Source organism: Psychrobacter sp. D2 (assembly GCF_013608135.1).
In the GTDB taxonomy this organism is placed as follows: domain Bacteria; phylum Pseudomonadota; class Gammaproteobacteria; order Pseudomonadales; family Moraxellaceae; genus Psychrobacter; species Psychrobacter cryohalolentis.
Window position 1 is genome coordinate 403,699 of record NZ_JACDXZ010000002.1, and the last position, 57,671, is coordinate 461,369.

51 protein-coding genes, 2 tRNA genes and 2 pseudogenes (2 of these 55 only partly in view) are annotated in these 57,671 nt (G+C 42.4%); 38 read left to right on the plus strand and 17 right to left on the minus strand.

From position 1 onward, the window contains the following. The 3 genes from H0262_RS04405 to H0262_RS04415 form a co-directional block, all read right to left on the minus strand. Positions 1 to 1,031, minus strand: partial view of a GMC family oxidoreductase gene (locus H0262_RS04405; protein ID WP_181209822.1) — the 5' portion only. It extends 613 nt beyond the left edge of the window; only the first 1,031 of its 1,644 coding nucleotides appear in the window; the start codon lies at positions 1,029 to 1,031; its stop codon lies beyond the left edge, outside the window. 206 nt (positions 1,032 to 1,237) lie between these two features. After that, a complete protein-coding gene (locus H0262_RS04410) occupies positions 1,238 to 1,564 on the minus strand; it encodes a DUF779 domain-containing protein (protein WP_020444032.1) in 327 nt (108 codons plus the stop codon). 108 nt (positions 1,565 to 1,672) lie between these two features. Continuing rightward, complete coding sequence (locus H0262_RS04415) at positions 1,673 to 3,199, minus strand: aldehyde dehydrogenase family protein (RefSeq protein ID WP_181209823.1); 1,527 nt, start codon at positions 3,197 to 3,199, stop codon at positions 1,673 to 1,675. Between the two features lie 279 nt (positions 3,200 to 3,478). Here H0262_RS04415 and H0262_RS04420 point away from each other — a divergent pair, with 279 nt between their 5' ends. The 4 genes from H0262_RS04420 (at position 3,479) to H0262_RS04435 (ending at position 8,226) form a co-directional block, all read left to right on the plus strand. After that, positions 3,479 to 5,419, plus strand: a complete 1,941-nt coding sequence (locus H0262_RS04420) for an AAA family ATPase (protein WP_181209824.1) — start codon at positions 3,479 to 3,481, stop codon at positions 5,417 to 5,419. A 438-nt stretch (positions 5,420 to 5,857) separates the two neighbouring features. Next, a complete protein-coding gene (locus H0262_RS04425) occupies positions 5,858 to 7,033 on the plus strand; it encodes a type I glyceraldehyde-3-phosphate dehydrogenase (protein WP_259275397.1) in 1,176 nt (391 codons plus the stop codon). Between the two features lie 92 nt (positions 7,034 to 7,125). Next, positions 7,126 to 7,216, plus strand: a tRNA-Ser gene (locus H0262_RS04430). Positions 7,217 to 7,449: 233 nt separating this feature from the next. Continuing rightward, a complete protein-coding gene (locus H0262_RS04435; RefSeq protein ID WP_181209825.1) occupies positions 7,450 to 8,226 on the plus strand; it encodes a hypothetical protein in 777 nt (258 codons plus the stop codon). Between the two features lie 117 nt (positions 8,227 to 8,343). On the opposite strand, the gene H0262_RS04440 is transcribed toward H0262_RS04435, so the two are convergent. From H0262_RS04440 to H0262_RS04450, 3 genes are all read right to left on the minus strand, one after another. After that, positions 8,344 to 9,075, minus strand: coding sequence for a hypothetical protein (locus tag H0262_RS04440; RefSeq protein ID WP_020443981.1), 732 nt, complete (start codon positions 9,073 to 9,075; stop codon positions 8,344 to 8,346). A gap of 203 nt (positions 9,076 to 9,278) precedes the next feature. After that, entirely contained in the window at positions 9,279 to 9,608 is a 330-nt protein-coding gene (locus H0262_RS04445; protein WP_011514160.1) for a hypothetical protein, read from the minus strand. Between the two features lie 193 nt (positions 9,609 to 9,801). Continuing rightward, positions 9,802 to 9,877 (minus strand) — tRNA-Asn (locus H0262_RS04450). Positions 9,878 to 10,190: 313 nt separating this feature from the next. Here H0262_RS04450 and H0262_RS04455 point away from each other — a divergent pair. The 8 genes from H0262_RS04455 to H0262_RS04490 all read left to right on the plus strand — a co-directional run bounded on the left by H0262_RS04455 (position 10,191) and on the right by H0262_RS04490 (position 16,915). Continuing rightward, positions 10,191 to 10,679: a M48 family metallopeptidase gene (locus H0262_RS04455; protein ID WP_181209826.1), complete on the plus strand. Its 489-nt coding sequence runs from the start codon at positions 10,191 to 10,193 to the stop codon at positions 10,677 to 10,679. Between the two features lie 43 nt (positions 10,680 to 10,722). Continuing rightward, complete coding sequence (locus H0262_RS04460; protein WP_181209827.1) at positions 10,723 to 11,673, plus strand: DMT family transporter; 951 nt, start codon at positions 10,723 to 10,725, stop codon at positions 11,671 to 11,673. A gap of 128 nt (positions 11,674 to 11,801) precedes the next feature. Then, complete coding sequence (locus H0262_RS04465) at positions 11,802 to 12,446, plus strand: DUF411 domain-containing protein (protein WP_181209828.1); 645 nt, start codon at positions 11,802 to 11,804, stop codon at positions 12,444 to 12,446. Between the two features lie 59 nt (positions 12,447 to 12,505). Next, positions 12,506 to 13,246, plus strand: coding sequence for a DUF305 domain-containing protein (locus H0262_RS04470; protein ID WP_181209829.1), 741 nt, complete (start codon positions 12,506 to 12,508; stop codon positions 13,244 to 13,246). A gap of 77 nt (positions 13,247 to 13,323) precedes the next feature. Further along, complete coding sequence (locus H0262_RS04475) at positions 13,324 to 13,500, plus strand: hypothetical protein (RefSeq protein ID WP_181209830.1); 177 nt, start codon at positions 13,324 to 13,326, stop codon at positions 13,498 to 13,500. Positions 13,501 to 13,841: 341 nt separating this feature from the next. Continuing rightward, entirely contained in the window at positions 13,842 to 15,602 is a 1,761-nt protein-coding gene (locus H0262_RS04480) for a TrkH family potassium uptake protein (RefSeq protein WP_181209831.1), read from the plus strand. Positions 15,603 to 15,652: 50 nt separating this feature from the next. Further along, positions 15,653 to 16,354 carry a TrkA family potassium uptake protein gene (locus H0262_RS04485; RefSeq protein ID WP_011514154.1) on the plus strand — a complete coding sequence of 234 codons (702 nt, stop codon included), beginning with the start codon at positions 15,653 to 15,655 and terminating at the stop codon, positions 16,352 to 16,354. 15 nt (positions 16,355 to 16,369) lie between these two features. Further along, positions 16,370 to 16,915: a DUF3124 domain-containing protein gene (locus H0262_RS04490; protein WP_011514153.1), complete on the plus strand. Its 546-nt coding sequence runs from the start codon at positions 16,370 to 16,372 to the stop codon at positions 16,913 to 16,915. 158 nt (positions 16,916 to 17,073) lie between these two features. Here H0262_RS04490 and H0262_RS04495 read toward each other — a convergent pair whose 3' ends face one another. The 6 genes and pseudogenes from H0262_RS04495 to H0262_RS04520 all read right to left on the minus strand — a co-directional run. After that, positions 17,074 to 18,060 (minus strand): spore coat U domain-containing protein, encoded by a 987-nt coding sequence (locus H0262_RS04495; RefSeq protein WP_181209832.1) that lies wholly within the window; start codon positions 18,058 to 18,060, stop codon positions 17,074 to 17,076. Beyond that, the gene (locus H0262_RS04500) at positions 18,060 to 20,624 is read right to left on the minus strand and encodes a fimbria/pilus outer membrane usher protein (RefSeq protein WP_181209833.1); all 2,565 of its coding nucleotides are present in this window, start codon (positions 20,622 to 20,624) and stop codon (positions 18,060 to 18,062) included. Before H0262_RS04500 ends, H0262_RS04495 begins: the two co-directional genes overlap by 1 nt. Further along, positions 20,575 to 21,312 (minus strand): molecular chaperone, encoded by a 738-nt coding sequence (locus H0262_RS04505; protein WP_181209834.1) that lies wholly within the window; start codon positions 21,310 to 21,312, stop codon positions 20,575 to 20,577. Before H0262_RS04505 ends, H0262_RS04500 begins: the two co-directional genes overlap by 50 nt. Before the next feature lie 29 nt (positions 21,313 to 21,341). Further along, positions 21,342 to 21,857: a spore coat protein U domain-containing protein gene (locus H0262_RS04510; RefSeq protein ID WP_181209835.1), complete on the minus strand. Its 516-nt coding sequence runs from the start codon at positions 21,855 to 21,857 to the stop codon at positions 21,342 to 21,344. A gap of 582 nt (positions 21,858 to 22,439) precedes the next feature. After that, entirely contained in the window at positions 22,440 to 23,465 is a 1,026-nt protein-coding gene (locus H0262_RS04515; protein WP_259275398.1) for a D-cysteine desulfhydrase family protein, read from the minus strand. A 270-nt stretch (positions 23,466 to 23,735) separates the two neighbouring features. Beyond that, positions 23,736 to 24,641: pseudogene (locus H0262_RS04520) on the minus strand (tripartite tricarboxylate transporter permease); the annotation flags it as partial. On the opposite strand from H0262_RS04520, the pseudogene H0262_RS04525 reads away from it, so the two are divergent. Next, positions 24,641 to 24,733, plus strand: a pseudogene (locus H0262_RS04525) (GntR family transcriptional regulator); the annotation flags it as partial. The pseudogenes H0262_RS04520 and H0262_RS04525 sit on opposite strands and share 1 nt — an antisense overlap. Positions 24,734 to 24,854: 121 nt before the next feature. Here the strand turns inward: H0262_RS04525 and ppc are convergent. Beyond that, positions 24,855 to 27,635: a phosphoenolpyruvate carboxylase gene (ppc, locus tag H0262_RS04530; RefSeq protein ID WP_181209836.1), complete on the minus strand. Its 2,781-nt coding sequence runs from the start codon at positions 27,633 to 27,635 to the stop codon at positions 24,855 to 24,857. 411 nt (positions 27,636 to 28,046) lie between these two features. Here ppc and truC point away from each other — a divergent pair, with 411 nt between their 5' ends. Then, positions 28,047 to 28,817 carry a tRNA pseudouridine(65) synthase TruC gene (gene truC, locus H0262_RS04535; protein ID WP_133105023.1) on the plus strand — a complete coding sequence of 257 codons (771 nt, stop codon included), beginning with the start codon at positions 28,047 to 28,049 and terminating at the stop codon, positions 28,815 to 28,817. A 268-nt stretch (positions 28,818 to 29,085) separates the two neighbouring features. Here the strand turns inward: truC and H0262_RS04540 are convergent, their stop codons facing one another. Continuing rightward, positions 29,086 to 30,039 (minus strand): AraC family transcriptional regulator, encoded by a 954-nt coding sequence (locus tag H0262_RS04540; RefSeq protein ID WP_259275399.1) that lies wholly within the window; start codon positions 30,037 to 30,039, stop codon positions 29,086 to 29,088. A gap of 73 nt (positions 30,040 to 30,112) precedes the next feature. Here H0262_RS04540 and H0262_RS04545 point away from each other — a divergent pair, with 73 nt between their 5' ends. Both H0262_RS04545 and H0262_RS04550 read left to right on the plus strand, forming a co-directional pair. Next, a complete protein-coding gene (locus H0262_RS04545) occupies positions 30,113 to 30,526 on the plus strand; it encodes an organic hydroperoxide resistance protein (RefSeq protein ID WP_181209837.1) in 414 nt (137 codons plus the stop codon). Positions 30,527 to 30,941: 415 nt separating this feature from the next. Beyond that, positions 30,942 to 31,220 carry a peptidylprolyl isomerase gene (locus H0262_RS04550; protein WP_011514138.1) on the plus strand — a complete coding sequence of 93 codons (279 nt, stop codon included), beginning with the start codon at positions 30,942 to 30,944 and terminating at the stop codon, positions 31,218 to 31,220. A 551-nt stretch (positions 31,221 to 31,771) separates the two neighbouring features. Here H0262_RS04550 and H0262_RS04555 read toward each other — a convergent pair. Further along, the gene (locus H0262_RS04555; protein WP_181209838.1) at positions 31,772 to 32,662 is read right to left on the minus strand and encodes a LysR family transcriptional regulator; all 891 of its coding nucleotides are present in this window, start codon (positions 32,660 to 32,662) and stop codon (positions 31,772 to 31,774) included. A 170-nt stretch (positions 32,663 to 32,832) separates the two neighbouring features. Here H0262_RS04555 and H0262_RS04560 point away from each other — a divergent pair, with 170 nt between their 5' ends. The 6 genes from H0262_RS04560 (at position 32,833) to H0262_RS04585 (ending at position 40,254) form a co-directional block, all read left to right on the plus strand. After that, positions 32,833 to 33,222, plus strand: coding sequence for a RidA family protein (locus H0262_RS04560; RefSeq protein WP_011514136.1), 390 nt, complete (start codon positions 32,833 to 32,835; stop codon positions 33,220 to 33,222). 71 nt (positions 33,223 to 33,293) lie between these two features. Next, the gene (locus H0262_RS04565; RefSeq protein ID WP_181209839.1) at positions 33,294 to 34,769 is read left to right on the plus strand and encodes an aldehyde dehydrogenase family protein; all 1,476 of its coding nucleotides are present in this window, start codon (positions 33,294 to 33,296) and stop codon (positions 34,767 to 34,769) included. Positions 34,770 to 34,905: 136 nt separating this feature from the next. Continuing rightward, a complete protein-coding gene (locus H0262_RS04570; RefSeq protein ID WP_020443957.1) occupies positions 34,906 to 35,895 on the plus strand; it encodes a membrane dipeptidase in 990 nt (329 codons plus the stop codon). A gap of 134 nt (positions 35,896 to 36,029) precedes the next feature. Then, complete coding sequence (locus H0262_RS04575; protein ID WP_181209840.1) at positions 36,030 to 37,709, plus strand: BCCT family transporter; 1,680 nt, start codon at positions 36,030 to 36,032, stop codon at positions 37,707 to 37,709. A 102-nt stretch (positions 37,710 to 37,811) separates the two neighbouring features. After that, entirely contained in the window at positions 37,812 to 39,545 is a 1,734-nt protein-coding gene (locus H0262_RS04580; protein WP_181209841.1) for a hypothetical protein, read from the plus strand. After that, complete coding sequence (locus H0262_RS04585; protein ID WP_181209842.1) at positions 39,529 to 40,254, plus strand: DUF3726 domain-containing protein; 726 nt, start codon at positions 39,529 to 39,531, stop codon at positions 40,252 to 40,254. The genes H0262_RS04580 and H0262_RS04585 overlap by 17 nt, the downstream gene beginning before the upstream one ends. Before the next feature lie 126 nt (positions 40,255 to 40,380). On the opposite strand, the gene H0262_RS04590 is transcribed toward H0262_RS04585, so the two are convergent. Beyond that, entirely contained in the window at positions 40,381 to 40,623 is a 243-nt protein-coding gene (locus H0262_RS04590; protein ID WP_020443953.1) for a hypothetical protein, read from the minus strand. 294 nt (positions 40,624 to 40,917) lie between these two features. Here H0262_RS04590 and H0262_RS04595 point away from each other — a divergent pair, with 294 nt between their 5' ends. The 13 genes from H0262_RS04595 (at position 40,918) to H0262_RS04655 (ending at position 54,033) form a co-directional block, all read left to right on the plus strand. After that, the gene (locus H0262_RS04595) at positions 40,918 to 41,061 is read left to right on the plus strand and encodes a hypothetical protein (RefSeq protein WP_201532233.1); all 144 of its coding nucleotides are present in this window, start codon (positions 40,918 to 40,920) and stop codon (positions 41,059 to 41,061) included. Positions 41,062 to 41,199: 138 nt separating this feature from the next. Beyond that, complete coding sequence (locus H0262_RS04600; RefSeq protein WP_181209843.1) at positions 41,200 to 41,880, plus strand: 2Fe-2S iron-sulfur cluster-binding protein; 681 nt, start codon at positions 41,200 to 41,202, stop codon at positions 41,878 to 41,880. Continuing rightward, positions 41,877 to 42,869, plus strand: a complete 993-nt coding sequence (locus tag H0262_RS04605) for a xanthine dehydrogenase family protein subunit M (protein WP_181209844.1) — start codon at positions 41,877 to 41,879, stop codon at positions 42,867 to 42,869. Before H0262_RS04600 ends, H0262_RS04605 begins: the two co-directional genes overlap by 4 nt. Before the next feature lie 2 nt (positions 42,870 to 42,871). After that, entirely contained in the window at positions 42,872 to 45,325 is a 2,454-nt protein-coding gene (locus tag H0262_RS04610) for a xanthine dehydrogenase family protein molybdopterin-binding subunit (RefSeq protein ID WP_181209845.1), read from the plus strand. 97 nt (positions 45,326 to 45,422) lie between these two features. Next, positions 45,423 to 46,775: an XdhC family protein gene (locus H0262_RS04615; protein WP_181209846.1), complete on the plus strand. Its 1,353-nt coding sequence runs from the start codon at positions 45,423 to 45,425 to the stop codon at positions 46,773 to 46,775. After that, a complete protein-coding gene (locus H0262_RS04620) occupies positions 46,768 to 47,499 on the plus strand; it encodes a nucleotidyltransferase family protein (protein ID WP_181209847.1) in 732 nt (243 codons plus the stop codon). Before H0262_RS04615 ends, H0262_RS04620 begins: the two co-directional genes overlap by 8 nt. Positions 47,500 to 47,556: 57 nt before the next feature. Next, a complete protein-coding gene (locus tag H0262_RS04625) occupies positions 47,557 to 47,880 on the plus strand; it encodes a hypothetical protein (RefSeq protein ID WP_181209848.1) in 324 nt (107 codons plus the stop codon). A 223-nt stretch (positions 47,881 to 48,103) separates the two neighbouring features. Then, the gene (otsB, locus tag H0262_RS04630) at positions 48,104 to 48,985 is read left to right on the plus strand and encodes a trehalose-phosphatase (RefSeq protein WP_181209849.1); all 882 of its coding nucleotides are present in this window, start codon (positions 48,104 to 48,106) and stop codon (positions 48,983 to 48,985) included. Further along, positions 48,982 to 50,583 carry a trehalose-6-phosphate synthase gene (locus tag H0262_RS04635; RefSeq protein ID WP_181209850.1) on the plus strand — a complete coding sequence of 534 codons (1,602 nt, stop codon included), beginning with the start codon at positions 48,982 to 48,984 and terminating at the stop codon, positions 50,581 to 50,583. Before otsB ends, H0262_RS04635 begins: the two co-directional genes overlap by 4 nt. Before the next feature lie 19 nt (positions 50,584 to 50,602). Further along, on the plus strand, positions 50,603 to 51,685 hold the full coding sequence (locus H0262_RS04640; RefSeq protein WP_181209851.1) for an acyl-CoA dehydrogenase: 1,083 nt from the start codon (positions 50,603 to 50,605) through the stop codon (positions 51,683 to 51,685). Beyond that, positions 51,673 to 52,533 (plus strand): PIG-L deacetylase family protein, encoded by an 861-nt coding sequence (locus tag H0262_RS04645; RefSeq protein WP_220432367.1) that lies wholly within the window; start codon positions 51,673 to 51,675, stop codon positions 52,531 to 52,533. Before H0262_RS04640 ends, H0262_RS04645 begins: the two co-directional genes overlap by 13 nt. Further along, positions 52,517 to 53,314 (plus strand): class I SAM-dependent methyltransferase, encoded by a 798-nt coding sequence (locus H0262_RS04650; protein ID WP_181209852.1) that lies wholly within the window; start codon positions 52,517 to 52,519, stop codon positions 53,312 to 53,314. Before H0262_RS04645 ends, H0262_RS04650 begins: the two co-directional genes overlap by 17 nt. Positions 53,315 to 53,358: 44 nt before the next feature. Further along, positions 53,359 to 54,033 (plus strand): glycosyltransferase family 2 protein, encoded by a 675-nt coding sequence (locus tag H0262_RS04655; protein WP_181209853.1) that lies wholly within the window; start codon positions 53,359 to 53,361, stop codon positions 54,031 to 54,033. Positions 54,034 to 54,377: 344 nt separating this feature from the next. Here the strand turns inward: H0262_RS04655 and H0262_RS04660 are convergent, their stop codons facing one another. Further along, entirely contained in the window at positions 54,378 to 54,809 is a 432-nt protein-coding gene (locus tag H0262_RS04660; protein ID WP_010199089.1) for an Lrp/AsnC family transcriptional regulator, read from the minus strand. A gap of 168 nt (positions 54,810 to 54,977) precedes the next feature. Here H0262_RS04660 and H0262_RS04665 point away from each other — a divergent pair, with 168 nt between their 5' ends. The 3 genes from H0262_RS04665 to H0262_RS04675 all read left to right on the plus strand — a co-directional run. Then, positions 54,978 to 56,078, plus strand: coding sequence for an ornithine cyclodeaminase (locus H0262_RS04665; protein WP_181209854.1), 1,101 nt, complete (start codon positions 54,978 to 54,980; stop codon positions 56,076 to 56,078). Positions 56,079 to 56,324: 246 nt separating this feature from the next. Further along, on the plus strand, positions 56,325 to 57,284 hold the full coding sequence (locus tag H0262_RS04670; protein WP_181209855.1) for an arginase: 960 nt from the start codon (positions 56,325 to 56,327) through the stop codon (positions 57,282 to 57,284). Positions 57,285 to 57,334: 50 nt separating this feature from the next. Then, positions 57,335 to 57,671 carry the beginning of a YjiH family protein gene (locus H0262_RS04675; protein ID WP_181209856.1) on the plus strand. Its footprint extends 1,109 nt past the window's final position, so the window shows 337 of its 1,446 coding nt (coding positions 1–337); it begins with the start codon at positions 57,335 to 57,337; its stop codon lies beyond the right edge, outside the window.

Genomic DNA, 57,671 nt, shown 5'->3' on the forward strand with positions numbered 1-57,671 from the left:
GATAACAGACCTGTGCCATCTTTTCGCCATTGCCGAATACTTTTGGTCAAGGTTGAAATAGTTGCTATACCAAGACCAATGACATCGTTAGTATTGACCTCGTAATCAAAGACGACATCTAAATGATCTTGTAAGTTACCGCCAACGTCGGGCGCATCTACCAATACATCGATGCCATGAGACTGCAAATGTTCAGCAGGACCAATGCCTGATAGCATCAGAACTTTGGGTGAGCCAAAAGCACCACCTGATAAGAGGACTTCGTGACGTGCCATCACGGTATGGTCGACACCATCCTTTTCATAGACCACACCAGTCGCTTGCTTGCCATCAAAGATGACGCGATTGGCTTGTGCGTGGGTGATAACGGTTAAATTAGGACGGCTTTGTACTGGATGTAGATAAGCCGCTGCCGCAGAGCAGCGTTGACCTTGTTTTTCCCCATGAAAATGGGTGACTTGATATAATCCTGCACCGTCTTGCTTTTTGCCGTTAAAGTCATCATTTTGATCTAAACCATTGGCAATGGCAGCTTCTACAAAGGCTTTTGAGATATCGCGTGGACTTAGTAAATCACTGACATGCAGTGGTCCACTATCACCATGCAGCTCGTCCGCGCCGTGGATATTGTTTTCTGATTTGATAAAGTAAGGCAGTACATCATCAAAACCCCAGCCTGTGCAACCTTGCTCAACCCAGCGTTCATAATCAAGCGCACTGCCACGCGTATAAATCATGGCATTGATCGCGGAGGAGCCGCCCAAACATTGACCGCGCGGTTGAAAGCCGCGTCGGTTATTAAGATGTGTTTGCGGAGTAGTGTGAAAGCACCAATTGTTTAATTTTAGTGGCTTGCCCGGTACCATCAAAATCAGTCCAGCAGGTACGCGAACTGCCAAGTCTTTGCCCTCACCACCATATTCTAACAAGCAGACACTGATGTCTGGGTTTTCTGTTAATCGGCTGGCAAGCACACAGCCAGCTGAACCGCCACCAACGATGACGTAATCAAAGTTTCCATCAAGTTCCATTTTATATTCCCTGTAGCATCCATGCTCATTAAAACGTATTTATTGAAATAGGTTACGCTTTAGAGTATCTATTATTTTGCTGCAATAATGAAGTAAAAATGACTACAAGGTATAAGGTTGTTATAAATTTTCATATATATCAATTGTTTGGGTAATAAAAAAGGGCGGCGTAGTAAGTCTGATATCTTATTGTCTGTTATTAAATGTTAGACCGCACAGACTTCTGAACGCACAATGAATCGCTTGCCTTCGGGTATCTCAAGTGAAAAACTGGCACCACGTCCATTGACAACATCAATGGTCAGATCGGTATGTTGCCACAATTTGTATTGAGGTTTGCCCATGTAAAACGGACAGCCGCTGAGCTCACCGACCAGCACATCTTGTCCGCCCACTTTAAATTCGCCCAATGGATAACACATCGGTGAGCTGCCATCGCAGCAGCCTCCTGATAGATGAAACATCAATTCGCCATGCTTGGATTTTAATAGTTCGATTAGCTCTTTACAGGATTCTGTCGCCGTGACGTTCATAATAATTTCCTTATCATTTATGGATAGCTCATGCTTTACTAAAGCAAAAATGCAACCTACCTTGCGACAGATTGCATTGATTTATTTAGAAAACAACCAAAGACTGATTTAAAAGAAACCCATCGCTTTAGGACTGTACGAAACCAGCATGTTTTTGGTCTGCTGATAATGATCGAGCATCATTAGATGGTTTTCGCGACCAATACCTGACTGTTTGTAGCCACCAAACGCTGAATGCGCAGGATAAAGGTGATAGCAATTCGTCCAAACGCGACCGGCTTTGATGCCACGACCGAAACGATAAGCGCGCGTACCATTACGTGTCCAGACACCAGCACCTAGACCATATAAGGTATCATTGGCGAGTGCCATCGCTTCTTCATCATCTTTAAAAGTGGTGACAGCAAGCACAGGACCAAAGATTTCTTCTTGGAACACGCGCATATCATTGGTGCCTTCAAAGATGGTTGGCTGTACATAATAACCGTTTGCCATGTCGCCATCATGTTTGGCAATTTCACCGCCGACAAGGACTTTTGCGCCTTCTTTTTTACCGATATCGAGATAAGATAAGATTTTTTCTAGCTGATCTGAGCTGGCTTGCGCGCCAATCATGGTGTCGGTATCAAGCGGGTTGCCCATTTTGATGGCTTTTACGCGAGCGATACAGCGTTTCATAAATTCATCATAGATGCTTTCGTGTACGAGCGCGCGTGATGGGCAAGTACAAACTTCACCTTGGTTTAGCGCAAACATGACCAAACCTTCGACGGCTTTGTCTAAAAAGTCATCGTCTTCATCCATGATGTCGGCAAAGAAGATATTCGGACTTTTTCCGCCCAGCTCTAGAGTCACTGGAATGATATTTTCACTGGCGTATTGCATAATTAAGCGACCAGTGGTGGTCTCACCCGTAAAGGAAACTTTATCAATACGTGGGTTAGAAGCAATTGGTTTACCAGCTTCCACACCAAAGCCGTTAATGACGTTAAGAACACCTTTAGGAAGAATATCCGCCGCGCCTATTAAATCCAGCATATACAAAACAGAAGCAGGAGTTTGCTCGGCAGGCTTAAGAACGACACAGTTACCCGCTGCGAGAGCAGGAGCAATTTTCCAAATTGCCATTAGAATAGGGAAGTTCCAAGGAATGATTTGACCGACGACGCCAAGTGGCTCATGAAAATGATAGGCGACCGTATCTTCATCAATTTGGCTAATGCCGCCTTCTTGCGCGCGAATCACACCAGCGAAGTAACGCAAATGGTCAATGGCGATTGGAATATCTGCGGCTAGAGTTTCACGTACCGGTTTACCGTTTTCATAGCTCTCGGCGATAGCGATAGCCTCTAAATTGGCTTCGATACCGTCGGCAAGTTTAAGCAACATATTAGAGCGTTCAGTGACACTGGTTTTGCCCCATGCGTCTTTGGCGGCATGAGCCGCATCTAGCGCTGCTTCGACATCTGCTTCTTTTGAGCGTGCGATCTGGCAGAAGATTTTACCGTCGATTGGACTTGAGTTGTCAAAGTATTCGCCATCGATTGGCGCGACCCACTCACCATTGATAAAGTTATCATATTTTTCGCGGAATTGGACGGGACTGTTTTCAGTATTGGGATAAGCGTATAACATGAACGATTCCTTGTTGTGTAATATAGTTATGTAGCCTTACTTGACCATCCTGACCAAGCTACGACTCTATCGTACTGAGCTTTGGCTTCAAGCGATAATGACTTTTTATAATGATATGCTTTGTATCACATAACTTAAAGTTATGCGAGGTAGGACGGTTAAAGTGGTTCGCAAAATGGATGTAGCTGTTATAATTGAGGTCAAATACTTTTAGCTCGTCATGGTTATTAATTTAATCCTGTCAGCTTTCTTTCTTGTACTCTTGGTTGGTTTGGATATATGCGTCAATCTTCTGCTCTTAATATTTTAAAAACAGGTCAAAACGTCTTTTTGACGGGCTCAGCAGGTTCAGGTAAGACTTATACACTTAACCAATATATTGATTATCTACGCGCGCGTCGGGTACCGGTTGCTGTGACCGCGAGTACGGGCATTGCCGCCACTCATATGAATGGCACGACGATCCATAGTTGGTCGGGCATTGGTATTAAGGATGAACTGTCTGACCGCGACTTGACCAATTTATCACGTAAGCAGTTTTTGGCAGACCGATTAAAAGATACTGCGGTACTTATCATCGATGAGATATCGATGTTGCATGCCAAGCAGATTAATTTGGTCAGCCAAGTGCTTAAGCATGTACGCAAAAATGACAAAGCTTTCGGTGGTATCCAAGTCGTTGTTGCAGGAGACTTTTTTCAGTTACCACCGATTGGTAGTAAGGGTGAGAGTAATCGTGAGAAGTTTGCTTTTATGTCAGAAGCATGGCTTGATGCCAAGTTTCACATCTGCTACTTATCTGAGCAACATCGACAGGTCAGTGAAGCGGCGAATGGTGGGCTTGATTTGGACGATATTCTCAATCAAATCCGTCGCCAAGAAGTCACCTTTGAGGCGATTGCCGCCTTAGAAGCTACCTTTGATCAAAATGTTGATATCAAGCGCACGCGTCTTTATACACACAATCTCAACGTCAATAAAATCAATGACAAAGAGCTTGCTGATTTATCTGGCGAGATGATGCGCTTTGAAGCCACATCTGTTGGCGATAGTAAATTGGTTGAGACCCTAAAAAAGACGGTTCGTACTCAAGATGACTTGGTACTAAAAGTTGGCTCAAAGGTGATGTTTATCAAAAACAATACCGAGCTTGGCGTCTCTAACGGTACGATGGGTGAGCTGATTGGCTTTGCTGCTGTAAAAATTGATGATAGCAAGGACAATAGTGACGATTTAATTGAAGACGATGATATTGGTAGCGATAAAGACAGTGATATTGGTAACGATAAGCAGGCTGCCAAAAGCGCAAAAGAAAAAGCCAAAAAAGATAAAGCAAAAATTAAAAAGCCGACGACACAGAAAATGCCAGTGGTTAGGTTAAATACTGGGCGTGAGGTTATCGCTGAACCGGAAGAATGGATTATCGAGGACGAGACGGGCGATGTGCTCGCAAGCTATGAGCAAGTGCCATTATGTCTAGCTTGGGCGATTACCATTCATAAGTCGCAAGGTATGACGCTTGAAGCTGCTGAGATTGACCTGTCACGTACCTTTGAGCTTGGGCAAGGATACGTGGCGTTGTCACGGTTAAAATCGCTGGCAGGTCTGCAGTTGCTCGGTATGAATGAAATGAGCTTGCAGCTTGACCCACTGGCACGCGGTGCAGATAAGCGCTTTTTAGTGCTGTCTGATGAAGCGGATGCCAATTATGCAATGCTTGATGAAGAAAGTATGACACAGGCACATGAGAAGTTTATTTTAAAATCGGGCGGTACATTAAGCAAGTCAGTGATTGACGCCTATGCAAACCTAAAGACAAAGCGCCGTGAACAGCAGCAAGCGCAAATAGGAAAAAAACAGAAACTTGGCAATCAAGTGTCTGATAAGTCAGACAGTACCTTACTTGCCACACGAATACTTCTTGAAGAAAGTTTATCTATCGCGGAAATATCGCAAGCACGTCAGCTGTCACAGTCTACCATTATGCGCCATATTGCTGAGCTGAAATCTCAAGACCCTAGCCTCGCTTGTGATCATTTGCGTCCAGAAGATGAGGTTATGACGGCAGTGGGCAATGCCTATGTGGCGATTAAAGTTGCTAATAACCCAAATGATTTTAATGATGATGGTAGTATTAAGCTGCGTCCGATATTTGAGCATTTAAAACAAAGCGCTGATTACAATACCATTCGTTTGGCATTGATATTTATTACTCCGTAGTCATTCTTAAGTCATAAGTACATTTTTTAAAAGATAACTCTTTTGTCTGCAACTGTTTTATTCGCGACTGCCTATATAGTTAATTCACTTTTAAAAGGGTGCAGAGCTACTGGGGTTAATTATTCGCAGCCTCTGTCTGCGTAGGCACAGCAAGCAAGAAAAGTTAACCCCAGTAGTACCTTATAACATTTGTATTTCTTTTATTCGCGAACGACTATAGTCAGATGAAAATAAAAATGTTATGAAAATTTGAACGCGCTATTGGTATAAATTTTACTGGCGTGCTGCGTTCCCAGAGGCTGCGTAAAATTCATACCAATAGCGCTATAACACTTTTGTAGTAAACTCACTATATATTCTGCGTGGCGCTTTTTTGATCAGCCGATGGCATTCAATTTTAGCCTTCATTTTTTATTTCTATTACAGCGATAACTTGTTATGCCTGATTTTTCTAGTGCTACCTACCGTTTGACGTCTAATCCTGCTACAGCAGGGTTTCATACGACCAGTGACCAGACTCAGCCTTTGCGAGTGGCTATCAATGGTTTTGGTCGTATTGGTCGCAATGTATTGCGTGCGTTATTAGAGCGCTTTGAGGTGCTAGGACGTGCTATTCATGTGGTCGCGATTAATGATTTGGCACCTGCCGAAACCTTATTACATTTACTTAGGTTCGATAGCACACATGGGCGTTTGAGCCAGCTTGGCGTGACAGCGGATATCGTACAAGATGGCTTCACCGATCATCAGCAAAAGCCCTGTGCGACAGCAAAAAATGATATTCAGCTGTGCTTGACCAAAAATAATCTTACTTACTGCATTCGTTTATTATCAAGAGAAAACCCAGAAACACTGCCATGGAAAGAGTTGCAGGTCGATGTGGTGCTTGAGTGCACCGGACACTATCGCTCATATGAGCAGGCAAGCTTGCATATAGAGGCGGGTGCCAAACAAGTGATCATCGGTGCTGCACCCTTTGACCATGTCGACGCTTGTATCGTGATGGGCGTCAACAGTGATGCTTTGACGCGTGATCTGCCTATTATCTCTAGCGTCTCTTGTACCACTCAGGCGCTCGTACCGCTTATTGATACCCTTGATAAGGCATTTGGCGTTGGGTCGGCGATGATGACTGAGATTCATGCAGTGACGGCTGATCAAACTGTACTTGACCAAGCGCACCGTGACCTAAGGCGTGCGCGCGCCTCTGGTTATAATATCATTCCAACGACTTCAAGCAGTATCGCTGCTACGGAACGCGTGTTACCAAATATGGTGGGTAAGATAAATGGTCATTCAATAAGGGTGCCAACTATTGATGTTGCTGCGATTGATGTGACGTTTGTATTTGAGACGCCAAATGTCAGTATTGAAGCAATACGTGACGTTTTAAAATCAGCGAGTCAGGCGCATTTAGCGACGATCATGGACTATACGGAGGAGCCGCTGGTCTCAAGTGACTTTATCCATCAGACTGAATCATTGATTATAGATGGGCAACAACTGATGCAAGTCGGCAATCAATACAAGGTTTTTGCTTGGTACGACAATGAATGGGGCTATGCCAATCGCATGCTTGATATGTGCTTGCATCTTGCTTCAAACAAGCTTTAGACTTATGATTATAAGCCGTTTAAAAAATAATTTAATTTTTTTGACATAACTGCTTGCATTCTCATTTCAGATCGCTATAATGATGCACAAATGGAGACGTGGCAGAGCGGTTGAATGCACCGGTCTTGAAAACCGACAAGGGTTAATAGCCCTTCGAGAGTTCGAATCTCTCCGTCTCCGCCAAATTCGAAAATCCCCAATCAGTAATGATTGGGGATTTTTTTATGTGTAACAAATGAGTGTTATCTGACCTTTACTGTCTACAGAATGCATCTATGCTACAAATGTTACTGTTACAAATATCATAGAGGACGAGGAGCGAATCGTTAGTGTATATATCAATAATTGAGTATAATCTAAGTGTTGTTTAATACTATTAATATTACTTTGTAGTTAAATAACCTGAGGATACGCCAATGAATAAAATAGCGCTGTATTTATTCGCAGTTACTGCCCTTACAGGTTGCGGCGGTGATGACTCTAACTCTACTACTAACCCAAACCCGAATCCAAATCCTGACCCTACACTGACTGTTAAATTAACTCCTGGTATATATACAGGTACAACAGATGAAGGAGAGTATCTAGAAGGCTTAGTTGACGATGATAATAGGTTATGGTTTATCTACTCAGAAAATGAAGATTTCTTAGGTTTTATGAGAAGTAACGACTCAGTAGCGTTTAATAATAGTAAGTTTACAGCCTTAGTGAAAAACTATTCTTTTGATAGGGAAATTGGAAAGAATAGTCGTGATGCTACAGTTACTGGTAATAGTCAACCATCAAAAGCCTTCACTGGAACGTTTTCAGAGCAAAATGAAAAAACGATAAATTACAATGTAGGCTATGACGAGGCTTTATCAGCTAGAAAACAAACCTTAGCTATGATTAACGGTGAAACGTACAATGGAGATTCATACATAACTGATGTTTTAGGATCAGGGATGTCAACAATTACATTTGACTCTAATGGTAATTTCACTGGAAATGATGACGAAGGCTGTAGTATGACAGGTAAATTTACACCATCTATTTCAGGCCGATACTTTGTAAGTAGCGTAACTTTTGGTGCATCTCCTTGTTATGATGCAGGACAGACTCATACAGGAGTTGCATTAGTAGATGAAGATAATGAGTTAATATATCTTGGTACTGATAGTACGAAAAAGAAAGGCAGTGTTTTTATTAGCTAATATCACGAAACAATGAATGTTAATTCTATGTATTTCATAAAAAATCCCCAATTAGCAATGATTGGGGATTTTTTTATGTTGCTGTTTCATATTGCTATCGAGTTTAAAACCTTTGTTTTATTTGGCTAGTAATTCGTCAAATTCGATTTCCTGCCCATCCGCTAATATCATTTTACCCTCAGTGATTTCAATGCTCACTCCTGTGTTATTTTTAATAGCACGCATAACATTGATGTCTTCGATACTGCTCTCAATGATTATCTTGCCAGATTGTTCTGGAGCGATAGGTGGCTCAAACTGGGTTAATGGCACATTGAAGCGTTTACTTTTGGTCAAACGTTTCTCTTTCATCGTGAGAGTACCTTGAAAACTTTCGATAGCTACTTTGCCATGATTTGACAGCATAAACTGTAGCTTGACTTGGTTTAAGCTGTCACTATCGCTGGTTTTGACTGGTAATAGGGCAACAGGATAGTTGAGGTGATTGGCAGTTTCGAGCTTTTGACTGGTTACAATGGGACTTTTCTTACCCGTTGGGTTGTTTGGATGTAGGCGCTCATATTCGCGCTGTTGGATCAAAGCTTGTTTAATAGTAATACGCGGCATCGCACCTGATTCATAGGCGCTACTAAGCTTCATACGTAGCATATAACGACTTAGCAGCTTTCTATCTGCTTCAGGTAGACGCTCAAAGGTATCGCCCAGTGTCTTTTGCCACTGATCAGAGTTGGTCGGTATGGTTTGCTGGCTAGGATCTACTTGCGGCTGCGAGCAACCGTACAGGGCAGGAAACAGCCCCAAGCTCACAGTCAATAACACAACTTTGTTTAAACGTTTGTATAAACCCATTATCTGATACCTCCATATGAGCTGTGGTAGTTGTTATCTTAATGCATTGTATCTTACCGTTGTGTATGTTTATTTATCGCTAAATAAAGGTGAGTACAGTATTATCAATCGCAAAAAAAGACCAAGCACCGTTAGGGTAACTTAGTCTTTATTAAGGCTTCGAATATGAGCTACTCAAGCGGTTAAACACTCAAATGCTACTGCTATTTATTTTCTTGCAGATCAGACAATGAATGGGTGATATTGTTATTGTGAGTCACCACAATCGCCTCATCAATAATACGCTGGCTCACGCCTTTTTTGCGTAATGTCTCAATAAAAACTTCATCATGGGCAAGCGTATAGTCTTGATGGTCACGATCAAGACCTTGACGGATATATAGGCGAATCAAGCCTTGAATACGCTTAAATCCAAGCTCTGATGCGGTCGCCGTTAAAAGCTCAATCATCTCTTCAGAGAGGCGAATACTGATAGGGCGCATGATTTTTTGCGGATGATCAGAAAACTTATTTTTTATACGTGCAGGTATCATAATAAACCATTACTATTAGTGAGTAGGAATAAAGCACTCAGGCAAAACTGACTTAGTCATATCTACCCTTACCATACAACAAAAGTCCCCAAAAGAACACCGAAGCTGCATTAATAGCCATATTAATAAAGCACTAATAAATACAAGCCAAAAAAAACCTCCATCAAATAAGTGATGAAGGTCTTTTCGTATATGGCTCTCCAACCTGGGCTCGAACCAGGGACACACGGATTAACAGTCCGTTGCTCTACCAACTGAGCTATTGGAGAATAATTGGTAATAACATCAAGTTTTACAAAGGCTTTAATACGCCCAATTGCTTGTCTTGTTTGCGTTATGTGGGGCACATTTTAGCCAAGTAGTCATGAGCTGTCAACCTTATTATGAGATTAATTATAAATCTAATCATAATTGTCTAAATATCGACCATAACACCATTATTTTATCTACTTTAATAACATATTGATGACTCAATAATAGAACAGCCATTATCTATTTGAGCAAACTATTAAAGCAAAAAAATATCTTTACCGTATAATTGATATAGATAAATATCGCGCATCAAGATAAAGGACAAAAGCAGTGACCACCTTAAAATATATTGCTCATTATTCTGAGGATATCCAAAATCAAGCTGCCATGTTGATTAGTAGTGGCAAGTTGGGCGATTATTTGGATAAAAACTATCCCGAGAGACACCAAATCCAAAACGACAAAGCGTTATATCACTATATTAATGACATAAAAAATCAGTATATGCGCAAAAGCAATTCATTGTCTCAAGTGACTTATAACAGTAAGCTCACCGTACTCAAACATGCGCTGGGTATTCATACTTATCAGTCTCGCGTACAAGGCAGTAAGCTTAAAGCGCATAATAGCATTACGGTCGCAAGCTTATTCAGAGAGGCACCGCCTGAGTTTTTGCGGATGATTGTTGTTCATGAGTTGGCGCACTTTAAGGAGCAGGAGCATAACAAAGCGTTCTATCAGCTTTGCTGTCATATGGAGCCTGATTATCATCAGTTGGAGCTGGATACGCGTTTGTGGTTGCAATGGCGCGAATGCTAATCTATCGTGGTTGGCATAATAAGGTGGATGAATAGGATAAGCTATGGTGTCGTCAGCGCAACAAAGGACTTTAGGCCATAAGCAAACATGGCTCCTTCCTCTGCTTTGTCTGCTCGCTGGCGGCGCTTTAATCGGTATTTCTACCAATTTGGCAAAATATGCAGGCGAAATTGGTCTGACGCCACTGGCATTTCTGTTTTGGTCTATTACAGGTGCCGCAGTTATTTTGTTTATTTATGCACTGTGGCGTCGTGAGCTACCGCCTTTAAACAAACCTATCCTCAGCTATTATTTTGTTGCAGCATTGGTCAGTGTTGCAGGTTCCAATTTAATATTCTTCTCAGCGATTCCACACGTTGGCGCAAGTTTTGTCGCCTTGATTATCTCCTTGCCACCGCTGCTTACTTATCTTGCCGCCATCGTGTTGCGTATCGAGCCATTTACTAAGCTTCGTGCACTTGGCGTAGTTTCTGCTCTTGCGGGAGCAGGCGTATTGGCAGTACGTAAGTTTTCTGCGCCAGATGCCAGTGTATTTTGGATCGTCTTGACGCTTTGTGGTCCTGTTTTGCTTGCCATTGGTAATATTTATCGGACGCTATATTGGCCAGCCAATCTCTCTGCTAGTGCGCTTGCGCCTGGTATGCTGATTGCTGCATCAGGATTGCTAGCTCTGGTCAGTATCGTTCCTCATTACTCTTTAGCGGTTCCGATGACAGCGCTTTTACCGCTTGGTGTAATTGTGCTACAAGCATTTGTATTTGCTGCGCAGTTTTTACTGTTGTTTTTACTGCAAAAAACAGGCGGTCCTGTGCTGCTGAGCTTATTAGGGGCAGTAGGGGCGGTAGTCGGTGTACCAATTGCTATTTTTTTACAAAATGAAAGTCCACCGGAAGGGCTAATCTTAGGTGCTTCATTAATCGGACTTGGGGTGATGTTGGTCAGCTATGGTGGCGTAAAGATGATGAGAGCAGAGAAAGGGTCAGTAAGTGAATGATATGCCAACCTGCCAGCATTGTTATCTGAATGTCATGTTTTGTTAAAGTCACTATGTTAAATGCCTGACTGTCTTGATTGAGTATAAGTGTTATTTGGTATAATGCAAAAAATACATGAGATTGCATTATGAACGCCTTTACATCCGATTCTATCCCTACCTTCAAACGTCATTCTTATAAACTCTTGCAAAGTACAGTGTGGTTAGTTGCTGCATCCGCCTTATTCGCCTGTAGCCAACCTGACAGTAGCGCGTCCAATGCAAGCTCCTTACAAAATGACAATGGCGCAGCAGTCACCGCAAATGTTGCTGAATCAAACGCTCAAACGGAATCGGCAATAACAACGCCAGCCAGCAATTCAGATTTCTTAAAAAACGTCTCAGCAACGGTCTACAAAGATGCCAATTGCGGCTGCTGTAAAGACTGGATAAGTCATACAGAAGATAATGGTCTGAACGCCACTGCGCACGATGTTACGGATTTGGCAGTATTTAAAGAGCGCTACGGCGTACCAACTGAGATGCGCTCTTGCCATACTGCTGTCACAACCGACGGTTATGTCTTTGAAGGTCATGTACCAGCCAAATATGTGGCGCAGTTTTTAGAAAACCCACCAATACAAGCACTAGGTCTTGCCGTACCTGGTATGCCAGTTGGTAGTCCAGGTATGGAGTATCAAAATAAATTTGCGCCTTATCAGATTATGCAGCTTAATAAAGACGGTACTACTGAGGTCTATGCTGATATTGTCTCAACCGAGCAACAGCTATAAGCTAGCGCTTTTTTACTTTGTAATACCTAAATTAAATCGTTATTAGCCAAGGCGGTACCATGAATAATAAATTAAGCACCTTTGCTCTCGCTACTAGTGTCCTATTGGCAGTAAGTGCCTGTCAACCAGCCAATGATAAGGTTGACGTGACTGCCCCAGAGGATGCTGCATCGCAAGAAACCGTACAAGAAAATACTGCTGCAGCGGACCCGCATGCAGTTCATGACATGAGTGCAGGCGCTATGGTAGCAGACGGAACACCAATGACGGCTATGCTCAAAGAATACACTGACTCAATGACCAAAATGAATGAAGATATGATTGGTATGGATTATAACGATCCAGACGCGGCATTTGCTCAAGGCATGCTTGCTCATCATATTGGCGCGGTAGATATGGCAGAGATTGAACTAAAATACGGCACCGATGCAGAGATGCGTAAGCTTGCACAAGAAATCATCGACGCCCAGCAGTCTGAGATTGAGCAGATGAAAACATGGCTTGCCAACAATCCTGATGCCAAAATGCCAACAGCGGATACTAAAGCCATGCAGCAAGCTTATGCTAAGGGTATGGATGCGATGCATGGTGACATGATGAAAGGTATTGCTGACCCAGTACCAGATATGGCATTTGCTCGTGGCATGTTACTTCATCATACTGGGGCAGTCGATATGGCAGAAACGCAGCTTAAATATGGTAAAAATCCTGAGATGCGTAAGCTGGCGCAAGAAATAATCGATGCACAACAGCCTGAAATTGAGCAGATGCAAAGCTGGATTGCAGCAAATAAAAGTTAAATTTAACACCTAAACTTTAATACTTAAACCTTACTATAATGAAATGTAGACCCTTTATTTACTAAGTATTTTGCAATTTGAAGTATAAAAAAGCAGCCTCTAAAGGCTGCTTTTTCGATGTCAGTAGCTCAAAAGGCTATGGTAAGAATAACTACTTTTCACCACACTCACAGCATTTCGAACAGCGATCACATTTATCACAAGTTGATGCCGCGCTACAGCCGCACTTTGGGCAGGTACAGCCAGTATTATAGTGGATGGTCGGTATCAATGAGTGTACGTTATCTTTAGAAGTCATTTTCATAACAAATCCTCTTCCTTGATCGTTTATTCAGTCTGGCAATAATCGCTACCGCAATCAGTGGTTTTATTGTTAATACATTATAATAAATAGTGCTCGTTAACATAGGTGCTCTGCTGATAAAACGGTAGAGACAATGTTGTTAAAGTAACCACTAGATAAGTAACTATGACGAATATTGTAGTGGCTGATGTTAGAACACATAACTGGTTACGATTATCTAAAACCACGCTTAGTATATGACAGAAAAAAGGAGTATAAGTATTCTGGTTATTCCTTTTCTGGACCTAAGCTATGTATGTGGGCATACCGTATCGGTTATTAAATAAATTTATCGTTGTAATAAGCCTTATTGGTGTCGGTGTTGCCTTAATTGACAGTGGTTTTACATTGTCCGCATGGTTACAACAAGTGTTTCACCTGTTTTATATGAGTATTATTTTACTCAGTTTTGTCACTACGCTAAGACGTTATATACGTCCAAAAACACGCCTGACGGTCAATAAAGTAGCTGTCTTTGATTTGCTGACCAGCATTGCCATTTTAATCTTGCTCGTCCTACATTTTACTGAGTTGTTTCAATCGGGATTGTCTACGCCCGCTGATGGTTTTATTGCCATCAAGATTGCCGTACTAGTCACTTTCATCCGTGAAATATCAGATAATAATTTTAGTCTTAACCGAGCCTTTTTAAACCCCGGTCAATTTTTTATCTTAAGTTTTTTATCAGTGATACTGGTCGGATCATTATTGCTGATGATGCCAAATGCTACAAATCAACCCATCTCCTTTATAGATGCCTTATTTACCGCGACCAGCGCCGTCTGTGTGACGGGGCTCATCGTCGTCGACACCGCAACCCATTTCACTACCTTTGGGCAAGTGATTATCCTAGGTCTTATCCAAATTGGTGGTCTTGGCATCCTAACTTTCGTGACTTATTTTAGCTACTTCTTTAAGGGTGGTATCAGTTACGAGACCCAGCTTAGTATCAGTGAGATGACATATTCGCCACGTATGGGCGACATGGTGACAACCTTAAAGTCTATTTTATATGTCACCTTTGGTATTGAGGCACTGGCAGCAATACTGATTTATATAAGTGTTTATGATTTGGCAGGCATGAGCATATTTGAGCGTTTATTCTTCTCTATATTTCATGCCGTTTCGGCATTCTGTAATGCTGGATTCTCTACTTTTAGTGCGGGGTTATACGATGAATCACTGCGCTTCAATTATCCTTTACAGCTGATTATCAGTATTACTTTTTTATTTGGCGGTATGGGCTTTTTGATTGTCGTTAACTTGCTCCGTTATCTGCGTCACCGTATGCAAAGAGCACTGTGTCGTGATGGACAGCGCTATGCCTACCAGCCGTGGCTGTTGAGTATCAATAGTCGGATCACTTTAATCACCTCTGGCGCTTTGCTGTTAGTAGGGCTGATTGGGGTGATGATGTTTGAATATCATGGTGTGTTGGCTGAGCACAGCAGCTGGTATGGCAAGCTGGTAGCGGGTCTTTTTACTGCTGCGACACCGCGAACCGCAGGCTTTAACAATATCGACATGAATGCCTTGGCTTTTCCAACCATCATGCTGACCATTTTTTTGATGTGGATTGGGGCATCTCCAAACTCTACTGGTGGTGGTATTAAAACCAGCACCTTTGCCATTGCTTTCCTAAATACCTTGAGTTTGGCGCGTGGACAGACCAAAGTCGAAGTATTCAAACGCGAAATTGCAGATAACTCAATTCGCCGTGCATTTTCTGTTATGTGGCTGTCCTTGTTGGTCATTGGGCTGGGCGTGACTTTGATCAGTTATGATCAGCCTGAGCTTGATTTGATTAAAGTGATATTTGAGTGTTTTTCAGCCTATAGCACGGTGGGATTAAGCTTAAATCTGACCACGGAGCTGTCTACTTTTAGCAAGCTTGTGGTGTCATTCATTATGTTCGTTGGGCGTGTCAGTATGCTGACGATTTTTATTGCTTTACTCAAAAATAGACATGAGCGTAACTACCGTTATCCAACGGAAGAGATTACTATTAACTAACCCGTCCCATCACTACCACTATAGTATAGAGGTGAGTGACAAGGAGTATTATGAAATTCATTATCGCAGGTTTGGGCAGTTTTGGGTCTTCGCTTGGTATGGCGCTGACCAGCCAAGGTCATGAGGTCATTGCTATCGATAGCAGTATGCAAAAGGTTGAAACCTATAAAGAAGTGATTACTCATACCATCTGTATGGATGCGACCGATGAATATACGGTCAATGGTCTACCGATTAAAGACACCGATATTGTCGTGGTAGCCATTGGTGAAGACCAAGGTGCCAATGTCATGGCGACAGCGCTATTTAAAACGCTAAAAGCACGGCGTTTGATCAGTCGTAGTATCAATCCACTACACGAAAAAGTCCTACAAGCGATTGGGGTTGATGATATTTTTCATCCTGAGAAAGAGGCGGCAATGCGCTGGGCAAAACGGCTGTCCTTGCGTTATTTTGTAGACTCGTTCGAGTTAAGTGACAACTTTAGTATTGTCGAGATTAGTATTCCTACTGATTTGATTGGTAGAACCATCGGCGAGCTACAGCTTGAACACCGATTTAGTATCAAATTGCTCAGCACCATGCGTTATGAGCACTATGAAGACAGCTTCGGTCGTATGCAAACCAAACCAAATATACAAGGCTTGGCAGCACCTGAACAAGTACTACAAGATAATGATGTGCTGGTCATTTATGGTGCTAATGAACATATTAATAAGTTTTTACGTAGTGTTGGGGTTAAAGCCCGTTAAATAAGGAAAGAGGTCATGAGAAAATATCGAGTATCTATGCTATGTCTGACTGCCCTGATATTGTTTTCAGGCTGTGATCAGTCTATACAAGATCCAAATGTGATGTTTTCAGAGAAGCATAAGGACCCAATTCAAGAGCTGGAAAAAACGTCAAAAGAAACGGATCACAGCCAGTTTGGCTACAAACAAACGTTTTATGTGCCCATATATTCAGACATTTATACTGATAGAGACAATCGCAAAGTATTGCTTTCTGCAACACTCAGCGTGCGTAATACCACGTTAAAAAAATCATTGTATATTAATAAAATTGATTATTACGATACTGATGGTGCCTTAGTAAAGTCCTACTTAAGAGCTCCTATTGAGCTGCCAGCGATGGCAACTCTAAATTATATTGTCGAAAAAGAAGAGGATAAAGGGGGTTCTGGTGCCAACTTTATCATTGAAGTAGAGGGGGTGGACGACACCGTTACGCCTGTAATTGAAGCGGTCATGATTGGCAATTTTAGCAATAAAGGCTTTGCTTTTAGCACGGAGGGTACGCCTGTTGTGCATTGATAAATGTATGCCTCAGTGTGAATAATCATCAAGAGTTTCATATCTATTAAGATTTGAGTGTCGAGAATCTACTGATGAACGTATTAGGTCTAAGCAAAGGTAGATCGGTTTTGTGAAAAGACTTATCTTCACTCTTGCTGTTTTCTTTTATAAGGTTATTAATAATACACGGTCACAGTTACTGTATCAGAATATTTGTCAGGCTTAACATCAGTGCTCGGTACGGTAACGTGTACCGTATGGGCTTGCATTGCGCCATTTCCTTCGCCGATAACACCATTCTTTAAATCTCCATAAGTGGTACCGTTGTTACCCCAAACTTTGCCGCTTGCATCAGATTGCAGCTGATAAGGTAAGGTAGACTTGCTATTGCTGCCTATCATAACGCCCTGACCATTTTTATCCTGATTCGAAGGTTCTAAGCCAATCTTATAAGAAGTAGCATTGGTGCAGGTGACATTGATAAGGTTGGTTGCCGAGCCTTTCGTGGGTACAGTTGATGCCGAAACGCGTCCAAGATCCAATACTCCTGCCGCAGTAACTGTGCAGTGAGCGGCGACAGATGCTTGACTGGTATATGTAAATGCATCCGTTTCAGTAATGGTTAGGCAGTCATTAGGTGCGCTACTGCCATCCACTGAGTTCACAGTCATATATATCTGATTATTAAGTGTGTAATCTCCTGAAACCAGCTGCGTCTGCCCAGCGAGTGTTTGCGCATATACTGTAATATTGCCTTTGATAAGTGTGCTACTCCCATCACTACTAAGTGTCAGTTGTAGCGGATTGGCTTTACTAATAGGCGCACCATGGCTTGAACTTGAAAATAAATCAAAAGCCAATGTTGTATTGTTCGGTCCAAGTAGCTTGTGGTCATCGGTGTTCAAAGGACCAAAGGTATAGCAAATTCTAGCAGTTGACGCGCGTCCCTCACTGCCTCTGCATTCATAGTTAATGGTCGCTGAGGTTGAGGTTGTACTTGAGAAGGGATTGACAGTGCCGAAATTTAAATCATTGATAGTGCTACCCACTTGGGTACAGGCGATGGGTCCAGAACCGATATCAGCATTTACGGTTATAGGGTTGGCTAAGAACAAACCCACCATTAGCGTAATAAACAGATGATAGCTTTGAAGTCGTAACATTATTGTGCCTTTTTACAGGTAAAAGGACCGAGGAGCGGAATCTCATCGCCTTGCTTGGTGTACTCAAAGCGCACCGTACAAATGCCATCAGCAGGGGTAGTGATCTCAAGGGTATTGCGGGCACCCAATGTATCCAAATATACCTCGCCATCAAAACCCACTACGGTGGTTGGTTTATCATCGTTGGACAGTAAGGTAACTTGACTGCCAAGGGCAATCGGTTGCTCATCGCTATCGATTAAGACAATGGTTGCTGAGCGCACAGGGGTAATATCAAAAGCGATCATAACTCCGGCACGGTCGGTTGGGGTTGCGTCCAGACTGACTTTATTAATACGTAAGTCAGCAGGCAACTGCATGGGGTCGATAGCAATCTTATTCTCTTGATAGGCATTGAGAGGTGTCACTAACAGCAGTCCGCGGCGGTTGGTCGTGCCAATAGGATTGTTTTGCAATAGGACGGGCACACCAGCGATTCCGCCGGTAGATACCACTGCAAATCCGCTATTAATTTGGCGCGCAGGAAACATGCCGCCGCCCATCATCACAAGTGACCCTGTGCCACTGGCGTAAGTGGCATAGCTGTCATCATTACTACTGATACCAGCCTGAACCCGTCCGTAGCGTCCAAGATAGCTTAGCTCAGCCAACGCGCCTGTACTGTCTTTAGCATTACTATTTAAGCTGTCGTCTGATTGGCTAGCCGCGCTGTGGCGTACCTGCGCGCGCCAATCAATGCCACCTGCGCTTGGCGCTGATTTTGAGATATCTGCTGTGATGATGTCTTGCGCTGCGGTGTGTTGCAAGCTACTTCGCATTGACATATTGCGATCTAGTGATAGCGATGCGCCTATCGACAGGCTACTTTTTGCTGATTGGTCAAAGTCATGGTTATAATTGAGGTTCATACTTACTCGTCTGCCAAAGGATTTGGACCAAGAGACACGGGCAAATCGTGTGTCCTCTTTCTCAGCTTGGGCAACCTGATGGTAACTTAGCCCAAAATTACCGAACGTAGGTACGCTATAACCCGTAGATATTTGCTCACTTCGATGTACAGGGGCATTGCCATATTGGGAGCCTACATCGCGATATACACCAGAAGTTCCCAGTGCATTAAAACCAATGTTAAAGCGGCGATTGTTCCATGAATAATTGGTGCTGTACTGCATGCCGCTTTGTCCCTCACTATGGCTTGCGGCTAGCGAGGCAAACAAAATACCACCAGCGCCCCCCAATAGCCAAGTCCCACCAACCCCTGCATTGGAGAGACCGTACGTCACTTCGGCATGGGTTTCAGCGGTAAAACGGTTGGACACCCCATGGCGCCAAGTAGCACTGGCGGCAAGCGCATCCCCATAATCAAAAGATTCTTTCCCATAATTTTCACGCACTGCGCCAAGCTCAACTGACCAATCAGACAGTCCGGGTTGGAGCAATCGATGGGTATCATATAACGAAAAAGTTAGGGTTTTGCTTTGACCTAAGGCATCGGTGACTACCAGCTGCGCCGTTCCTGCACCACTGATGTTGGGCGCGGTGTCCAGCTCAAAGGGACCGGCGGGCACCTCACCGCTATAGTGCTTAAGACCATCAACAAACAGCTCTACCTTTGAGGGTAGGGTTGCTGAGCCAAAAAACGATGGCAACGGTGTGGTCGAGCGATAAGGCTGCAGATTAAAGTTGGTGCCGATTTGTAGACCGCCCAAACGTGTCGACCGCGTCCATGATAATGCACCGGTCAGAATATCACCTGCCCGAACCGTTAGCAGCTTATCAGGGAAGGACTGACTCCAGCTGGTATCAAGGCGCACGGTTTGACCCTTCCACTGACTGTGACGACTGTCATTAGCAGCCGTATTTGCAGTCGTTAAGGCGGTAGAGCTGACCACGCCAAGCGCATTAAAGGCGCGCAGCTCCGTATATGCGCTCAGACTTTTAGTGCTATTCTGAGTTTGACTGCCATACAGGTTGTAGTTTAATAACAGACCGGGCGAGGCGCTCGCTTTTGGGCGCTTATTGGTACGCGTACTATGGGTAGTCGTATCTAGCTTAAGCATACTTAGGGGTGCGATAAGGGTCAATGTTTGCTGGCGTGCATCGTAGTCAATATTCAGCTCAGGCAGCCTGTCAAGGGCGATAGGGTCACGGCTTGCCTGTAGCGATGGAGGCAACACAAAGCTCAGCTGTTGCAAGATAGCTGCTGTTGCCCACAGGCGCTCATCACGATAGTCGAAGTGTACTAGACCTTTACTGGCACCATTAAGCATGACGTCCAGATATAAATCCAGCCCTGCATCGTCATCATCACTATAACGGTCCAAATCAAGCTGAGCCAAATCTGCATCTATATTAGACTGAGCATTAGTATCTATTTGAGCCTGATTTGTAAGCTCCTTAGCTTTTGCAACACGCAAAAAAGCAGCGCTGGTATCAACGCTGCTCGTAGAGATATCTTTATTCAGTACCGCAGCATGGCTAATAGAGACTGCCACACTTTGTAAAAAAACGACGTTAGCGAGTGTTTGTGTCCAGCGTGACGTCAGGTGTCGTCTGTATACCATTTAGCATAACCTTGAATTTACCCCCTGAAGTTAAAGCAGAAGGCGGTATTTTCAGTGTCCAGTTCATAGTCGCACCGGGTAACACATAGCCAAGCAAACCTTGATGAATATCCGTACTCGTGCCTGCCACATTAGTAAAGCTTAAGCCAGCCAGTTGCGCATGACCATTGCCAGTATTCCTAACACGAAGCGCGACCACTTTACCATCCGGTTGCAGATGAGTACTCCACTGTAACTGCGGACTGGTCTTAACCACGCCAACCGGCTGAACAAAGACCGGTAGCGAGTAGCTCATCGCAAACTGTAGCCCACTGGTGTTTTCAGGCAACTTAACCGGCACCTCATTGACCAACAGTCGGTACGCGTCCTCAACCGCCCCTGTGCCTTGCGGCGGCGCTTTGGCGCGGATGATACGTACCAGCTGCCGCTCGCCGGGCTGTAGCTCAACCATCGGCGGACTGGCAATCAGTCCGCGCGATGAGGTAAGCGTATCACCTGAGTCATCCTGCGCCCAATGATACACGCGCACCTGTGCCTGCACCACATTATTACCAGCATTGCTGAGCGTCAGACCGTTCGCCGTCTCGCGCGCCTGTAAACTTAACGAGATGGGTGATACCTGCAAACCCGCTGCCACTGTCAAGCTAGAAGACAGTAGCAAAGTAGAAATAAGGCCAGGTTTTAGCATATGACGTAACCAAGGAATTAACATAAAAATTATAAAGTTAATGCAATATTAATAGTATCAATATAGTTACCAGGAGTAACGTCGGTGGCTGCATCGGCTATATTAATTGTTATACCATGAGTTGAAGGGACACGCACACCCTCACCTGTTGCAGACAAGGCGTTTCCGCTAACACCCAGAGTACTACCCCAAACAGCCTTAGTTGTCGTTTGCTTTAACTGATATGGAATACCAATCCCTTGCCCTGCTGCTCCCCCCACTTTTAAAAGGCCACTGCCATTAACATCAGCATTTCCTGGTGTTAATGCAATCTCATATGCAGTCCCTTTACTACAAGTCACTCCAATAGAACTAGTTCCTTCTCTCGCGGCGCCATCGTTAACAGTAGTAAGTGCAATGGCAGTAGCTGCTGTACTAATCTGACAGTAAGTATCAACTGTTAGTGTCGTATTAAAGCTACCAGTGGTCTCAGCATTCGCAGACATAACAGCAACACTACCAACGGCAAATACAGCCGCGGTCATAACCGATTTTTTAAATAACATGGTAAATCTCCAAAGAATTAGGTTTTTTTAGCAATTTCAATAATATAAAATTTGGGACTTAGCTGAAGACTAAAATTCACCTTACTAAGATCAGATATCTCAGTAATTTGGAACCTATCGGCACAGCGCAATTACCTGATAATAACAATATATATACACTTTCTATATAAAATGAAACTATATGCAGATATTTGTATATACATTGTAACACAATATGTGTGCAACTGTACACTCAAATAATGCTTAAAACTTACATTTAGTGCGTGATGGTTAGTTAGTTAAACTTGGGTCATAGAAGGCAGTCATAAAGCTTGATATTTTTTTAATATCCAACTCTAAGTCGCTGATGTACAGTGGAAATTGGATGCTTGGGGCGTTAGAGATGTTATATATTGCTTGCAGTAAGGATGAGTGAAATATGCCCGTTTTTTTAACAGGGTTTATGCTTTGGGATAGATATTCTTTAACGAATAGAATGTAGTGTTATCTAAAAATTAAAGTTTAGATTTTATAATGATTGAGAGGTTGTTAAAAAGGTCGGCTAGCCTCAGTTAGCCGACCTTTTCGATAGTGCTAGACAGATTAACGACCGCTTTGAGATACCGCTAAATCACTAGCGTAAGCAAATAAAGCGGGCGCGCCGCCAGTATGCCAAAACAACACACGGTCCGTTTTTTTGATTTTACCGGTACGAATCATATCGAGTAATCCGCCCATCGCACGCCCTGTATAAACAGGATCTAATAATATCCCTTCCACTTGCGCGGTCATGGCAATGGCTTCATTTTCTAGTGCACCAATCACTCCATAACCGTCTCCCACATAATCAGAATTAAGCACTAAATCTGACTCTGAAAAGGTGTAATCTGCCCCAATCAATGCAGCCGTGCTATTGGCGAGGGAGATAATATACTGATCAAACGGCACTTTATCGGTTTCACCTTTATCAATATTGATACCTACTATCTGATAGGGTGAATCAAAGATTTTATTACCCAGCATCAAGCCCGCTTGTGTCCCACCGGAGCTGGAGGCAAAAACGATATGCGTGAATGAGATATCCCTCTCTTGACGTTGTAATTCAAGCTCTTTAAACGCTTCAACAAAGGCAAAAGCACCAAGCTCGCTTGAGCCGCCATAAGGGACAATATAGGGTTTCTTACCTTGTTTTTTGAGCTGCTCTACAATCTCAGGAATGTCTTCCCCTTTACGGTTGCTGCCAGCCCAGTGGATATGGCAGCCAAAAATCTTATCCAGTAAAAGATTGCCTTGCAACTGTTCTGGTCCTTGTCCACCCAAAACCAGATGGCATTCAAGTCCCAAACTGGCTGCGGCAGCTGCGGTCTGGCGACAATGGTTTGACTGCGCGGCACCTGCTGTCACGATTGTATCCGCACCTTGAGCAAGGGCGTCCCCAATGATAAATTCAAGCTTTCTGGTTTTATTACCGCCCAATGCCAGTCCCGTATTGTCATCGCGTTTCATATAAATTTTAGGACCATTGAATGCTTTGCTTAATCTGGTCAGCTCAATCAACGGCGTTGGGAAAAACCCTAAAGGTTGCCGATTCATACTCGGCAGGCTTGATATAGATTTATTTTGCATCATTCATCCTCTTTGAGATAAGGTAAGTTACAGATACTTTTGAATAATATCCGACCATAATAACAATTTGAGTCATACGGACTTCTTATAATTATAAGCTATCAATGCGAATGACTCAGTCTTGGCGAGCTACTGCTATTTACTTTTATATTGGTATAAAACCTACTTCGGAAAATTTTGGGGTATTTCAGTGATTCAACCTAAAAAAATGGTGGTCATACATAGAGTATAACCACCACCGGAGAAGTATTTCGAGAACAGAGTAACTAAAATTTAAATAGCAGGCTTAAATTTTCTACGGTAGATACTACGTATGACAGGCATGAATATCATCAAAATAGCCAACAACCATAGCACTACTGTGATAGGGCTGCTCCATAAGATACTAAGCTCGCCTTGAGAGATAGACAGGGCACGTCTTAAGTTAGACTCCATCAGCTCACCCAATACATAGCCCAAAATAAGCGCTGATAAGGGGAAGTTTAGTTTACGTAAGAAGTAGCCAAATACACCAAGTGCCACCATAAATACCAAGTCAAAGGTCGTGCTATGGATAGAATATACGCCAACGAAACTGACCGCAGCAATGGCTGGTATCAAGATATAGTTCGGCACGTCAAGCAGTTTGGCGAACAAACCCACCAAAGGGATGTTCATGATTAGCAAAATCACGTTACAGATAAATAGTGAGGCAATCAGACCCCATACGATATCTGGCTGCTCAGTAAATAACTGCGGACCCGGTGTGATGTTATATAACGTCAACGCACCCATCATGACTGCTGTCGTACCAGAACCCGGCACACCTAGCGTCAACATTGGCACAAATGAGCCACAAGCTGAGGCATTATTTGCTGCTTCTGGTGAGGCAACACCGCGAAGATCCCCGTCACCAAAAGTACCGGTATCACCAGCGATTTTACGTTCACTGGCATAGGTCATTGCACTGGCAATCGTTGCGCCTGCACCTGGTAAGATACCAACGACAAAGCCCATTAGACCACTACGTAGCATGGCTCCAAAAGCAAAAGTAAACTCTTTAAAGTTTAAGAGACTCCGTTTACCTTGTTCAATAACCTTGTGTCCAGTCGTGGTTTTTTCGAGCAAGATTAGAATTTCACTCACACTAAAGAAACCAATAACAATGGTAGTAAATTGAATACCATCAGATAGGTTGACGCATTGCGAAGAATCTAGAAGGCGATCCTATCGAATATAGAGAATCCTATGGGCTGGCAGAGAAGTTCAGCTATGAAATCAATATTATTTAGGCGTTTATTAAACCTATATCGATAATTAAGTGACCGTTTGAGATAAACAGATTAAAAAACAGTACCTTTAGGAAATACTAAAAGTACTGTCTTTTTTGCCTATATTTTTCTGTGTTATCAATTACCCTGTATTGCGTAGACCTGCTGCCAAGGCATTAATACTACGGATTAATGGGTCTTCAACGTCGAGGTCACCATGATTGGTATCGCTTGTAGCGTCTTTTTGTCTGGCACGCTTTAATAGCTCAATTTGGATATAGTTGGTTGGATCTAAATACGCATTACGCCATTCAAGGGAAGCGGCAAGATTCTGCTGATGCTCCAATAACGACTCTTGGTTAAGCAAAGAGTTTAAACCTGAATGGGTCAGCTCGTGCTCATCCGTCACCGCTGTCATAATCTGTTCACGTAATATCTCATCGTCACATAATTGGCTATAAGCATGAGCAATACTCATATCAGACTTGGTAAACGCCATTTCAATATTGCTAATAAACACGTTAAAAAATGGCCAGCAGTCAATCATTTCTTTCATCAGTGCTTCATCATCGATGACGCTATGCAACGCACTGCCGACACCATACCAAGCGGGCAGTGTAAAGCGCGCTAATGACCAACCAAATACCCAAGGAATTGCGCGCAAGGTTGTTTTGCTTGGTAGACCTTTATTACGATGGGCGGGACGTGAGCCAATATTTAATAAGGAGATTTCTGCTACTGGCGTCGCTTGGGAGTAGAACTGATAAAACCCTTCGGTATGATCAGTTAGCTTGCGATAACGCTGCTCACCTGCATCTGCTAAACGCGCAAAGAGCGCTTCATAATGTGGCAGTTCAGGCGGTTGCACCACGAATCTTGAGGAGCAAGCTTTAAGCGTGCCAGTGATGCCCATGGTTAGCTCAAATACAGCGGTATCGGTGTTGGCATATTTGGCATAAAGGACTTCGCCTTGTTCGGTCACTTTGATTTGCCCATGCAGTGTACCTGCAGGTTGCGCGGCAATAGCTTTATGCGTCGAGCCGCCACCACGACTTACTGAGCCACCACGACCATGAAATAGGCGGGTTTTGATGCCATATTCTTCTGCGATACGGTTAATGGTCTGCTGCGCGCTATAAAGCTGCCATGCAGAAGTAATGATGCCTCCGTCTTTTGAAGAGTCCGAATAGCCCAGCATGATTTCTTGGGTATTATCTGAGTGTCGTAGCAACCCTCGATATAATGGATTGTCTAAAACTTCAGGTAGAATTTTATCGATGTTTTTAAGATCTTCTATCGTCTCAAATAAGGGGGCTACTGGCAAGTCGGCAGACAGTCGCGCTTCGTCATCCACTCTACATAAGCCTGCAAAGCGCATGAGTAGCAATACTTCTAATAATTGACTGGCGTTATTGGTCATTGAGATAACATAACTGCCAAAAGTATCTTGCCCAACCAGTTTGCGTAAAGTCGCTACTGAGTGCATCAAGGCCAATTGTTCACGGGTTTTATCCGTTAAATTATCGGTATAAATAAGCGGTGTGCCTGGTTTCTTAAGCAAGCGCGTCAACCACTCTTGGCGCTCGGTTTCATTGAGGCTTTGGTAGTCAGGCAAGTTAGAAGCATTGGCAAAAATATCAGCTATCACTTCGCTATGATAAGACGACTCTTGGCGAATATCGAGCGCTGCCAAATGGAAGCCACAGGTTTTGACCAAACGTATTATATCGAGTAATAAGCCTTCGCCATGTGCTGTGTCATGAGTATTCACACTTTGACGGATGATGCGTAAGTCTTCTAATAGTTCTTGTGGATTGGCGTAGGCATCTTTTTTAGCCTCAGTATCATTCCCTTTGCTTTGGATTAAAAGGTTGGTGGCTTTGACTTTATTTAGGATTAAGGAGAGGAATCTGCGATAAGGTTCATTGCCGTAATCATCAAGATTGTAATCAAAGACTCGTCTGTCGAGCTCACTATAACTTTCAATTTTTGCATATACTTCAGGTTCGATAGTAACAATCGTATCACTATGAATAAGCTGACGACGTAGTTTCTTAAGCAACACTTGATAGTGACGCAGCACGGTATCTGCATGCATCAATACGGCCATTTCTGTGGTGTCATGAGTGACAAAGGGATTGCCATCTCTATCGCCACCAATCCAAGAGCCAAAGCTTATGAAAGCAGGTAGAGGGTAGTCTGTTAGCTCAGGATAAATATCAATAATAGCGTTTTTAATATTACGGTAAACCTTAGGAATGGCGTTGAATAAACTGGCATTGAAATAATGCAGGCCATTATTTATTTCGTCATAGACTAAAGGCTTACGCGTCCGCACTTCATCAGACGACCATAGCAGATCAATCGATTGCGCCGTTTTTTCTCTGGCTTGCTCGTAGGCAAAACTGTTTTGTGCAACGTTATTTAAGGCATCGCTATGCGTAAATAAACCTTGTAATAAGTTCATCGTTGTACGTCGACGCGCTTCAGTAGGATGCGCGGTAAATACAGGCATGAATTTTAGTTGCTCAATGAGCTCTTGCATCTGTGCTGGCTCAATATTGCGCTCACGACACTCTAGTAAAGTACGGCGAAACGATCCTTCCCAGCTCTGCTCTGATTGCATACGTAATGCATGGCGCTCTTCACGTAGATAATTCTCTTCACTTAGATTGGCTAAGAAAAAATAGATAGAGAAGCTGCGGATGACATTTTTTAAGGATTGATTGTCCAAAGAGGCAATAAAATCGATGAGCTTCTGCTTATGAGCTTCATGAGGCTCACGGCGCTGTTGAATAAAACCTTTGCGCAGCGTTTCAATCGTATGCAGCGTTTGTTCGCCCGTCTGGCGAGAAATTGCATCCCCTAGGAAGGAACCTAATAAACTAATGCGTTCACGTAATATGTCATTATCTATTATCATCCTTGACCTTCTCCTTAAATTAATTAAAAAATAGTGAAGCAGTAAATCTGTAATTTTGTATAAAGAAAAATACTGCTTAATATAATGTTTAGTAATGAGCAGTGAATAGGACTAATATTCAATTTTATCAAAGACTTAGTATCTTTGATAAAAGCGAATCAGCACAATAATGAGACGATAAAGGCTGGTAAGCTATCTTCTAAAGTGTAGCATGGGTGACTTCGCATATTAAAGAAGTTAGCGGATTAAGTTAACGGCAATGCCGAGGCGGTTAAAAGCGTGTGAGATTGAAAGTTATAGGATAGGTCAGAAATATGGGCAAAATTATTGGAATACCTTTTATACGTGAATTGGTAGCGTTTGCTAAAAAAGATATATAATTATGATATCTAAAATATAGGCACTGAAAACATGAATATCGAAAGCGACACCGCCAATCAAATCGCCAATCAAGTAGAAATAATCTATGAAGATGAATTTCTGGTGGCGATTAATAAAGAGGCTGGGCTGTTGGTGCATCGCAGTTGGCTGGATAAAGGCGAGACACGCTTTGCCATGCAGCTCACCCGTGATGCGGTAGGTTGCCATGTATTTCCGGTGCATAGGTTAGACAAGCCTACGTCAGGCGTGTTGTTATTTGCCAAGAGCTCAGCCGTGGCGCGCAGCCTTACTGAGGCTTTTACTGAACACAAAATGACCAAGCAATATTTAGCTGTGGTGCGCGGCTATATGTCAGAACAAGGCACCGTTGATTATGCGTTGAGCTTTCAGCCCGATGCTATTGCCGATAAGTTCGCTAATTTGGATAAACCGGCTCAAGAGGCAGTGACCCATTGGCAAAGTTTGGCACAAATTGAGTTGCCATTTGCGGTGTCAAAAAAGCATGACACGAGCCGCTATAGTCTAATGCGCTTAACCCCCGAGACCGGACGTAAGCATCAACTGCGTCGGCATATGAGACATTTATTCCATCATATCGTGGGTGATACCAGCCACGGCGATATACGTCACACACGATTTTTTCGTAATCACTATGATTGTACTCGCATGCTGCTACATGCTCAGAGTTTAGCGCTCAGCCATCCGGTCACCGGTGAGCCGTTATTGCTAAAAGCGGGACTAGACGATCAATGGATGCGCATTTTGGAAGAGTTTGCTTGGGTAGAGAGCGCTAAAGTTTAAGCAGTGTAAAGTTTAGGGTTTATCTTCAAAAGTCATATCAAAGAAGTCGACATACAGGTCTTAGTGTAGTTAGCGGGTTTTAAAATAATAAAGACAGAACATACGGGTGCTGCAATCGAAGGTTCAGGTTCAGGTTCAGGTTCAGGTTCAGGTTCATAGTGAGGAATTGAACTGACATTTGCTGTCAAATTCGTAGGCAGTAACCTGGAAGATTACCATTTCAAAAAATACTCATTTGTAGTAATAACTTCACCAGTTTTTCAACCCCTTAACTCAAATCGCTATTTGGACTGTTTCCAAATAATCGTTTATATTCTCGGCTAAATTGGCTGGGGCTTTCATAGCCTACTTGCATGGCAATCTGTGATATTTGAGAGTCATTGGATATGATCAGACGCCTCGCTTCCATTAATCGTAATTTTTTTTGATACTGTAGCGGACTCAACTGTGTAATCTCTTTAAAGTGTTGGTGAAAACCTGAGATACTCATACCACATCGGCTCGCCAAGTCTCCAATCACCACAGGTTCGTCTAAATGCGTTTTTAGCCAATCGGTTGCTTGTGAAATACGGTGAGTATGACTGCCATTGATGACCAGTTGTCGCAACTTATTCCCTTGTTGTGCCGAGAGCATGCGATAATAAATTTCTTGCTGTATTAAAGAAGATAAAAAATCAGTATCATTTGGACAATCAAGTAAGTTTACCAATCGCTCAAACGCTTGCATTATAGCGTCATCTAATTGCCATTTTATTCCCAAATTACCTTCTTTTACTTGTTGTTGAGGCGGTATTCTAGCGAGTACTTCTTGAATCATCACAAGATTTAATTTCATTGATAAAACGATGACAGGATGGTCTGACGAAGCATGCTTAATGTGCATACTTAAAGGAATATCGACAGGGCAAAACATCAGGCTGCTATTGTCAAATTTTTGGCAATCTTTTCCTAAGTAAATCTCGCGCTCGCCTTGCAGGACGATACATATGCTAGGCTCTTGAATGTAGCTGACGGTTTTACTTGGCCTGTCAGCGCAATAGAAAAATAAGTTTGGAATAGTAGATTCGATCGTTTTATTTTTGGGTAATAGTCTAAGTAATTGTTCAATGGTTTTTGTCTGCATGATGTTTTTCTTATTTTTAGGTTTGCTTGATAATATAAATTTTTGGATAATTAGGCAAGAGTTTCGTAGGACTGTTCTAACGGATTGTTGGTTGCGCATCTATAATAATCCCATCACGACGCATCAAGTCTGATTTTAATCATATTCAATAAATCTAAATAAGGAACGCATAATGAAAATATTTTATAAAACTCGTGCTACAGCAACTGGTGGTCGTTCTGGACATACAGGTCTTGACGATGGTTCGCTCGGTTTTGACTTGGTATCCTTTCAAGAAAAAGATAAAGAGGGGGTGAATCCAGAGCAGCTGTTTGCGATGGGTTACGCTGCGTGTTTTGATAGTGCGCTAAATATGACTGCACAACAAATGAAACTACCGGTAACCGCTTCGAAAACATCTGCTCAAGTTGGTATTGGTATGAAAGCGGATAATAGCTATAACTTAGATATAGAGCTGTCTGTCGAAGTATCTGGTATTGATGAAGCCCAAGCACAAACTCTAATCGAGACCGCTCATCAAGTTTGCCCATACTCTAATGCCACTCGTGGCAATGTTGATGTGCGCTTGCATGTTACGGTTGTTTAAATAGCGTTTGTCATTAAAAGCCAATAACTATAAAAAATAATACAACAATAATAAAATGTAAAATTGCTTGGTTACTCTAGGTAGCCAAGCAATTTTTTATGGTACTAAGCAATATAAATACTGCAATATAAATACTAAAATTCTTACACAAGCTCCAGTTTATTGTCTTCCGCTGACTAAGTTACAATGGCTAGCAGCAAATGATAAATCGATTGTATAAGCACTGGGCACATAAGCTGCCAATTGCTTTTAGCTCAGATTAAACTGTTTATGGGCGTCTGTTAGATGCATTGTACTGACACTTAAAAGGCAGATAATGACTTTTGATGAAGTAGCGCAGACCAGTAAGGTTAGCAACTAAGGTAAGTAATGATATAATGCCCCGACAATCGATATTTTATGAAGGGTTTACCTTATGGCTCGTACAGCTAGCGCATTACACATTTTAGTAAAAGACAAAGAACAAGCTGAAGATATCCTTGCCAAGCTTAAAAAAGGCAACATGTTTGATGTGTTGGCTAAGAAATACTCAACCTGCCCATCAGCTAAAAAAGGCGGCAGCTTAGGTGAGTTTAAGCAAGGCGATATGGTACCGCCGTTTGATAAAATTTGCTTCAGCGGCGAACTCCTCACCCCACACTTAGTGAAAACCAAATTTGGCTGGCATGTGGTTAAAGTGCTTTACAGAACGTAAGGGTTAGATTCTGAGCTTTGATTGATATCAATCTAGGATTTTCCGGTACATTCCATATTTTACCGATAAAAAAAGCCTCAGTCGTTAGACTGGGGCTTTCTAAATATTTGGTAGGCATAAGCAGACTCGAACTGCTGACAACACCCTATATCGTTCAAGATAGATCAACCAAATATCATAATACGACAATATCTTATATGTATTGATTTTATTAGCTTACAGAATCGATTCTATAGGCTGTTTTTTATGTGTCATCGATATTGTACATGGCTATGCACTATAAGGTTTAAAAGTGATGGCGATATTTACTTTTCACCACACTCACAGCATTTCGACCACCTATCACATTTATCACAAATAGATGCCGCGCTGCAGCCACACTTCGGGCAGTTACAACTAGCGCTATAACGTATCGCTGGTATCAATGAGTTCACTCTATCTTTAGAAGTCACTTTCATGATAAGTCTTCGTCTGTGATGACTCATTCAGTCTGCCACTACTCACTAATTAAGACAACAATACCGCAATCAGTGGCTTTATTGTTGGATGCATCACAATAGATAGTGCTCTTGCACATAGGTCACACATAGCTCATAAAAAGCTTGAGCGGGCGGGGAAATAGATTTGTCAGCCAGTTTAAAGATACCGATTTGTCTGTTTAAAGAAGGGTCAAGTAAGTTTATCCAAACCAGCTCGGGCTCATTAGAAGGAAAGGCGAGTTTCGGTAGGGTGGTGATACCAAGATCGTTTCTTAACAATGAGAACAGTGAGGTGATATTTTCTACCGTATAGCGAGCTTTGCGGTTGAGCACTTCTGCAGGTGTGTTCTCAAGTAGTCGACAGGTACCATTATAAATAAAAGGCTCTGCCATGAGTTGTTGCCATTTTAGCCCTTGAGAGTGACGTGATTCATGATTCAGCGCATTGCTTTTAAGACAAACCACACCGATAGGGTCTGATATAAGTGGGGTAAAATCAATATCTGTTTGATTGATACTGGTACAGTTACCTAATGCCAAATCCACCTCGCCCGTGAGCAACCGATTTGCGACGCCAACCGCGTTATCATCTATCAAAACAATTTCAATATCAGGATATTTCTTTGAATAGGCGACCAATACGCTAGGCAGTAGCTTAGTCACCAGTGATGGCACGCTAGCAATTCTTATCTTCCCTTTATCGCCTGCTGCGGTCGCTCTTAAGTCCTCTTCAAATGCTTGGTAAATACTGATGAACTGCTGAATCTTTGGCAAGCAACTTTCCCCAAACGGCGTCAGTGTTGCTTTATTGCCACTTTCGAATAAACGCTGATCCAGTGTTTTTTCCAGCTCTTTTATCGAGGCGGATAATGCGGCCTGTGTTCTATTGGCGCGGTTGGCTGCCACGCGAAAACCCCCTTCTTCTACCACAAACAAAAAATGTCGTAACTGTTGTAGTTTCATAATCGTTAGTGCCTTTATGCTTGCTGCCGTTGATCAGGTACTATTTATTATAGCGATAGATTAAATCTATCATATTTAATATTTAATTAGTTAGATTTGTCATTATTTATTGCGTAGGATAATCAATAACACAGAAATTGCCAAACCATTCATTCAAAGGATATGACGATATGACGACTCCCTCAACCAAACAAGCGGTTCAGACTTCACTTTACGCCTCAAAAGCACCTCTTGAATGGGCAGTCACGAGTAATGGCACGTTATACACCGCGCAGATTCCTATTGATGAAAACGGTGATGTGGTCGCAGGTGGTATCGAAGCCCAAACCCGGCAAACCCTTGATAATTTAAAGCATACTTTAGAATGTGCCAATGTAGGCATGGACTCAGTCTTACAGGTACTCATTTATGTTACTGATCGTGAATATCTAAAAACGGTCAATCAAGTCTATGCGGAATATTTTACAGCACCTTATCCAAATCGCGCGGCTTTAGTGATAGCAGGACTTGCTCGTGAAGAGATGTTGGTTGAGCTAGTCGTTTATGCGAACGTACCATAGTTTTTCACTATATTTATACAGCTCTTTAAATCATTTGATAACGTAAATTTTAATAAACTGAGGACGCCACTATGTCAGCTCAAAACACACAAAAAGTATCACAGCAAGACCCACAGCAATCACTTTATATCAATGGTGAATGGCAAGCGGGTAGCGATACCATTACTAATATTAATCCCTCTGATATCACTGAAACTATCGGCGAGTTCGCCCAAGCCAGTAGCGATCAAGTTAAGGATGCTATTGCTGCTGCCCGTCAAGCGCAGCCAAAGTGGGAGGCAATGCCGTTAGAGAAGAAGCAATCGATTTTGCAGGCAATTGGCGATGAAATGATTGCCCGTTGTGATGAGCTAGGTACTTTGCTATCACGTGAAGAAGGCAAGCCATTTCTTGAGGGTCGCGGCGAGATTTATCGTGCAGGTCAGTTCTTTCATTATTACGCCGCTGAGGTGTTACGCCAAATGGGCGATACTGCAGATTCAGTACGTCCAGGGGTTAAAGTAGAAGTAACTCGTGAGGCAGTCGGCGTCGTCGCCATTATCTCTCCTTGGAACTTCCCAACCGCAACTGCTGTGTGGAAAATCGCCCCAGCCTTAGCATTTGGCAATAGCGTCATTTGGAAGCCTGCCAATTTAACACCAGCCAGTGCGGTCGCCTTAGCTGAAATCATTCACCGTCAAGGGTTGCCTGAAGGCACATTCAACTTGGTATTGGGCGGCGGCTCATCAGTTGGTGATGCACTCATTCATTCAAAAGATATCGATGCGGTCAGCTTCACAGGTTCAGTGCCAACCGGTCGTAAAGTGGCTGCGGCAACCGCGCCTAACTTTGTGCGCTGCCAGCTGGAGATGGGTAGTAAGAATGCTTTAGTTATCGCCGATGATGCTGATTTACAAGTCGCTATTGATGCAGCGGTTGCTGGTGCGTTTGGCGGTTCAGGACAAAAATGTACGGCATCTTCACGTTTGATTGTCATGGATGGTATTCATGATGCTTTCGTCGATGGTGTCATCGCAAAAATGAAAACCCTAAAAGTTGGTCATGCGCTTGATGACGGTATCTTTATGGGTCCTGTGATTGATGATAAGCAACTTGCATCCAACCTAGATTGGATTGAAAAAGCCAAGCAAGCTGGTGCGAACTTAGCCTTTGGTGGCGAGCGTTTAGATATGCCACATGATGGCTATTATATGTCGCCTACCTTGTTTACTGAGACCGATAACAGCTGGGATATCAATCAAGAAGAAGTATTCGCACCACTAGCTTGTGTCATGCGCGTTAGCAGTTTAGAGGAAGCGATTGCGATGACCAATGATACTCGCTTTGGTCTAACAGGCGGCATCATCACCCAAAGCTTGCGTAATAGTTCAATGTTCAAAGAGCAAGTACAAGCAGGTTGCGTCATGGTCAATCTAGCCACTGCTGGTACGGACTATCATGTGCCTTTCGGTGGTCGTAAAGAGTCAAGCTTTGGTCCGCGGGAGCAAGGTCAGTATGCTAAAGAGTTTTATACCATCGTTAAAACCGCTTATCAAAAAGCTTATTAAAAGTCAGTTAATGACATGTGCTAATAGTGATGTGTGGCTGGTAAAGATTCTCTGACATGCTGCTTGAAACCCTGATAGAGGCTGCCAAAGCTTATCCCGCCATAATGCATTTGTAAAAGTATAAAAGGAATTAACTATGTATCAAGACCATATCGTCATTGACGGCTTACAATATAGCCATTGGGATCGTGACTATTTCAAAATGCTGCAAGCCAGCGGTATCAATGCGGTACATGCCACCTTGGTTTATCATGAGGATTCACGGCAGACAATGACGCGTTTTGCAGAATGGCATGCACGCTTTGAGCAAAACTCAGATCTTATCTTGCCAGTCTATTCAGTCACTGATATTGAGAGGGCAAAGCAGCAAGGCAAAGTCGGTATTCTTTTTGGCGCACAAAATTGTTCACCGATTGATGATGAAATTGGTCTTATCAGTGTGATGCGCCGTTTAGGACTACTGATCATGCAGCTGACATATAATAACCAAAGCTTACTAGCGACCGGTTGTTATGAGAAGAATGATAGTGGCATTACGCGTTTTGGTCAGCAGGCGATAGCAGAGATGAATCGAGTTGGTATGATTATCGATATGTCGCATAGCGCAGAGCGCTCAACGCTTGAAGCGATTGAGCATTCTACGCGCCCGATATGTATCAGTCATGCCAATCCAACGGCTGCACACGATGCGTTGCGTAATAAATCTGATACCGTTATTAGTGCCTTGACCAAAGCAGGCGGGCTGTTAGGTTTTAGCTTATATCCGTTTCATCTGCCTAATGGTAGTGATTGTACGCTCAATGATTTTTGCAGTATGGTTGCTGATTGTGCCGATAAATACGGCGTTGATCATTTAGCTATTGGTAGTGATTTGTGCCTGAACCAACCACAAGCAGTACTTGAGTGGATGCGCAATGGACGCTGGTCAAAGGCCATGGATTATGGCGAAGGTAATGCCAACAATTCAGGTTGGCCGGATACTTTGCCATGGTTTGCAGGAAAAGACGGTATGGAGAATATTTATAACGGTCTGCTCAAACATGGTTTTAATGATGCTGATGCTGGAAAAATCATTGGACAAAACTGGTTTAATTTTCTTGAGAGTGGCATTAAACCTTTAGTGTAAGTGCTAGGCACAGATGTAGCCTTCTAAAATGCTGGCTAAAACTCAAAGTAACAAGCATTAAAGTATAGATGGGTAAGACGGTTTAGATAAAACGCCAATTTAAATGACGCAACATTATCATATGGAATCACATCATGGCTGATTTAAAAGGATTTAACAGTAAGCGACATGAGCAAGGACGCTCTCAAGAAACCGATAAGATAGCAGATGCTTTAGCGCATGCAGACAATCCATTAGATACTTTAGGGCTAAAAAACCCAGCATTTTGGTACAGTGGCGGCTTTATTATTGTGTTTGTTCTTATGGCCATCTTTGCCGAAGAGCGCTTGGCAAAATTAATCAATATCGGATTTTCTTGGTCGGCAACGGTCTTTGGTCCTTTTTGGCAAATCTTATTGTTAGGGACCTTTGTGATTGCGTTGGCAGTTGGGGCAGGTCGCACGGGGCGCGTCATTTTAGGTAATCTAGCTAGGCCTGAGATGGACAGTTTTAAATGGATGGCAATTTTATTCTGTACGCTACTTGCTGGCGGCGGCGTCTTTTGGGCAGCCGCTGAACCTATCGCTCATTTCGTTAGCGCACCGCCTGTCTATGCTGAAACCGCTGATATCCAACAACGCGCTTTCAATGCGCTATCTCAGTCCTTTATGCATTGGGGATTTCTAGCTTGGTCTATTGTCGGTAGCTTGACTGCTATTGTAGTGATGCATCTACATTATGATAAAGGCTTACCGCTTAAACCGCGTACACTTTTATATCCTATGTTTGGTGAACGCGTGCTGACAGGTCAAACGGGTGCAATTATCGACGCTTGCTGTATTGTCGCGGTTGCTGCCGGTACGATCGGTCCTATTGGATTTTTGGGATTACAAACCAGCTATGCGTTGAATACGCTGTTTGGTATTCCTGATACCTTTACTACCCAACTTATCATTATCATCTTTGCTATTGCACTTTATACGCTCTCAGCCATTAGTGGTCTTGCTCGAGGTATGCAGCTGCTCAGTCGCTTTAATGTCATATTGGCCTTTGGTCTGATGGTCTTTATTTTGATGTTTGGTCCTAGCAAATTTATTGTTAATGGGTATATTCAAGGTGTTGGCACCATGGTGCAAAACTTTATCCCGATGGCAACCTATCGTGGTGATGAAGCTTGGCTTGGTGGTTGGACGGTTTTCTTTTGGGGCTGGTTTTTGGGTTATGGCCCGATGATGGCGATATTTATCGCTCGTATCTCACGCGGTCGCACGATTCGTGAATTGATTACGACCGTGTGCATTTTGGCGCCATTGGTTACCTGCTTTTGGTTCACGGTCATCGGCGGTTCGGGTCTTGCGTTTGAGATTGCCAATCCTGGTAGTGTGAGTACAGCATTTGAAGGCTTTAATCTTCCTGGAGCACTGCTTGCCATCACTCAGCAGCTGCCATTTCCTTTGATTACTTCCTTATTGTTTATCATTCTAACCATGGTTTTCATTGTTACTACTGGTGATTCGATGACCTATACCATCAGTGTCGTGATCAGTGGTGAGAGAGAGCCAAATGCTATTATTCGCACCTTTTGGGGCGTGATGATGGGGGTGACGGCGATTGTTCTTATCTCGCTTGGTGCAGGCGGCGTGACAGCGTTGCAGTCCTTTATTGTCATTACGGCGGTGCCTGTATCCTTTGTTTTGCTGCCATCACTATGGAATGGACCAAAAATTGCGCAGCAGATGGCAAGGGATCAGGATCTTTATCGCCCTAATAGAGTGGAAACTGCCCATCAGCTCATCGAAGAGCAGCTTGTCGAAAAAAATGAAAAAATAGACTAGGTAGCGCTTTATTATAGATGATCATTTATTTGCGTATAAAAGCCGTAAATCCAAAGTATTAAAAGGTGGTTGGTTCAACACATTATTGAAGGTGATAGTTATATGGAACATACTTTGCCAAACAACGATAGGCTAGATGCAGTCAGCTTCCGTACACCCGATGTGGTGATGCATTCTGAACGACTCGGCGCTATGCACCAAACGCGTATTAGCTTCGTCCGTACGTTATTGCGCAAAATCGACAAAGAGCATTGGACATTAAGCAAGCACCTATGGGATTTAGATAACGACGGTTATGGACAAGTGATTTATCGCTTGCAAACCCCTGAGCATGTTTATCATCTGGTGGTATTTTGCAATCAGATTGCCGATGAAGATCGTAACGATCGCGTCATTGCGCAAAAATGGGATGTCACCTTTGCCCTCGTTTATGGAGAGATAGGAGACGAGCTACTTGCCAATCTAAAAGCCAATGTGCCATTACAAGAAGCGGGTCGTAACTCAAACATGGTGATGGTGCTGGCACGTGCCAACAAAAGCGTACGAGTCTTTGATCATATTGTCAGCTCACTTGCTGACGGGCAGCAGCCTGATTTGGACGTACTGGCGCAAGTCGGCTATATCCTGCGTACTACGGCAGTTTATGGTAATGGTAAATTTGGTATTTATGACTTTAAACCGCTAGATCACAGCGAGGATTTTAATCAATCTTTTCGCGCCCAGATGTGTGCGGTGTATCTCATTCGAGAATTTAGCCTTGACTGGGTCGATTACTTGGCTCAAAAAAAGGGTGGTGATAAAGCGGTCAGCTTGCATCCGGATATTAAGCAGTATCTGGGCATAGGTAATGCGACTGGTCTTGGAATGGCACCTTATCTCATCAATCATCCTTGTGTCGTTGATCAATGGCTGAGTGCGCGTGAAGGAGCGCTACAAGCAGTGTTGGTCTGTAATATTGAAGATGACCGTAATAATAATAAAATCCAGCAGCTTTCAAACTTAATGAAGCGCGCTATCCAGCATTTCTCTGAAGTGGTGACTATCAATGAGCCGCAAATTCTATTGAATAATACCGTCGTTGATGAGCTGAATAAGCTACAAAACAACTTTACGAGCGAGATTGAAGGATGTGACACGTGGGCTGATTTTTTACAGCGTCAGGCGCACCTTAGTTTTGAGAGCCAAGAGGTCATTATTTCTTGCATAATGGAGCTGTATCCTGAGCTTGTTGATGCGTTTGCAGGGCAAGCCAATGCTGATGAAACCATGTCACTGCCCGGTGGCAAAGTCGTGCAAGATTTGATTGACGTATTAGAAGCGCGTTATCAATGGGCGATCAGTATTGATTTTGAGGCAGAAGATAATGTCTATTGGTTCTGGTATCGCTCAGAAGATAAAGAAGAGCCAAGAATGGGTGTGCGCGGACAAGAGCGTGGCGATGATAAGGAATTCCTATTAGATATTGGTAGGCAGGCGAATACTTTATATCTGGCATTACAACAAGCGGATCCACAGCAATTGTTATCAGAATTTATCTTAAAGCAACCAAAGTATCGTTCTATTGCTCGGCGCGTCTGGACAATGGGGCATAAAAAGATGGGCGATATTCAGATTAATGTGCTGCAAAAGACGGCATTACCAATGCATTTGTTACGCTGTAAATTGTCTATGTTTGGCGCCACTAAGTTCGATCCAAGATCAGATCGCTGGGTGCGTGTCACGCTATTCCAAGGTGCGCCTTTGTTTGCTGAAGTACACAGCGATGAGTGGCTGTTTCCTTTATTACCAAATTTATCTGTACCGAAAAGAGGGCTAACCCATGATCGTATCGCATAACGAAATAGTGACCATGGTGAATAAAGCTTTTTTGGGCATGCAACGTGAAGTAGGCGAAGCTGACCTTATTGCTTCCATGGTAGCTGAGCTACAGATGGCTGGTCTAAATGGTATTTTGCATTTCAATAATGCCAGTCCTTTTATTTTGTCTGAACGTGATGTTGCGATTGATATCATCTATCAAGGCGAGGGTGAAGTCAGATTAGACTTGCATGGGAGCAGTTTGGTCTGTCATTTACCGGCAGTGATGGATTATGTGATTGAAAAGATGGGCAGTCGCGATCATTTTAAAGTGTATTTGCAGAATTGTCATAACCGCTGGCTGGCTTATAGTGAGCTTGCAAAACTGGCGGCAAAAGGCATCGCTTGTTTGGCGAAGTGGGACAATGGTAGCGCACCCAAGCATACGATATTTACTTTAGATAAAAGATTTGTTTATCCTGATCTATATTTTTTTAATGAAGCGCAGGCAAATTATAATACCAATGACATGGTCATTGAGCTATCAACAACCAACTTTGATATTGAACAGGATATTCAGTACTTTGATCGTAAAGTATCAACAGATGAGTTGTATGAAACCCATCAAAGGGCATGGAAAGAAGGTATTTATGTTGATGATGGGCAGTGGGCAACTCTGAAAAAAAGCGCTGCAGCAATATTGGTCGAAAACAGTGAGGCATCAAGTAAAGGAGCAGGAGGTATATAGGTTATAGAGCAAGCACGCGTTGCTGCTCAAACGACCATAGATGAAATTACAACCTGCAACACAATAAAAACTAGCTCCTAACTAGGAGCTAGTTTTCATCAGATAATACCATTAAATGTATGCTAATTAACGACGGTTTTGAACATATACGACTTTAGGTGCAGGTTTATGGTGTTGAGCCACAACTCTCTTATGTGCAACCTTCTTATTTGCAACTTTTTTAACCATTACTTTCTGAGGAGCTTTATGTTGCTTTGTATGGGTAACATGATGTTTTGCAACATGCGGCGCGGGTGCAGCACTTGCTTGACCAATCATAGCAAAACAAACGGTAGCAGCTACAATAGCGCTTATCATTGTATTTTTCATTATCATTTCCTTCCAAATTCGTATTCAAACATAAATTATTGATTAAGAAGCAAGACTTACCATCAAACAAAATGTCTTGATGAAGCCTTACTCTGTCGACAAAGGAAATGATAAAGGATTATGACGTTGCGTAGCTTTATGAAACTTGACGAAAGGTTACGACTGTTACTAACTGCTCCAATCTTCTTTAGAGATACGATTTTCTTGTATTTTGACTGGTACTGATAAAGCTAACTAGGTGATTGTAAGGTTCTTGTTGACACTGGCAGTACGGTTATTATGGTTGAGCACGATATGCAGGTTGCCATAAGTAGCGAGTGGATTATTGATATCAGTCAGGGCGCTGGTGATGAAGGTGGAAAAATTGTAGCGCAAGGATCACCTGAACAAGTAGCGCAGTCGGAAATTAATCGAACTGCGCCCATTATGGGTTCGTAGTTCAAATTACCAAAATCTCATGGTCCCGAAAAACACAACAGCAATAACTGAATGTAGTTAACAGTTAACATTTAATCTATAGACTAGTTACAAGACCTAATCTAATATTTTATTATCCTTTGCCAGCGAGAAGCCAGCATGTCTAATTTAATGTTAACGATTAATCAGCAGGATTATGATTTTGATAATCTTGACCCGCGAACGACATTGCTGGATGTATGTCGTCACCATCTACATATCACAGGACCAAAAAAAGGCTGTGATCATGGGCAATGCGGCGCTTGTACTATGATTATTAATGGGCGACGAATCAATTCTTGTTTGACATTAGCGGTCATGCACGATGGTGATGAGATTACCACCATTGAAGGTATCGGACTACCTGAATCGCTATCAGAATTGCAACAGGCTTTTAAAGACCATGATGCCTTTCAATGTGGCTATTGCACGCCGGGACAAATTTGTTCTGCAACGGCATTGATAGAGGAAATCAAACAACAGTGGCCAAGTCATGTAACTACTGATTTGCAAAATCCTAATGGACTGCTAGTACAAGAAATTGCTGAGCGCATGAGTGGCAATATCTGTCGCTGTTCAGCCTATCCTAATATTATCAGAGCCATCTCACAGGTACTTGAAAAGCAAGTATCAAACTCTTCTTCAGTGACCGACGATGCGCCTAATAATAGCCCAGCTGATGTAGCTATTAGTGGTATTTGGTCGCCGCCGCCTAGCGAGGCACAAATTGGCGGTCATTCAATGGTAAAGCAAACTGCTAATGTTCCCAATGCTGCCAGTGCTAAGGGAGAACGTTCATGAAACGCTTTGAATATATCCGTGCCCTTGAACCGCAACAAGCCGTGATGTTTGCCACGCCTGAGGATGCATCTTTTATTGCCGGTGGCACCAATTTACTAGATTTAATGAAGATTGAGATTGAGACTCCTCAAAAATTGGTTGATATTACGCGCTTGGAGCTGCAACAAATAGAGACTACCGCTGATGGTGGATTACGCATCGGCACGCTGGTGACGAACAGTGATTTAGCGGCGTATCCCACTGTGATTGCAAACTATCCTGTACTCTCTCGAGCAATTTTAGCCGGAGCGACAGGTCAATTGCGCAACAGAGCCACTACAGGCGGCAACCTATTACAACGCACCCGTTGTTACTACTTTTATCAGCCCGATAGTCCTTGTAATAAACGCAATCCTGGTTCTGGTTGTCCCGCTATTAAAGGTGAAAATCGTCCGCTTGCTGTCTTAGGAACAAGTGATGATTGTATTGCTCAGCACCCATCAGATATGGCGGTAGCGATGCGCTTACTCGATGCCACTATTGAGACGCTCAAAGCAGACGGCACCTCGCGCCAGATTCCGATTAAAGACTTCTATTGCTTGCCAAAAGACACGCCAAATATCGAAACTGTCTTAGAGACAGGGGAGCTGATTACTCATATTGTTCTCCCAGCTCCAGTGAAAGGCATGCACACTTATGACAAAGTTCGTGATCGCGCCTCTTACGCCTTTGCTTTAGTGTCATGCGCGGCAGTAATCAATATTAATAATCAAAAAAAATTAGAAACGGTACGTTTGGCATTTGGTGGTATCGGCACTAAACCTTGGCGTAATGAAGCGGTTGAAGCATTACTCATAGGTACAGACGGTAATGTCGACATTATTTCGCAAGCGGCAGATTTACTATTAAAAGATGCCAAGGGTAATGGTCAGAACGACTTTAAGATACCGCTGACGCGTCGCTTGTTAAAGCAAGTTATTGAGCGCGCACTAACGGGTAAGGGAGCATAATCATGTCACTATTGGACGCAGTACTGCCATCAGAACCCACAAAAAAACTGACCATGGATAACCCAGTTGATACTCTTTTTGATAAAACTGCCAGTCAATTGGTTGGTAAACCTATCAACCGTGTAGACGGTTCCTTGAAAGTCAGTGGACAAGCGACTTATAGCGCAGAATTTTATATTGAAGGACAGGTTTACGGCGTCTTAGTTGGTGCGACCATTGCTAAAGGCAAGGTGAAGCACATCGATAGCCATGCAGTGGAGGCGATTCCAGGTATTATTAAAGTGGTTACTGATCCCGAGCATTTTTTGCGTAACGCTCAGCAAGGCGGGGAGAAAAAAGCACCCACTCAAGGCGTCGCTGAGATTTTTTACCATGGTCAGCCCATAGCTGCCGTAATCGCTGAAACCTTTGAAGCGGCTACTGAAGGCGCAAAAGCCCTCAAGGTGACTTATGAAGATGAAACAGCAAATGCTGTGATAGATTTCAGCTCAGCATTGGGAAATGCGCATTCGGTTGATGAAAAAAAAGGCTCGGACAAGAATTATAAGCAGGGCTACCCAGAGCAAGGACTTAAAGAGTCTGAGGTTTCGTTTGATCAGATTTATCATACGCCAAGCCAGAGTAGTTCGCCCATGGAGCCACATGCTACATTGGCTTATTGGGAGGATGAAAAGTTAGTCTTGTATACGGCCAATCAGATGTTGTCCTCTTGCAAACAACAAGTGGCGGATGCCTTAAATTTGGATCCAGATAATGTGCAACTGATTGCTCATTACGTTGGTGGCGGTTTTGGCAGTAAACTTGGTATTGCACCTGAATCGATTGCCGCGGCCATTTCTGCAAAAGAGCTTAAGCGTCCGGTATTGATTGTGATGACTCGCCCGCAAGTCATGGAAACCACCATAAGGCGCTCAGATACGCGTCAACGGATTGGCATCGGCTGTAATAAAAACGGTATTATTAATACTTTTATCCATAATACCATCACTAGTAACTTACCCGGTGAGAGCTTCTTTGAGCCTGCAGCGCTGTCTACTCACTATCTATACCGTGGTGAAAATCGTCAGGTCGACTATCAGATGGTTGATGTCAATAAAGTATTATCAGGTTCAATGCGCGCCCCTGGGGAAGCGGTGGGGTTAATTGCTGTTGAATGTGCAATGGACGAGTTGGCCATTCAATTAGATATGGATCCTATAGAGCTACGCCGCCGTAATGAGCCTCATCAGGATCCTAGTAAAGAAATACCTTTTTCAACTCGGCAGCTGATCGCCTGTATGGAAAAAGGGGCTGAGCAGTTTGGTTGGGAGAAACGCAATAAGATGCCCGCCAAGTGCTTAGAAGGAGACTGGTGGTTGGGTATCGGTATGGCTGCCGCTGCCCGTGGTAATCAGTTAAAGCTTTCTGAAGCAAGAGCAACCCTACAAATCGATGACTCAAAAATGCTTGGGATTAAAGCCATTATTGAAACAGATATGACCGATATTGGTACGGGCTCTTATACCGTATTTACCCAAATTGCTGCTGATCTACTTGGTCTACCGGTTGACCATATTGAGATGAAACTTGGCGATACTAGTATGCCGCCAGCCGTTGGTTCAGGCGGTAGCATGGGTGCGGCAAGCTCAGGTAGCAGTATTTATCTGGCGTGTCAGCAATTGCGTGAAATGCTGGCAGACAAAGTTGGACTATACTCCGACACTATCCAGCTAAATGACGGTCAGATCAGCGAAATAGGAGAGCATGAAGTTACAGTAACAGAGACTATCATTGAATCTGGTAAGGATGTCGCCACTGAACTTGTAGAGAAGTTAGCAGAAAAAACGAGCGTGCCTCTCCCTGAATCTGTATTGGAACGCTTGCCGGAGAAGCAGGAGGCTAAACAAAGTAGATATGATTTTAGTGGCCATAATAGTTATTCACTAGCCGATATTATCGCGCAATATGACGACCAAAAGTTAAGTGCTAAAGGCAAGATTAAACCGGGTAAAAATGAAAAAACCCATCGCCAATCTTCATTCGGTGCCAATTTTGCAGAAGTCGCTGTGCACCGAGTGACGGGTGAGATTCGAGTCAAGCGTATGACGGGCGTATTTGCCTCAGGGCGTATCCTCAATCAAAAAACCGCTACTTCACAGTGTTATGGTGGTATGGTTTTTGGTATAGGTTCAGCTTTGATGGAAGAGGTTATCCATGATAAACATGACGGGCGCTTGTGTAATCATGACCTCTCTGAATACCATATTCCTGTTAATGCTGACGTACCGCAACTGGATGTTATTTTGCTAGAAGAAGATGATCGTTATACCAACCCAATGCATATCAAAGGGATTGGCGAAACAGCAATTTCAGGCGCTGCAGCAGCGATTGCAAATGCTATCTATAATGCGGTCGGTATCCGGGTTCGAGACTTCCCCATTACTCTAGATAAGCTTATTGACCAACTGCCAGATTGATTCTTATCAAATACTGTTTTGCTTAAAAAAATCCGATTAAACAGCGGGTTTTTTTAGCTTATTCTCTAAGCTTATTGATAAGTCTATAAGGAACGTTATGAATCAAGCTGCTGATATCCTTGACCTTGCTGAGCAAGCAACACAACAAAACATCGATGCTGTATTAGCCACCGTGGTTCGTACAGAAGGCTCGGCGTACCGTCAGCCGGGTGCGATGATGCTTATCTGCGCCGATGGACGTTCGGTTGGGATGATTAGCGGCGGCTGCCTTGAGCCGCATATTATCAAACGTGCCTTTTGGCTGACTCGAAACGGTGCGAATATACAAGTTTACCAGACAGGTGATGATATTGGATATCATAAAAATGGTGACTCTGATTTGTCTATTGTAGACGATGATAGTGCTAGCATTAAAGATGCAGATATGTCTGAAGACGATTTTTTATACGGCGAGCTCAATTTTGGCTTGGGTTGTAATGGACGAATACATGTCTTATTTGAGCGTTTATCGACAGCGATATCATTACTTGATCTCATCCGTCAGGTTCGTCATACTCAACAGCCAGCAACCATTGCTACGCTTATTAGGTTGGATAGTGCAAAGATTAAAGGAATGGGGATGCAAGTTGGTAGCCGCATTTATTTAGATACGTATTTAAAGACAGGAAGTCTGACCGATTTATATTTGAACCGCAACATGATAAGCGATTCGAATACGTTTATAGATGATATGTTGTTAAATACCATTCAAAAACTATCAAACCATAAGTTTCATAAAAAAAATACTGAATATATGAAGCTAATGGGCGATTTAGAATTACAAGCTACATGTGATCGGAAGCATGAGAGTGAGTGGTTATTGCAGCGCATTTGCCCACAGACACGATTAGTGATTTGCGGGGCAGGTAACGATGTTATACCGCTGGTGACAATGGCAAAGTTACAGGATTGGCATGTCACCGTCATAGACAGTCGACCCCAATATGCAACACGTCTGCGCTTTAGCCAAGCAGACTCAGTACTGTGCGTGGCTTTGGATGATAGCGAAACATTGCTCAATCTCAGTGCTGGCGCCGCCGTTGCTGTGATGTCTCATAGTCTGGCTCAAGACCACGCCCGACTAGCCGTACTACTAGAGCATTCTGCTCAATATCGTTATCTTGGACAACTGGGACCTCGCTATCGTACTGAGCGTTTAATCAAAGAAATTAGTGAGACAAGTGCTAACCCACATATTTTAGCTGATGGTATTCGTAAACTGCATTATCCTATCGGTTATAAGTTGGGTGGGGATGGACCTGAAGCATTGGCACTCAGTATCATGGCACAAATGAGCGCGGTGATTCATGGACACGCGCCGCAAATATCACTTCCAAATAGCTACTATAATCTGGACGCTTCAGAGCAATCAGGCTTCAATAATTATAAAAATGATTACGCCCATGACTAGCGATGTTGATACTAATAATTCTACTTTACCAACCAAAAATCCATTGCCCAATAGTACAGAAAATGATGAACAAAACCACGCTGTTATTATTTTAGCAAGCGGTCTGAGCGAGCGTCTTGGTCAATCTAAGCAACTGCTCAGCAAGCATGGCGAACCTCTCATCTGTTATATGACTAAAATAGCATTAGCCACAAAGCCTCTTGCCGTTATTGTTGTCCTTCCTAAAGATCAACCAGCAATCACTGATGCGATTAATGAGTTGGTCCGTCAAAATCCAATAATCTATACTGTGATTAATTTAATACCTAAAACGGGTATGGCGCATAGCTTGTCTCTTGGTATTGAAGCTCTGACTAACTTGAATATCTCATTGATTAATCGAGTGTTAATCATGGGGGTAGATCAAGTATTGTTAGATAGTGAGCATTTGAAAGAATTGTTAGCGTTCAAAAGCACGGTGGTCGCTAGTCGTTATCAATGTCTAGATAAAGTGTATTCTACTAATACAAGTAAAAATAATATCACCGGTCTTCCGATAGTCATTAACGTTGAGCGTCTCAAACAGTGGCAACCAGCACTGATAGGGGATAAAGGTCTGCGCCATTTTATTAGAGCCTTACCATCAAATGAGTTAAGTACGGTCATAAACCATCAACTTAGCTATGATATCGATACGCCCAAACAGCTTTTTTATGCCAGACAACAGCATTGGCTTGATGCTTAATCATTTATAAGAAAATGGGTAGTTATAAGCACAGGAGCATATAGTTTGAGGGTTGCGATGAAAGAAAATGATAAGAGTAGCGTAGAATCAAGGGACGAACTGATTAAAAAATATTATCAAGACAGTAATTTGGGATTATTTGAATTACGCTCAAAAATCAAGTCGCATGCTTTGGGTAAGTATGAGGATCTATCATTAAATAATCTCAAGTTAATTACAAATTGTTTAATGCTATTGGACGATTTTACTTATCAAAAAAGCTTAGAAGACAAAGAAAAAGACAAAGTAGCGTATTACAAGAGCTGCAAGTTACAAATGAGCGCACTACACGAAAAGCTAAGCGCCATTGAATTACATACAATGTATAGCGGTCTGCTATAAATGGCAACCGTGTTTAATGAGTTACAGAACTCACGTCAAACAGCACACTCTGGTCACTAGATTTTTACTGGAGCTATGGCACACTTCTTATTAGATTTAGTTGCTTAATAGTGGCCTTCCTATAGATCTATATTAAAAACGACAGTAACTTTTAGCAGCTAAATTATTTCAAACTTAGGTGGTGTTAGAGCGAAAAATGTTCTCATATTAAAAGGGAAGAAACGTGACTTCAGGAAGAAATCCCAGCATAAATAGGCGACCTATTTATATTCTGCCAAAAAACTTTGCTGACTATTTATGCCCTCAGCAAAATTATTATTTGTTTCTAGATATAGATGGTACGTTAGCTGATTTCACACTGAATCCAAAAGACAGTGTTATCCCAACATCAACCTTAACTCTTCTACAAAAAATACAAAGCCATGGTGTAAAACTTGCTGTCATAACAGGACGCAGTTTGGCTGAAGCAAGGCAAATGCTGTCTCCTTTAACATTACCGATTGCCGCAACGCATGGACTAGAAATAGCGTTTGATGATATCAGTGATCATAATGAGACACACGTTGTATCTGTTGACATCATGGAACTTGCTGTAATAAGAAAGTCTATTATCCAATCTTGCATTCCTTTTGATGACCTCACCGTAGAAAATAAACCCTATTCTGTCGCCCTCCATTTCCGAAAGAACCCTGTGTTGGCTGATGCGGCTTATACTCTCATGGTAGAAACCTTAAAAACTTATGCTAACTGGACATTGAAATCCGGTAAATATGTTTGGGAGGTAGTGCCAAAAGGAGTGGATAAAGGTAGCGCAATTCTGACTTTATTAAAAAGAATGCAGAGTAGTAATAGTGTTTTCCCTATTTTTATCGGTGATGATATTACGGATGAAGCAGGGTTTGTGGCTGTACAAGGTGAAAATCAAATAATAGCCAGTCAACCACAGCCATTAAAAGGAATGGGGATTAAGGTTGGTAGTGAGGCTACGCATGCCAATTACTATGTACGTAATACTCATGAGGTCACCATGTTACTGAATAGCTTTTTAAGCTTTTGCCAAGAGCATTCAATGCTAGCAAAAGAAACAGTGAGGCACGTGATATGAGCCGCTTAATCGTCTTGTCTAATCGGGTTAAAATGCCTGATAAAAATCCAATGGCAGGCGGACTGGCGATAGCACTGCAAGACGTATTAATGGAAAAATCAGTCATTTGGATGGGATGGAATGGTGAAATCGTTAATATACTTGATGATGATTTCTCTAATGAATTTAGTATTACCAAACAAGCCGTCTTATCAGGCATAGATATATCACAGGGTAAGACCTCTATTACTTATATGACCACTGCTTTTACGACTAAGCAATATCAGCAGTTTTACTGTGGATTTGCCAATAATGTATTGTGGCCATTATTGCACGAGCGACCTGATTTAATTCATGAAACACCAGAGGATTACGCAGGCTATCAAGAGGTAAACCGTCTTTTTGCTAAGCAATTAAAGAAGATTATTAAGCCTGATGATGTGATTTGGGTTCATGATTATCACTTTTTAAGTGTGGCATATCATTGTAGGCAGTTGGGTATTCACAATCGTATCGGATTTTTTTTACACATCCCATTTGTCTCATTGCCATTTTGGCAATCGCTTGATAAAAGCGATGAGCTCATTAGGCACCTTGCTCATTATGACGTACTTGGTACACAAACTCATCAAGGTAGAGCCAACTGTCTTGTGGTTTGCAGATATTATTTAACAGATAAGATTTTAGAGGTATGTTCTTTAGAGCTCTCACCAATAAATGTTTTACACGACAAACATGCTGCTAGTCTATATGAATCATCTAATGTGCAGTTACTGCTCAATTTAGATTTAAAATCCCAGCATTCTTTAGTGGTTAATGCTTATCCAATCGGTGTGAATGTAGAGAGAATCCAACAACAGGTCAGCCATTTGTCTGCGCAGTGCTCAGTACAATACGTCAAAGCCCATCAGAGCAAAAAAAGCATAAAGTCTAACGCCCAACAGATTATTGCAGTAGATAGAATTGATTACTCAAAGGGTTTGTTAAAGCGTTTTTCGGCATATCGCAATTTTTTACAGCAAAATCCGTCCTATCAGAATCAACTGAAATTATTACAAATCGCCTGTCCTAGTCGCTTAGATGTGCCTGCTTATCAACAACTTCATCATGATGTTAAAACTGCTGTTAATGATATTAATCAGCAGTTTTTGCCTAGTAAATATACAAAAGATGCTTCTACAGATACTTGGCAAGCTATCAACTATGACGAAAGCGTAATAAGCCACGAGACATTGATGACGATGTTTTGGCAGAGTGATATCGGCTGGGTCAATTCGCTTAAAGATGGTATGAATCTGGTTGCCAAAGAGTATATTGCTGCTCAAAATCCTGATAATCCTGGCGTGCTATTGCTCTCACGTTACGCTGGGGCAGCGGCGCAAATGCAAGCCGCAGTCATTATCGACCCACATCAACCAAAAAGTATGACAGACGGTTTAGGGATTGCTTTGACAATGCCATTAGGTGAGCGGCAGTCGCGCTATCAATCGCTACTGCAAGGACTGCAAAAAGATAATTTGCAAGCTTGGCAGCAGAGTTTTTTAGATGATCTGTATGATGTTAAAAGGCGACAAACAGATATTTTGAAACCTGTCACAGTCCAAATGTCTGACTCATAAGAACGATTAGGAGACCCTCATGCTACCGTTAGATGCAAAAAATCCTTTATTATCAGAGATTAAAGCCAGTATAGACAATATCATACATACTAATAATCAAATCATTAGGACGCTTGGCTTAACTGATGCATTACGTCATGACATTCTAAAAGCCTTAATCACCTATAGCGAGAAAGTCCCGCATCCGGCAAGTGGTGCTACCAATGTAAATGGTGCAATATCAAGCACATTGATCCGTTGGCAGATCTTGGCTTATGTAGCAGGTGTTGATTTAACGATTGCAAAATGGTTTGAGTCGCACTTGGATGCTCTAAGCATTTTATACGAAGTAGGCTATGGTAAAGCAGATCAAGGGTTATGGGCTGTTTGGGCGGCAGAAGGTAATCCTATACGTTATGAGCAAGGAAAAGTCAGTGGTACCAAAGCGTGGTGTTCAGGGGCCAATATGGTAGATCATGGACTCATAACGTATCGTGATGCTAATGGTCACGCGCAATTGCTTGTCGTAGATATGAGTCAATCTGGTATTGAGATTGATAACGAGGAGTGGCAGGCAGTGGGGATGCAAGCCACTTATACAGCAACATTAAAGTTCCATGATGTATCGGCCACCCAAGTTGGGAGAGCCAATGCTTATCTAGAACGAGTGGGGTTTTGGCATGGAGCCGCAGGTGTTGCTGCTTGCTGGTACGGGGCAACCGCTTACCTAGCAGACTATTTAATCAGCGCCTATGAGCAAAAACCAAACGATTATAAAGCCATGTATTTGGGTCAAATTAGTACGGCATTGGCAGTCACTCAGCAGTATTTTCATTATGTTGCTGGTTTAATAGATAGCCAGCCACAGCTGAGTCATGAACTTGCCATACGCCAGCTAAGATTACAAGTTGAGAAAGTCGCTCGCCAAGTAATGGAGGTTGTCGGGCAGGCATTGGGAGCAGCGCCATTTTGTCGCAATGCCCATTTTGCAAGATTGTCAGCCGATCTGCCCGTGTTTATCCGCCAAAGTCATGGCGCTGTTGACTTACAGAAAATCGGCGAATTAACTGGTATTTTAGCCAATGACTTAACTGATGGGCAGGACAATATATGGCAACTATAATATCTAATAAGGCTGTAGAACCTGCCACCAAAGATAATGCTGCTACCCATGTTGCTTTTCCTGAAGGCAACCATCCGATTGTAGGTGACCGTGTTATTGAAGGTGATGGCACCAGTCAAGATGCTTGGAAAAACTGGTCAGGACTGCAAGACATGCCTCGATTTGATATTGCAAAAAGCTTTGCCCCGCATCAGCGTGTCTGTATCTTCGCCCCGCATCCTGATGATGAAGTGCTAGGCTGTGGCGGTCTGTTGCAACAACTGGCGGCGAATGGCAATCCTATCGTTCTTATTCACGTGACTAATGGCACACAAAGTCATCCAAACTCGCAATTTTATTCTCAAGAAAAGCTTAATATCATCCGCCCACAAGAAAGTGTTAAAGCGCTAGAAGTATTGAGTGTGGCCCATCAGGTCACGACTGTTGCTTTAGACTTAACAGATGGCAATGTCTTTGCCCAACAAGATCAGTTTCACCAGAAACTATCCACCATTATTCAACCTAACGATATTTTAATAACGCCTTTTATGCACGACGGGCATCCTGACCATGAAGCAACTGGACAAGTGGTGGTCTCATTTGCCAAGCAGCATCATTTAGTCTGTTATCAAGTGTTGATTTGGGCATGGCATTGGGCAAAACCTGCGGATAGCCGTATTCCTTGGCACTGTGCCATGAGAGTTGACTTAACCACTGAGCAGCTACAGCGTAAAATAGAGGCCATTGCCTGCTTTGAAAGTCAAATCACTGCTGATGACAGTACGGGCAATCCGCCTATTTTATCCGCGCAAACGATCGTTAGAATCAGCCAACCTTGGGAGGTTTATTTATATGAATCACACCTCTGAACCTAAGCCATTAATGAATGCCGATAACTTAGTCGACAGTTTAGATTATGCTAAAACTGTCTTAGACGATAATTCTGCTACTAAGTGCCAATCACCTGCTTATTCAGAATCGTATTTTGACGCATTATATAATGACAACACAGACCCATGGCAGTATCAAACTCGCTGGTATGAAAAACGAAAACGTGATATTTGTCTAGCGATACTACCCCAATCTCAATATAACAATGCCATTGAACTAGGCTGCGGAAACGGCGTACTTAGTGAGTTATTCGCTCAACGTTGTCGGGCATTAGTGAGTATCGATGGTAATCAACGGGCAGTGCAACTTGCGAAAGAGCGCTTGGCAGAATTGTCTCATGTTAAGGTTATTCAAGGTGTGGTTCCTAATAGATTATTAAATTTAAAGGAGGCAATTATAGAGGCTTATCCTTTATCAAACGATACACCTACTATAGAGCCAGCCTTTGATTTAATTGTCATTAGTGAAATTTTATATTATTTATCACCTAATGATATTGATACAGTGATCGCTTGGACTCAGCAAAACCTTGCTATAGGCGGTACATTGCTATGCTGTCATTGGCGCTATGCTATTGATGGCTTTGCTATGACAGGTGAAACTGTACATCAGCGCCTGCACCATGCCCTTAACTTTGCAAATCATGAGAAGCATCAGGTTGCGTTTAATCATCAAAGCCAAGTGATAGATAATGATTTCTTATTAGATATTTGGCAACGTTCTCCAAGCTCGGTAGCCATGCAAGAAAACTTGATATAACAGAGTGTAAGTTTTAAAAAACTGAGTAGAGAGGTGAATAGGCTATGAAAATTGGCATTGTGATTCCCGCTCATAATGAGGCAATGACCATCGCTAAATGCTTGGCATCAGTACGGACCGCTATCGAGCAATTGCCCTCAACGATTAAAGCGTATCCGCTAGTGGTGTTGGATAGCTGTACTGATAATACGCAGTCCATCGTCAAAGCCGCTGGTATTGATTACTTATGCTGTGACTATCAATGTGTGGGAAGGGTGAGAGATATTGGTATTCGTCATGCGATCACAAATGGTGCCACATGGATTGCCTGTACAGACGCTGACTCCGTGGTAACTGTAGATTGGTTGGCACAGCAGATTGAACATATTAGCCACCAACCGACAGATATGATTTGCGGCGTAGTGCAAGTTGACAGTTGGGCACGGTTAACACCGCAAACTCGAAAGGATTATATCGCTCATTACCAAGATAGAATGGGACACCATCATATTCATGGAGCAAATTTAAGTTTTAGTAGTGAGGCTTATCTGGCTGTTGGCGGCTTTGCATCTATACCTTGTCATGAGGATGTAGACTTGGTCAGTAGATTTGAAGATCAAAGCTATGCCATCACTTGGAGCAATCGTGTCCGTGTAATGACCAGTAGCCGACTACAGGCTCGAGCAACCGAAGGTTTTGCAGCGTTTCTAACCCATTTAGAACAAAACAATCTACATTAAGATATGCAATATGAGACTGTACTGTAGTGGTCAGATGTTCTAAATTATTTGATCACTACAGTTGATCTACCAATACCAAGTGAGTTTGCTACATCGAGTATTTTACGTTGGTGATCAACTACTAAGCTGATAGCTTCAAGTTTGAATTCTTGGATATATTGGTCGCGTTTATTGGTTATGCTATTTTCCTTCTTTGGGTTTATCTAACCTCTTAGAAGCTGTCCAGTTTTATTATGCCACTACACAAACCATTGATACCCTTAGCTTACAGCCTAAGATTCAAGTCCTCACAAGGGAATTGAACCTTTGGCTGCGCTGAACATGTTTTTCTGGGTATAGCTATATTACAAACTCGAAAGCAGAACACTGGTTTCGCTATTCAGAATGCCATCAATCTCTCTGACTTGACGTAGCACTTCATCAAATTCTCTCAAGCTTGTAGTGTGTATCTCTGCGACCAAATCCCACGCCCCATTGGTCGTATGTAGCTTAATCAGTTGCGGGATACCCCGCAGTTTCCTAATCACTTGTGACGTAGACTTTCCTGTTACTTCAATCATCATCATCGCTTTGACGGTTTCTTTATCTAGTGCTTCATGCACTCGAATCGTAAATCCTAAAATAGCGCCGTTATGCATCAGTCTATCCAATCTGTTTTGGACAGTGGCACGAGAAACTTTGAGTTTTTTAGCAAGGTTTGAGATGGTTGCTCGACCATCTTGTCGAAGTTCAGATATCAGTTCGCTATCTAAAGAATCATAAGTGTAATACGCCATAAAAATGCTTCCTCCATTGAATTTTGACATTATGCTAAGTAGTACTTAACAATATGTCAAAAATACGTCCATATTTAATAAGTTATTGACATTTTAACTGACAATTATAGTTGGTACGATATTAATTGTCGGTTCAACAAACAATATTCATGAAAAGGAATAGCATTAATGTCTAAATTTATCGTATCACCCAAGGAAGGCGTGCCATTCGTTAGTGTACAAGCGATGGCTAAAATGATTCATGAGTATGGTGTTGAGCAATGCATTACAGATCTAGTGGATGCTTTAGAGCAAGATTATCTTCGTTGGGATCAATTTGAAAAATCTTCTCGCTTTGCGTCGCATTCAAAAGACGGTGTCATCGAGTTGATGCCAGTCAGCGATGGAGAGATGTTTGCTTGTAAATATGTCAATGGTCACCCAATCAATACCAAACGAAACTTGCAGACCGTAGCGGCGATGGGTATCTTGTCTGACGTCGAAACTGGGTATCCTATTTTGCTGACAGAGATGTGTATCCTGACGGCATTACGTACGGCTGCCACATCAGCTATGTTAGCCAAATATTGCGCGCCAAAGGGCGTTACCAAACTGGCGCTAATAGGAAACGGCGCTCAGTCTGAATTTCAAGCTTTGGGTATGAAAGCCATCATGGGTATCTCAGAAGTTCGTTTGTATGATATTGATCCAGCAGCCTCGCAGAAAACGGCTGATAACCTTTCAGACTCAGGTTTGAAAGTGATTGTTTGTCGCACGTTAGAAGAAGCTGTCTTAGGTGCAGAGATCATTACTACCTGTACGGCTGACAAAACCAATGCCACTATTTTACGAGACGATATAATTACAAAAGGTGTTTATATCAATGCGATAGGCGGTGATTGTCCTGGTAAGACAGAGCTGGATAGCAATATATTAATGCGAGCAGATCATGTGATTGTAGAGTTTGAGCCTCAAACACGCATTGAGGGAGAGATCCAAAATTTATCAAGCGATTTCCCTGTTACTGAATTTCATCGCATCCTCAAAGGTGAAGTGCAAGCTCGAACGTCAGCTGATGATCTCATCGTATTTGATGGTGTTGGTTTTGCATCAGAAGACTTTACAGCGTTGGTGTTTTTACGCGACTTGATCAGAGAGCAGGGAGGGTATGAGATTTTAGATCTGATCCCGCAGCAAGCTGACCCTAAAAACTTATATTCGGTAGTGAAAGAACATAGCAAAGATCATAGCCTAGTGACGAATGAAGCTGAATCTGTGGCTATGTCGTAAGTGATTAATACAATCGCTATTGATACAACAGTAATTAGTACAAAAAAATGATAAGCCTTTCTCATTTTTTATAACGTTTAAAACTAACATCATTTTTTAAATTTTTTCTATATTTAGTATGGCTCTTGGACAGTTGTGGATATTTTTATTTTTTAAATCTATCTGCTAGTTTCAATAGCTTTAATATATAAAAATGAATTTAATTTAAATGATGTAAAAATTATTTTATTTAATAGAGACAAAATCATGACTGATATGATGAAAAATATAAGAATAGTAGAAGTTTATTCAGATATCGCAGGATATAAAAAAGGCGCCTCTTTAGGTATTGATGCATTAAAAGCATCATCAAAAGAACTTAATGCAGATTATTTTGAAAAATTGCAATTTGACAGTATTGAGGATAATAGCAACAGTGAAGGGGAATCACAATTTGCGCATGCAAAATATGCTGATGTGATTGAACCGATTATCTCTAAGTTAGCACACAAAATAAAAGATATAAGAAATGAGAATAAATTCCCCATTGTCTTAGCTGGAGATCATTCTAGCTGTGCAGGAACGATGCATGGTCTAAAAATGGCGCATCCTGATGCTGAAATTGGTGTGGTCTATATAGATGCACACGCTGATTTTCATTCACCATATACCAGTGGGTCAGGAAACATGCATGGCATGCCTTTAGCGATGGCGTGTGCCATTGACAATTTAGAATGCCAGCGCAATGAGCTTTCTGAAAAAGAAACAGAGTATTGGGAAAAATTAAAGTTCATGGCATCAAGCGAACCCTCAATCAAGCCAGAAAATGTGGTCTTTTGTGCCGTTAGAGACTATCAAGAAGAAGAAATGGATTTAATTAGAAGGCATAAAATTCCTTTATATAGTGTTGCTGAGATAACTCAGAAAGGAATCAGTTCCACAGTAGAGGAAATCTTCAAAAAATTGGAATATTGTGATCACATTTATGTCTCATTTGATGTTGATAGCGTTGACCCTTTGTATGTGCCAGGAACCGGTACGCCTGCAATGAATGGTCTGTCATATGAACAAGCCATGCAACTTAACATAGAATTAATCAAGAATAAGAAAGTATGCTGTTGGGAAATGGCAGAAATCAATCCTTTGTATAACAATTCAAAAGATGACTCAACAAGAATATTTAAAATCTTAGAAAAAGTGACACAGTCTCTTTTAAATAACTATTAGTATAAATTATTTAAAATGAGTTAAAGAATCTAGCATAAAAAAATCTATTTATGCTAGTTAAAAAATGGACTGCGAGTAAAAATAATATGGACATTATTAAAGCCAATGCTTCAAGTCAAGCTGTCAGCAGTATCAGTATCAGTATCAGACAATTTTTAAAATTCTTTATACCCTCTATAATCGGTTTGTTGCTCTTCGTATTTCCAATTCCCTATGTAGATGGTAAATTTGTATCATATGCAGAAGGATTTACCATTCCTATCTCTGTCTTAAAGGATTATATACAAGGTTATATGGGCAGCCTTTTGCCACTGTTTGTTGTAATCTCCATTATGATTACACTGTGTTGTACGTTATATACTAAAATAATGAAACCTTCATTTATTC

Bases quoted from the DNA above. Each gene is read 5' to 3' on its own strand.
- H0262_RS04550 (WP_011514138.1), top strand. From the start codon at position 30,942: ATGGCTCGTACAGCTAGCGCATTACACATTTTAGTAAAAGACAAAGAA.
- H0262_RS04575 (WP_181209840.1), top strand. From the start codon at position 36,030: ATGGCTGATTTAAAAGGATTTAACAGTAAGCGACATGAGCAAGGACGC.
- H0262_RS04510 (WP_181209835.1), bottom strand. From the start codon at position 21,857: ATGTTATTTAAAAAATCGGTTATGACCGCGGCTGTATTTGCCGTTGGT.
- H0262_RS04540 (WP_259275399.1), bottom strand. From the start codon at position 30,039: ATGCGCAACCAACAATCCGTTAGAACAGTCCTACGAAACTCTTGCCTA.
- truC (WP_133105023.1), top strand. From the start codon at position 28,047: ATGAATATCGAAAGCGACACCGCCAATCAAATCGCCAATCAAGTAGAA.
- H0262_RS04670 (WP_181209855.1), top strand. From the start codon at position 56,325: ATGACTGATATGATGAAAAATATAAGAATAGTAGAAGTTTATTCAGAT.
- H0262_RS04625 (WP_181209848.1), top strand. From the start codon at position 47,557: ATGAAAGAAAATGATAAGAGTAGCGTAGAATCAAGGGACGAACTGATT.
- H0262_RS04635 (WP_181209850.1), top strand. From the start codon at position 48,982: ATGAGCCGCTTAATCGTCTTGTCTAATCGGGTTAAAATGCCTGATAAA.
- H0262_RS04580 (WP_181209841.1), top strand. From the start codon at position 37,812: ATGGAACATACTTTGCCAAACAACGATAGGCTAGATGCAGTCAGCTTC.
- H0262_RS04410 (WP_020444032.1), bottom strand. From the start codon at position 1,564: ATGAACGTCACGGCGACAGAATCCTGTAAAGAGCTAATCGAACTATTA.
- H0262_RS04480 (WP_181209831.1), top strand. From the start codon at position 13,842: ATGTATGTGGGCATACCGTATCGGTTATTAAATAAATTTATCGTTGTA.
- H0262_RS04415 (WP_181209823.1), bottom strand. From the start codon at position 3,199: ATGTTATACGCTTATCCCAATACTGAAAACAGTCCCGTCCAATTCCGC.
- H0262_RS04655 (WP_181209853.1), top strand. From the start codon at position 53,359: ATGAAAATTGGCATTGTGATTCCCGCTCATAATGAGGCAATGACCATC.
- H0262_RS04440 (WP_020443981.1), bottom strand. From the start codon at position 9,075: ATGGGTTTATACAAACGTTTAAACAAAGTTGTGTTATTGACTGTGAGC.
- H0262_RS04660 (WP_010199089.1), bottom strand. From the start codon at position 54,809: ATGGCGTATTACACTTATGATTCTTTAGATAGCGAACTGATATCTGAA.
- H0262_RS04640 (WP_181209851.1), top strand. From the start codon at position 50,603: ATGCTACCGTTAGATGCAAAAAATCCTTTATTATCAGAGATTAAAGCC.
- H0262_RS04470 (WP_181209829.1), top strand. From the start codon at position 12,506: ATGAATAATAAATTAAGCACCTTTGCTCTCGCTACTAGTGTCCTATTG.
- H0262_RS04490 (WP_011514153.1), top strand. From the start codon at position 16,370: ATGAGAAAATATCGAGTATCTATGCTATGTCTGACTGCCCTGATATTG.
- H0262_RS04505 (WP_181209834.1), bottom strand. From the start codon at position 21,312: ATGCTAAAACCTGGCCTTATTTCTACTTTGCTACTGTCTTCTAGCTTG.
- H0262_RS04645 (WP_220432367.1), top strand. From the start codon at position 51,673: ATGGCAACTATAATATCTAATAAGGCTGTAGAACCTGCCACCAAAGAT.
- H0262_RS04610 (WP_181209845.1), top strand. From the start codon at position 42,872: ATGTCACTATTGGACGCAGTACTGCCATCAGAACCCACAAAAAAACTG.
- H0262_RS04425 (WP_259275397.1), top strand. From the start codon at position 5,858: ATGCCTGATTTTTCTAGTGCTACCTACCGTTTGACGTCTAATCCTGCT.
- H0262_RS04595 (WP_201532233.1), top strand. From the start codon at position 40,918: ATGCAGGTTGCCATAAGTAGCGAGTGGATTATTGATATCAGTCAGGGC.
- H0262_RS04615 (WP_181209846.1), top strand. From the start codon at position 45,423: ATGAATCAAGCTGCTGATATCCTTGACCTTGCTGAGCAAGCAACACAA.
- H0262_RS04590 (WP_020443953.1), bottom strand. From the start codon at position 40,623: ATGAAAAATACAATGATAAGCGCTATTGTAGCTGCTACCGTTTGTTTT.
- H0262_RS04445 (WP_011514160.1), bottom strand. From the start codon at position 9,608: ATGATACCTGCACGTATAAAAAATAAGTTTTCTGATCATCCGCAAAAA.
- H0262_RS04435 (WP_181209825.1), top strand. From the start codon at position 7,450: ATGAATAAAATAGCGCTGTATTTATTCGCAGTTACTGCCCTTACAGGT.
- H0262_RS04560 (WP_011514136.1), top strand. From the start codon at position 32,833: ATGACGACTCCCTCAACCAAACAAGCGGTTCAGACTTCACTTTACGCC.
- H0262_RS04585 (WP_181209842.1), top strand. From the start codon at position 39,529: ATGATCGTATCGCATAACGAAATAGTGACCATGGTGAATAAAGCTTTT.
- H0262_RS04515 (WP_259275398.1), bottom strand. From the start codon at position 23,465: ATGATGCAAAATAAATCTATATCAAGCCTGCCGAGTATGAATCGGCAA.
- H0262_RS04485 (WP_011514154.1), top strand. From the start codon at position 15,653: ATGAAATTCATTATCGCAGGTTTGGGCAGTTTTGGGTCTTCGCTTGGT.
- H0262_RS04665 (WP_181209854.1), top strand. From the start codon at position 54,978: ATGTCTAAATTTATCGTATCACCCAAGGAAGGCGTGCCATTCGTTAGT.
- H0262_RS04620 (WP_181209847.1), top strand. From the start codon at position 46,768: ATGACTAGCGATGTTGATACTAATAATTCTACTTTACCAACCAAAAAT.
- H0262_RS04500 (WP_181209833.1), bottom strand. From the start codon at position 20,624: ATGGTATACAGACGACACCTGACGTCACGCTGGACACAAACACTCGCT.
- H0262_RS04460 (WP_181209827.1), top strand. From the start codon at position 10,723: ATGGTGTCGTCAGCGCAACAAAGGACTTTAGGCCATAAGCAAACATGG.
- H0262_RS04495 (WP_181209832.1), bottom strand. From the start codon at position 18,060: ATGTTACGACTTCAAAGCTATCATCTGTTTATTACGCTAATGGTGGGT.
- H0262_RS04545 (WP_181209837.1), top strand. From the start codon at position 30,113: ATGAAAATATTTTATAAAACTCGTGCTACAGCAACTGGTGGTCGTTCT.
- H0262_RS04555 (WP_181209838.1), bottom strand. From the start codon at position 32,662: ATGAAACTACAACAGTTACGACATTTTTTGTTTGTGGTAGAAGAAGGG.
- H0262_RS04570 (WP_020443957.1), top strand. From the start codon at position 34,906: ATGTATCAAGACCATATCGTCATTGACGGCTTACAATATAGCCATTGG.
- H0262_RS04565 (WP_181209839.1), top strand. From the start codon at position 33,294: ATGTCAGCTCAAAACACACAAAAAGTATCACAGCAAGACCCACAGCAA.
- H0262_RS04650 (WP_181209852.1), top strand. From the start codon at position 52,517: ATGAATCACACCTCTGAACCTAAGCCATTAATGAATGCCGATAACTTA.
- H0262_RS04465 (WP_181209828.1), top strand. From the start codon at position 11,802: ATGAACGCCTTTACATCCGATTCTATCCCTACCTTCAAACGTCATTCT.
- ppc (WP_181209836.1), bottom strand. From the start codon at position 27,635: ATGATAATAGATAATGACATATTACGTGAACGCATTAGTTTATTAGGT.
- H0262_RS04420 (WP_181209824.1), top strand. From the start codon at position 3,479: ATGCGTCAATCTTCTGCTCTTAATATTTTAAAAACAGGTCAAAACGTC.
- H0262_RS04600 (WP_181209843.1), top strand. From the start codon at position 41,200: ATGTCTAATTTAATGTTAACGATTAATCAGCAGGATTATGATTTTGAT.
- H0262_RS04605 (WP_181209844.1), top strand. From the start codon at position 41,877: ATGAAACGCTTTGAATATATCCGTGCCCTTGAACCGCAACAAGCCGTG.